Below are 41293 nucleotides of genomic sequence, written 5' to 3'. Positions count from 1 at the left end.
TGAGGGATTTAAAAATAGAATCTTATCAAAGATCACAGCAATGACCATTATTCAATATATCAATAGGTTTGAATTCAACAGAAATATAAACAACCTAAAAATTAATATTAACTAAATGCACAACGGGTATGTATTTATATTCTTATATGTAGTTGGATTTATAAAAGAATCTTGTAGTTTATTTTTTATGCTTTTCAATGAATAGATTTTATTATAAAGTTAACCGATATATTTTAATATTTTAGATTTTAAATACCATTTGCTAAAAATGGAAGAGTTCTTAGAAATAATATTCAAATATTTTATTCCTTTTTGTTTTTCATTCTGCTGAAAATAAAATTCAGCAATTTTATAATTCATAAAATTAGACGCTAATTGATATTGTTTTTTATTTAATAGGTTGTTTTTTCTTAGCTTATCATATGATGTAATTGCATCCAAACAATGAATTACATCTGATTTTTTTGTGTAATTATTTTCATGCCTCCTCATTAATGTCAATGACTTGTTGAGGTAAAATATTTTATATTTAGTGGCTACTTTTAAATAATAATCGTGTTGCCCTTCTATAACATCTTCATCAAATAAGCCAATTTCATCCATAATAGAACTTCTCATAGAAAATATGGGGAATGCTAAAATTTCACAAATTAATATTTCCTTTAAAACATCTTTATAGAAGGAGTTTTTATAATTATAGAAAGGAGGTTTTAAATTATCAATTTGGGTAAAATGTTGGAGATTGTGAATTACAAATTTAACATCTTTCTGTTGTGCAAAAATGTTATACATTTGCTCAAGTTTTTCTTCTAACCATATATCATCAGAATCCAAAATAGTAATAATCTCTCCACTGGCTTGTCGTAATCCAATATTTCTCAGTTTGCTGGGAATACCTATTTTTTCACTTTTTATATATTGTATTTTATCTTTGTTTTTTTTTTGATAAGAAGTTATAACATCTTCTGTATGATCAGTAGAGCCGTCATCAATAATAAGTAATTCAAAATTTTGATAAGTTTGCTTTAGTATACTTTCTATGGTTTCAATAATAAGATTAGCTCTATTATAAGTAATTGTAATAATACTGAATTTCATGATTTTTCTAAATTAACTATGAAACTGTATAAATCTTTTGTGTGTCTAATATCATGGGATATCAAAATGGTAGTTATGGTGTGTGTTTTTGCAAATTGATGAATAAAACGCAGTATTTTACCTTCTGAAACTTTATCCAAATTATTGGTAGCCTCATCCAATATCAAGATATTGGGGATATTAAGTAATGCCCTTGCTATACAGATTCTTTGCAATTGCCCTCCGGATAAATTTCTTGCTTCAGAACCGATAAAAGTTTCCATTCCATTTGGAAGGTTTAGAATAATTTCCTCAATCTCCAATCCTATAAGTATTTCATTAAGTAATTTTTTATCGTAATCTTTTTTCGTTAAAACGATGTTATCCAAAACGGTTCCTTCATAAATAAACGGTTTTTGAACCAAATAAGTGATTAAACTGAAATAGTTATATTTATTAGTGTCATTTATTTCTATTGAATCAATGTATATATTTCCTTCAGTAGGATCAATCAATTTTGCAATAATATTTAGTAGTGTTGTTTTCCCTATTCCTGATTTTCCGATAATTGATATAAAAGCCCCTTTTGGAATGATAAGATTAAAATTATTTAAAATCGATTTATTTTCTTTGAAATAAAATCCAATATTTTTTAAAGTAATTTTTTCCTTAAATGTAATAGAGGTCTTTGTGGTATTGATTTCTGTAGCTGTGTTTACTTTTTTTTCTATAATATCTAATGCATATAAATGAGAATTAAGATTAGTTACCCCTATGTTTAGTCTGTTAATAGAGGGGATGGCTTTAAAGAATAAAGCTCCAAAAACAGATAAAAAAGAAATCGCATAAGCTTTAGTAAAGGAAAAAAAATGAATATATGTAAATACGCTGCAAAGCAAAAGAACCATAATTATTTCAGTTTGTTTGCTATTGTTGATTCTTTTGGCGTGCAAAATGGAATAATTATGATTTAATCTTTTATTTGAGTTATTAAATTTGGCTAGAAAGTGTTGTAATAAATCAGGAGATTTTATGGACATATAACCATTTAGTAAATTCATAAGGTTATTTATATTATTATCATAATCCTCAGAACGGGTATTGTTAATTTTTTGTATAGTTTTTTTATTATAATATTTAGAAATGATTACAATTGAAACAAGAAAAAGTATAACAACCAATGTAATGCTAAAATAAAAATAGAAACCTATACAGGTAATCATAAGTAATAAAATAAATTCAGAAAAAATAGTATTCACAGATACTATTAGATTTCCTACAAAATCATTTGCGACAAAAATGATTTCTTTAATTATAGAAGACTTTTTTTGCTCTTTAAAGACTTGGTAATTACCCAAAATATAATGTTTTGATAGACGCAATGAATATTCAGAACCTAAATCATAAATCACTCTGGCCTGATATTTATTTATTAAAATGGAAACATAGTTTTTAAGAACAAAAAATAAAACAATACAGATTGTCATTAGATACTTGTTTTCCTGAAATAATTGTATTGTTAAAAATTTAATTTCATTATGTTGATCTAATAAAGAAATAATTAACGGAATAAGAATAAAAATTGAAAAAACATCTAGTACTAATAAAAGTAATGATAGTGCCAAAAATGGTATGGATAGTTTTTTATAGCTATTAGGGATTACAGCATAAATTCTTTTTACAATATTAAAAAAAGTAACCATAGTTGTTTTAATCTGGTTTTATATTTATACTCCAAAACGGTTGAAGTTAAGGGTTTTTATAAGACTTTTCTCTAATACTAGAAGGAATTTCTGTAGTTTTCCAAGGTGCAATCTTATCTATTTCATTTCTGTTATACAGATCTCCCAGAAAATCAAATTCATGATGGCGGTGTGTTTTTAAATATTTTAATTTTTTTTGCAACTTTAGTTTGGAAATACCCCATTCATTAGATAAATGCTCTAGAGAAGGTTCCATAAAAGAAATGTATGAAATCTCCATGAGTGTATGTTGTTTTTTATCTTTCAAGGCCTTGTTCTTCCATAAACTATCTTGCACAAGCTTTAATTTCTTATCAAACTTTTCTAAAGAATCATTAAAAGTAATATATGGTAAATATCCAGTAATATTTTCTTGATCATTAAATAAAGGCTGTATGTTTACTTCATGGCACCACATACATTTAGCAGGTTTTCCAGCTTTGGTATGCTTTGGATCGGCTGATTTTTTTAATCGCCCATTAATATCATAAATCCCAAATTTTATTTGTCCATTAGACATGATTTCCATAGTTTCATATTCTAATATTTTCTTAGTTACAGAATCAATCTCAAACGAAATAAAAGCCTGATCTAATTCTTTTGAGGAATTAGAATATTGAATAATCCGATCTACATGAGAAACACTAGAATTATTGATATACCCTTTTATACTATCAAATTGATATAATTCATAATAATCAGAGAGTTTTTGAGGCACATCTACTATTCTATAATAGTGATAAGGACTCCCAATTGTATAAGCCATAAACCTTCCTAAGTCGATGGAATTATTATGTTTATACTCTTCTGATTGTTTTAGTTTATAGGAAAGAGAAGCTAGAAAGTTTGAAGCTTGATTATTAAAACCTAATTCTTTAATGTTCAATGATATGATTGAATCATTATAAGTTAACCCTGGACTTATAGAATCATTAGCAATTGTAGATCCAAGATAGGATAAACACCATTGCAGACCGATTAAGTTTTTGTTTAAAGTATCATCAGAATAAGATTTGTTCCATTTTAAGTTAATCTGATAATCTTTTTTAGGAGAACAATTAAGAATAAAAAGACTTATAATGACTATAAAAAAACGGTTGAATCTAATCATAATATTACTTGAATTTATAATATTTCATTAATACCAGAGATGCAACAGATTTAAACTTTAATTTATACCTTTCTATGATGTTTTGTTGATTTTTAAAATAATTAACCTCATTTACAATCCTTCGTACGGCAAAATCATAAAATTTACGATGATAAGTACGTTTAAAATCAATATCTCTATCTGTAGAAGTATTCCAATCAGGTTGTATAGTGATGTCGTTTTCTATTTCGGTATATAATGAAGTTCCTTTGATAGGGTAAGCGACGGTAATTGTGAAATGCGTTGGATTTGCAACTTTAAGATGATGTATAGTTTCTGCTATATCTTTTTCATCTTCACCTGGATACCCAACCATTATGAATGTTCCTGTTTCTATACCCAGTTGATTCGTTTTTTGGATTGCTTCTCGCACTGTCTCAACTTTTACACGCCGATCCATAGCGTCAACAATTTTTTGCGAACCACTTTCTGCTCCAATCCATATACGGTAACATCCAGCTTCTTTTAATTGTTGTAATACATCATCGTTTAATCTTTCTGCACGAGTAATACATTCAAAAGGTATAATTGCATCTTGTTTGATTACTTCATCATGAAACTCTTTTAACCACTTATGACTCACTGTAAATACATCATCAACAAACCATACTGTGTCTGGATTGTATTGTTTTTTTAGCATAACCAACTCTTGCGCAACCAAGCTTGCCGGTCTTCTTCGATAACTTTGACCATACACCGCTGTACTGCACCATTTACAGGTATACGGACACCCTCTTTGTGTGCTTACCGTCATAGAACTCTTACCATGGTTATTTTTCCAGGTATCAAGGTATTGTTGCATGTTTATAGCACTACGGTTGGGTAAGGGGAGAGCAGAGAGGTCTTTCATTTTGATACGAGCAGATGTCTTTATAACATCACCTTTATCCAAATAGGCTATTCCAGAAATTTGATGTATATCTGTTTTATTTATAATGGCATGATATAGTTCAAGTAAGGTTTCTTCACCTTCACCCAGAACCAAGTATTGTGCACCTGCTTTTAGATAATTCTCACAATTATAGGTGACATCTGGCCCACCTAATACAATTTTTGGAAAACCATATTTAGCTTCATTTTTCAAAATGTAGATGAGTTTAATAACATCAACTTTAGTCATTAAATTTGCATAAATGGCAATGACATCAGGTTTCTTAGAAGCAATAAAATGTAATTGGTCCTCTAACGAGCTAAAAGTAGTGTCAAAAACATAATTTTCTATATTGTGTTCTTGTAAATATCCAGAGAGATAGAGTTGACCTAAAGGAGGATAAGGTTTCATAATCCGATGTTCTTTCGGATCTGAGCTAAGGTAATATGCATGGGTCAGAATAATGCTCATTTGGATTGTAATGAGATTAGATAGTGATCACTATATTTTGATAAAAAAGAAAAATGTTTAACAATACGATCTGAACGATTTAATAATCTCAACAACCCCAATTTTTTTTTGAAAAAAGGCTCTAAATAAGATGGGGGAATAAAAAAACCAATAGGCCTTACTTTGTTAACTCGAAAGTTATTTTTAGAAAACTTTCTTATGTTTTTCGGGTTATAGTACCAAGTCTTCACTAAGTTTCCATCAACATTTACAGCAATAGAATTTTTGGTATTTCGTCTAAAAACATTTTTGAAATTCCTTTTTAATATAAAGTATATATTTTCAAAAAGACAATTTTTGGGCATTATTACTCCAATAATTTTACCTTCAGGCTTTAATATTTTAGAAGCTGAATTAAAAAAAGTATGGAGTTGTATAGGGGAAAGACAGTTTAATCCTCCAAAATTAGAAAATATGAGGTCAAACGAATCATCAAAATGGGTTTCATTCAAAGCATTAATATCAAGTTGTCTAAATTCTAATTGGTTTTGGTTAGAACTAAGTTTGGTTTTGGCAATGGTTATCATTTGCGAAGAAATATCTGTCGCTAATATACGATGTCCTTTGTTGGCTAACCATATCGCATCATGACCGGTACCACAATTGATTTCTAATATATTAAGATTTTTATGCGTAGAAAGAGTCTTAGCTAATGAATAATAGACTAATTCTCTTTGGTATTTACCTATATGGCTATGTGTAAAGACATCATCATAGGCTATGGCCGCTATATCAAAAGCTTCATTCATTTAAATGTTCCATTCTTTTTAAAATTTGAAAATCTAAAAATGCACTTGGGAAATAATACACCAAATAGGTGATCCTTTTTAGAGCTTTTGAGGATAATTTATTAGGGCTTTTTACAATTTTTTTGATGAATTGAATTCCCTGACTTTTTCGATATTCTTTATGGACATAACGATGTAATTTTTTATAATATTTAGAATTATATGTACCACTAAACATCATGGCTAAATCATCAGAATCTGTCCAATTAGCTTTTAATTGAAGATCATCTTTTACTTTATCATAAAATTTGGTTCCAGGTAATGGATATGATACCGATACTCCAAGATCATCAGGAAGAAGCTCTTTAATCATTTTTATTGTCTTAGAAATATCATCTTTTGTTTCTCCGAGATAACCAAATTGAATAAAGAATGCTACTCTAACATTTTTATCTTTTAGTAATTTGGTTGCCGTGTAAATCTGTTCTACAGTAGTTCCTTTATCCATAGCGTCTAATATAGATTGAGAACCACTCTCAGCACCTACCCAAACCTCTTGTAAACCAGATTCGGCAAGAGCATCAATAGTGTCTTCTTTTAATAAAAGATCAACTCTACTTTGAATATAATAACGCAAGCTTGTATTTGTTTTTTTTAATTCGCGATTAAAATCCTGTACCCAACCAGGTTTAAGTCCAAAAATGTCATCACACATCCAAAAACGATATACGTTATAGTGTTTTTGTAAAAATTGAATATGCTTTACGATATATTCGGGTGAATGAGAATTGTACCGATTCCCATAAATAGGTTTTGCACACCAGTTACATTTAAAAGGGCAACCTCTGGTTGTTGCAAGATTAAGAGTAAATTCTTTACCGCCAGAGTTCCAGATGTTTTTGTATGCATTAATGTCAACTAAATCCCAGGCAGGTAATGGTAATTCGTCTAAATCCTTTAGTACTTGTCGCTTTGGGTTTGTGATAGTTTCTTCTCCTTCATCCTTGGCATATACAATACCTTTAATATTGTTGGTAGATTGATCAAGTTGTATGGATTTTACTAGTTCCAAAAGGGTAGCTTCTCCTTCTCCCTGAATGATATAATCTGCTCCATTAAATAGGTATTTGGTATAATGATCTGTAGCATCAGAGCTGTTAATGATTACAATGCATCCATGACTTTTCCCAATCCGTATCATTTCGAATGCAGCTTGACGCATTGTTGTCAAACACATTTTGGTTAAATAATTAAAACCATCATCATATAAGACAAGATACTTGGGTTTTTTTTCAGAAATCTCCTTTTCTATATCATAAGGATTATCTCTTAAATTAGTATCGAATAAATCAACGTTAAAACCGTTCTGCCTCATTAATGCAGCAGCATATATAGTGCCCAATGGAGGATAAGGAGTCTTATTTTTCCATTGTTTTTGATCCAAAGGATAATAGTACGAATGTGAAAACAAAATATCAAGCATGTTCTTCTTCTAATTCAATATTATATCTAGTATAAAATTCCTTATATTTTTGATTGAGTCTGGCGATAACTCTTTTTTGAAAGTTTTGAGGATGATGTTTAGATACTCCACTTGTTGATTTCATTGCAATCTCAAAATCTTCTTTATTTAAAGTGTTAAATTTTAAGTTCCATTTTTTTACAGTTAATTTTAAAAAAATGTTGTCTAATAGATCACCAATTCTTGTATTTAAAATAGACTCGATCATTTTAGCCAACCAGTTTTTTTTACTGTTTTCATAAAAAGGAGATTTCCCTATTTCCATATTCGGTAAAAATGTTGATACCCATTGATTCTTACTATAAAACAATTCAAAATCACCAGATACTGGTATCAAGGTTAACAATTCGGTCGCAGTAAATATGTTTTTTTCTGTTATTTCTAAAGAGTCTTCTGCAATAAAATAGTTTACACAAAAGAATTTTCTTGAATTTAGTAAAAATATTTTTTTATATAGCATCAAAAGTGTTCGCGCAATCCATAGTTTTTTTGAGGTCGTAATTACAAAAAAGTCAACATCACTGTTTTTATCGTGGTAATTCTTGGATAAGGAACCAGAAATCCCCACTGCTTTAATAAAAGGAAATTTTGAAATAAACACCCCTTTTTTTATAGCCTTATCCATAACAGCTTTTGCCATATTATTTCCTGCTATTCTTCGGGAAATAGTTTTTGTATGATTATCAATACAATAAAAATTTTTATCACTAAAAATTACGCCTTTTTGTTCGAGGTATTTTAATTCATTATTTACTTCGTCTTGACTATGAGCTGCAGAAAACAAATAAACTTCCTCAGCAGAAAGGGGATACTTAAACAAGGAAAAGTATAACAGCGCTTTAACTGAGTTCATTGAGTTTGTGAATTTTGTCTAATTAAATTTATGATTTTTATAAATAAGAAATAGTGAAATGATTATAATATAAATCAATTAAATCATAGGTGTTACCTATTTATTTGACAATAGTTATTTTTTCTGTAAATCAAAATTTAGCGAGACTAAAATATCTTTAGCAATCTTTTTACTTACAATACCAGGGATTTTGATGTTAAAATCTTCTGGTTTGGTTTTAAAAGAAGAAGATATCAAAATTGTATTGTCTTTTTTACTTAATTTGCCTGTTACAGATAAATCTTTTGATTTTCCATGTAGCGTTAATATCCCTTTAATTGAGTATTCCTCTTTTAGGTTGTTTTTATCAAAATCGATCAGTTTACCTTTAAATGTAGCTTTTGGATAATCATCAGACTCAACATAATTTTCATTAAAATGCTCTTCCATTAGTGCATTTTTAAATCTGAAACCTTTCATCAATGCTAAGGCAGCAAACTCACCATTGTCTGCATTTAAAATAGCAGTAACAGTACTATTTTTTGCTTTAACTTCTTCAAATGAGGGTACTGATGCTTCAAACTTAATAATTCCTTTCTTGGTAATGTACTTTTCTTGACTAACAACAAATGAAGTGGTCAATAATAGGATAAAAATGATTAAATTTTTCATTATCAGTTATATGTTTTATTAATTATTGTTCGAGTAAACCATCATCTCTCCATTGAATGATGATATCTATAGTAGATTGGGGTAATCTTGGTCCTCCAGAAGGCATTAAAAAGTTAATATCTTCTGAGGATACCCTACCAATTAGATTTCTATTTTCTGCAGCTTCTTTTACCTGTTCAAAGGTTAGTAATGGCATTGGAGCAAAGTTTATTGGAGGATCATTATGGCAAAGAATACAATTACTATCTATTATATTTTTTACATTGTCATCATATGTGACTAAATTTACAGGAGTAACATCGATTAAATCACTTTCACTATCGTTTTCACAACTAATAGTAATTAATATAAAACCAATAATTATAAACTTCAGGATTGATATTCTCATGCTTAGATTAAGTGACGTTAGAGAGTTAGAAATTATATCAAAATTTGCAGATATCCAAAATTAAATCTAAATAAACAGATAATTTTTATATTTTTAATACAGGTTAATTATAAAAAGATTACCATGAAAAAACTATTGATAGCCATATTAGTTATTGCTTTAGCAGGTTTTATAGGATATAAATATATATACCAATCTCATAGAGATATACAAAGCGAAGAGGCCAATTTTACTGTAAATGCTACAGATATAGCAATAGAATTTTCAAAAAATCAAGACATTTCCTCCGAAAAATATTTAAATAAGACTATTATTGTAGAAGGAGAACTTACAGAAATCGAAGAGAATTCTATAATGCTCAATGAAGCAGTATATAGTTCATTTGATACCAATGTAGATCAATCAAAGTATACTCTTGGGATGCCTCTAAAGATTAAGGGTAGATGTATAGGGTATGATGAGCTCTTAGAAGTCATAAAATTGGATCAAACTTCAATACTAGAATAGTTTTTGTTATACTAATTTATAAAACCTCTCTTATGAAAAAAGTTTTAATACTTTTATTAGCAATGCCTTGTATGTTATTTGCTCAAGATGATTTACTTGATGAATTAGAATCTGATGTGCAAGAAGATAATTATGTTGAGGCTGCTTTTAAAGGATTAAAAATTGTAAATTTTGAAACGACCAAGTTAGTCAATAAAAGAAATCTGTTTTTTATTGTAGCGCATAGATTTGGAAGTGTAGAGAATGGTATAGATGACTTTTTTGGGTTGGATCAAGCGGTAACGCAACTAAAGTTTATTTATGGAGTTACTGACGCAATTAATGTAGGTATTGCCAGAAGTTCTTTCCAAAAAACTTATGGAGGACATATTAAATACAGGTTGATAAGACAGAAGAAAAATGGATTTCCGTTTACGATAGTTGGATACAACCTTGTTACGATAAATACAGCTTTAGAAGAGGATCTATTACCAAATTTGGAGTTTAATAATAGAGTGTCTTATACTTCCCAGATTTTAGTTTCTAAGAAAATAACTAAAAATCTATCATTAGAACTAGCGCCATCGTATTTACATGAAAATTATGTTAGATTTGATGATCAAGATAATTCTCAGTTTCTTGTAGGTATGGGTGGGAGATATAAATTAACCAAACGCTTCAGTCTAAATATAGATTATGGAGTACACCTAAACAGAAGTACAACATCTACATTCAAGAATCCACTATCCATAGGGTTTGATATCGAAACAGGAGGACATGTATTTCAACTTCATTTTACCAATGCACAGCCTATGTTTGAAAATGGATTCTTAGGCCAGGCTTCTGGAGACTGGGGTGATGGAGACTTTTTCTTTGGCTTTAATTTAAGTAGAGTTTTTGATTTATAAGCAATCTTAATTTTCTAAAAAACCATCGGCTTCCCAATCTAAAATAATATCAATAGTTGCTTGAGGTAGTCTTCCACTTGGTGGCATTACATTAGCGCCAGAAGATTGAACAAAAAGGACAAGATCTCTATTTACACCATCTATAGTTTCCTGAAAATTACGCATAGGAAAAGTAGCTCCTTCTGCCAATGGAATAGTATGACAACGTAGACATTGTCCATCTATGATGGCTTTTACATCGGCATCATATGTTGTTATTTTGTTTGGATTAGGATTTGTGTCTGGACCTCCATCAGGCATAGGCTCAGTATCATCACTACTACTGCAGTTAAAACAAAAGATAACAGTTAACAGTAGAAGAAACTTCTTAGAGATATTTTTCATAGCATGGGGTTTTTTGATAGGAAATATACAAAGTTTTTGATAATTAGTACATATAACGTAATGATCACCGTTTAATTATAAATTAATTTTTACATTATATTCTTTAAGTACTTCTATATGAGATTCTAGTTCAAACTCTGAAGCTTTAAAACGATTACGTCTAATAGTAGCATCTTCTTTGCGTATAATACTTCTTACAAAACGGCGTATAGCGGTCTTGTTTTCTAAAATTAGACCGGGAATTGGAACACTTTTTCCTGTATCATTTTTGGCTACCATCGTAAAATAACTAGAATTACAATGTTTCATTTTTCCAGTTTGTATGTTTTCTGATTCTACCCGAACACCAACAACCATTGATGTGTTTCCTACATGATTTACAGATGCTTTTAAAGTAACGAGTTCACCAACTTCAATTGGTTTTAAGAAATCTACTTTGTCTACACTCGCCGTAACACAATAGGTTTCTGAATGTTTAGAGGCACAAGCAAAAGCGATTTGATCCATTAGGGATAAAATATACCCTCCATGTATTTTTCCGCTAAAATTAGAATGGGAGGGAAGCATCAATTCAGAAATGACTACTCTGGATTCTATATTGGTTTTATATTTTTTCATGTTGTGTATAGCTATATGTTTTATAAATATTGTCGCTAATAATCTATAAACTTTTCAGACCTTATGTCATTGCTTTTTACTTATTTCTAAAATGGGGTGATTCTTCTTCTTCGACCTCTATGACAAAATACTTTGTGTCTCCAAGCCAAGATACTTTAGCAAAGCGCTCTTTATACTTTAGTTTTACATATCTACCTTGAAATTCTTCAAGTTTTTCTATTACTTTTTTATCTTCAACCGAAAAACTAAATATTTGAGCACCAGAGATACCTTGACTAATTTCTCCTTCCCAGGTTTTAAAAACTATTCCTTTATTACTAAACTTAATAAGTTCTCCACTTCGAGTTCCTTCACTGTATGAAGCATAATATATAAAGGCATACCATCCTGCAAAGAGAGTTATAATTATGATGATAATTACTGCAAGTGCCTTTTTCATTTTTTCATTTTTTCATTAATTAAACTAATTAACCCTATTCCAAATATTATAAATCCAATACACAAAAATATATCTATAGCATAATATAACATATCGGCAGAAGAACCATAATCTCCCAAATATGCATACAAGTCAATAGCAAAAAGAGTTGAGCATATTAAATTTATAATACTTCCAATACTCATTAAAATTGCATCTATAGAACCAGATTTTATGAGGTAGTAAATAGAAATTATTAAGATAAACAGTTGAGGGAAAATAATAATACCTCCTCTAATTAATGTTAATATTCCAGAAAATTCTTGATCCATTTTCACAATGCATTATAAATTTTAGTTACAAATTCATCAATTTGACTTGGCTCTAACCATCTTGTGACTATAACCAGGTTTTGTTTTTTATCAATAACGATAAAATTACCTCCAAAACCAGCGGCATAATACAAATGTTCTGGTAATCCTTCCCAATGCCTGGGACCTTTTTGATTTAGCCACCACATAAATCCATAATTCGGATTTGCTTTTGAGGGCTGAATCGCCTCATCTATCCATTGTTTTGATATTAATTCTTTGCCGTTCCATTGACCATTATTCAAAAATAAAAGCCCAAATCTAGCATGGTCCAAAGTATTTATAAATAATCCTCCACCAGAGTGACCTCCACCGCTTACAGATTGCATTTTTAGTCCGTCAATGGTTACCCATGAATTGTCATACCCATACCATCTCCAGGTAGTAGAGGCACCAATAGGATACATAATATTTTCTTTAAGTACTTGTGGTAAAGGTGTTCGCCAAACATTAAGTAAAGAGTAAGCCAGCAAATTAACTCGAACATCATTATATTCAAAAACTGTTCCTGGGTCATTAAGTTTTCTATATTTCCACTCATCTATACCACCGTCTCTTGGAGGACGATCAGCCCAATCATATCCTCCCCATAATTGCCCAGACCAATCTGAAGACTGTGTGAGTAGATGTCTCCAGGTAATTTTCTTGTTATGGTTACCATCAAAAGTGTGATCCCAAATATGTTTATATGTAAAATCATCTAAAGAAGGAATTAGCTTATGATCTAACGCTAAACCAGCCATAGTAGATAAATAACTTTTGGTGACACTAAATGTCATATCTACTCTCTCAACATCACCCCATTTGGATATAATATATCCATCTTTAATAACTAATCCTGCGGGACCTCCTCTTTTTTTTGTTGGACCAAGGATTTTGTGATAAGGCTCACGCCGAAAACCTTTTACAATTGCTTCACGAAGGTCTTTTGAACCAGAATACTCATTATCCTTAGCATACTGCACGGCTTCCTGAAGTTTTTGATTATTAATTTTGAAATCAGAAGGACTTTTTTCTTGCCAATTTCCGCGCTCCGGGAAATACATTTGTTGCGCAGTGATACTCTGAAAATTACTCCCAAAAAGAAATAATAAGAAAAAGCTTTTTATAAGTATTGACCTCATAAAATTACTATTTGAGTTATTGTTTTGCTTTGATAAGTTTTTGGATCATCATGTATAAACCTATCAGAAATAATATAGATCCAATAAAAGAAATACCATTTACTCCTGCATTGATAATGGCATATATATCAAAGCCCCACAAATCCACGAATGTGTATAAAAATTGATGGAGAATCGCTACAATTAGTATAAGGATATTGCCTACAAGTATCAGAACTCCTTCTTTTGTAGATCCCACTTTACTATTATAATATATAGCAAGAATAATAAAAAGTATAATAGGGAAAATATAAAATATAGCTCCAGTGAACCTAAGTAAAATTTCAGAAAAATTTGATTCTATCATAATTTTAGTTTTTTGATAATAGTGATTTATTTTTAATAGTTTTTCTAATTAACAGAAAAAAGCCAATTGTAAAAAGGATGGATCCGAAAAAGGAAAGCCCATGTGATATATATACTAATGTTTCATAAGAATCTATTTGTTCAAAATGGCTTATATAAGAGCTTGCCATAAAAATTGAAACACTGCATAATAATGATATTATACTTCCTGCAGCCAATAGAATACCTTCTGTTTTTGATGTTACTTTATATAGATAATATAAACATAGTATCACTATGATTATTTGAGGTAAAGAGGTCAAAAAACTTATGAAAATGTTTGTTACAACCTTTATAATATCCGACTCCATGTATTCATTTTTTAGTTATCGTTTTCTTCAGTTGCTCTTTTAATAATTGCTTCTGGCAAAGATTTTTTGGCTTTAGCCCCCATTTTTTTAAGCTTCTCTACGCTTGTGATTAGATTTCCTCGACCGTCTACGAGTTTATTCATTGCAGCAGAGTAATCCTTCTTAGCATCGTCTATCTTCTTTCCAACTCCGGTAAGGTCTTTTACCAACCCTTCGAACTTATCATATAATGCTCCTGCTTGTCGGGCGATCTCAATGGCATTACGTTGTTGTTTTTCATTGTTCCACATGGTATCGATAGTACGCAATGTAGCTAGCAATGTAGAAGGAGTAACAATCACAATATTTTTTTCAAAAGCTTGATTATATAATTTATTGTCTTCGTTAATGGCAATAGCAAAAGCAGGCTCTATAGGTACAAAAAGTAAAACAAAATCAGGAGACTCTATGTCATATAAATCTTGGTAGTTTTTTTCTGAAAGCTGATCTACGTGACGCTTAAGGGCATTGATATGTTCTTTTAGATAATTCGCTTTTAGGTCATCATTATCTTCATTTACAAACCGTTCGTAAGCCGTAAGAGTTACTTTAGAATCGATAACCATTTTTTTATTATCGGGTAAATAAATAACTACATCGGGTAAAACTCGCTCTCCATTTTCTTTGGTAAAGCTTTGTTGAACAAAATATTCTCGATCTTTCTCAAGTCCGGATTTTTCTAAAACTCGTTCTAGTACCAATTCACCCCAATTTCCTTGCATTTTATTATCTCCTTTGAGTGCTTTGGTTAAGTTGGTAGCCTCTTTACTCATTTGTTCATTAAGATCTTTAAGTCCAAGAATCTGTTGTCGTAAAGCTGCGTGGTAATCTATACTCTCCTTGTGAGTTTGTTCTACTTTCTTCTCAAATGTATTGATCTTCTCCTGTAAAGGAGTAAGGATATTTTTAATATTCTCTTTATTCTGTTCTGTAAATTTATTTGACTTTTCGTCAAGAATCTTATTAGCAAGGTTTTCAAATTCTTTAGTGAATTTCTCCTGTAATTTTTCTACTTCGTCTTTTTGTTCTTGATTTTTAAGTTGAAGATTTTCAAATTCAGCATTACGACGAGTAAGCTCTGTATTCAGGAAATCTTTTTCTCTACGAATTTCTTCTCTTTCCTTACCGATTTCTGAAAGTTGATTTTCTGACGTTTTTTTATATTCCTCTAGCTGAAATTGCAATTGGTTTGCTCTTTCGCTAACTGTACTTTTTTCACTTCTGTTTTTTAACGAAGCAACATATTTACCAATAAAAAAACCTGTGATAATTGATATGATAATTACCCCAATGGCAATAATGATCGGTGTGTATTCTGACATGTAATTTTTTGTTTACCCAAAGATAAAGATAAGGAATCAAAATAATGATGGAAGTAAAGGTAAGTTTTTCTTCTTTTTGTTATGATTCATTCAGCTTATGGCGTTCTAGAATAGATAGATTTTTGACTACCAAATCATAAGAGTCATCTATCCATTTTTTGATTAATGAGTCTGGTACGGTATGATCCATCATAATTTTATTCCAGTGTTTTTTGTTCATATATGCAGGTGGTTGTACAGCCATATACGTTTCTCTAAGGTGTTCAACATCTTCTGGGTTACATTTTACACTGATAGCTTCAAAATTAGATATGTCAGTAGCAGTAAACATTTTCCCGAGTACTTTAAAGACTAATACATCAGGTAATTTCCCAAATGGAAATGATTCGGTTACTCCTTTTTTAGAAATACAATGCCCCCTATATTCTTCGATATTCATGCTATAAAAATTGAAGTTATTAATTCCTGACCTTATATCTTCCTGATTTGGTGTCAAAAATGATTAAGTCTTCTGGAAATAGACCAGAAAATGCTCTTGCTTGAACTAGTTCTTTGGGTCTTCCAAATTCAAAACCATCTTGATTCATTACAATCATTTTATCACACAACTGTATAGCAAAGTCAATCTCATGTGTCGAGAAAAGAATTGTCTTTTTGGTTTCGAAAGCAAGGCGTTTTAATAATTTCAGAATATATGCCTTATGATAAATATCTAGATGAGTAGTAGGTTCATCTAACATGATAAAAGGAGTGTCTTGTGCTATTGCCCGAGCAATAAGTACTTTTTGTAATTGACCATCGCTTAGCTCAAAACATCTCTTTTCTATCAAATCATTGATATGTGTAACCTCTATCGCTTTACGTATTTTTTCTATATCTTCATCGGCCATTTTACCAACCCAATTGGTATAAGGTTGCCTGCCCAATGCAACTAATTCTTGTACCGTAAGGTTTTTTGAAGCAATTTGTTCTGTAAGTACAATACTTAATTGAGAAGCCAGTTCTATAGATTTATATGATGACAGATCCTTGTCAGATAACAATACTTTACCATGTAGAGGAGGTTGTACATGAGATAAAGTACGAAGTAAAGTGGATTTTCCAATCCCATTAGCGCCTACCAATCCTATAAGCTCTCCTTCATGTAACTTCAAGTTGATATCAGCTGCAACTACATTAAGTTCTTTTTTGGTTCGATATCCAATGGATAGGTTTTCCGTTTTAAGTACAATATTTAAGATTTCAGGATCGATAGATTTAAGGTTTAATACTTTTCTTTATCAAATATAGACAATAGAATTTTAAACACTTTTTTGATACTTTTTCTTTCTAATAAATGCAAATAATACCCCAAATAAAGCAAGAATACCTAATGGGACTATCATATTAATCACTTGCCATTTGGTCTTGTTTTTAATTACTTTTTCGATATCCAAAAATGAAATTTTTATTTCTTTACTTCTAATTTCAACGAGACCAGAATCGTCTAATAGATAATTTACTGTATTTAAAAGAAATTCTTTATTACCATAGTTCAAATTCATAGCAGGATCAAATCCGAGAGGCAAGGGCTGTCCTTTACGCACTTGATTTTTAATAATGTCTCCATCAGCAACCACCACCATCTTTGTAGGTTTACTATCATCTACATGAGATGCTATTTTATAAGGTTTTATCCTGCTTTTATATACAGATTTAAAACTTCCTTCTAAAAGTACAGCGAGATTTTGAGGTCCTTCTGTATAACTTGTGATATCTGGTTTTTTTCTTATAATATTTTCTAATCTGATTTCTTTTGGGACACCTTCAGTTTTTGATTTATCAGAACTTGTAAGTAGTATAGTTTTCTTAATATTGTTTTTCAAGGTATCTAATTGATTAGAAAAGTCAAATTTTACAGATTCTATGTTTTTTACAATAGGATGATTACTAGTGCTTTTGGTTAATGATCCATAAAACCAGGGATAGGGTGTAAATTGGGTTTCGTTTCCTTGTCCTGATGCTAGTACCAATGGAGCAGAATATAAATCATTTACCAGAACAGGATTTATTCTTACACCATATGAGAATAAGGCATCTCCTAATCGTAAATCTTGCATAATTGCTACAGATGATCCCTCTGGATTCATCAGGCTATCAATTTCCATAGTGACAGATTCTGCAAGCCATAATGACTTACCACCATTCATAATAAATTGATCTAATACATATTTTTCTTTCTCAGAAAAAGCTATAGTAGGTTTGGCATTGATAATCATATCAAATTTTTGCAAGTCTTCTAATGTTTTTTCAGGACTTCCCGCAACCGAATCCAGAGTAAATGCACCGACAAAATAATAATTCTGTAAGGTTTTAATAAAATCTGCAATTTTGATATCTGGTAACTGACCATTACCTTTTAATACCGCTATTTTATACTTTTTTGGGTGAAGTAGTTTAGTTAGCCCATCTATAAATGCATATTCTAATTGTTGTATTGAACTGTTTACTCGTTCTTCGGTGGTTGCTCCAATCGTATTTTTGATCAAAGGAATTTTTACACTTTGATCCTTAAGGCTTATAAGTGCCCAGGGAACCACAGTTTCAATTTCAGTCTTTCCGCTCTCCTGTACGCTAACTTCCATCGGAGTTAACCCAAATCTTTGCAATTCTACAATAGTTTGAGAGCGTAATTCTTCTTCTTCAAGGGGGTTCGTGAAAATGTATTGTATATTGGAATTTAAAACATTAAACTCTTCTAATAATTGTTTTGTTTCTAATTGTAAACGCCTAAATTCTGAAGGGAAATCGCCCTCTAATAAGACTTCTATCAATATAGGAACATCTGCTTCTTCTATTATGTTTTTTGTAGCTTCAGAAAGAGTGAAACGCTGATCTTGAGTAAGATCAAAACGCTTATAGAATGTATTTCCTATTATACTTAATACAAAAGCAAATATCAATGTAATACTTGCAGGTTTAATTTTTTGTTTTAAAGAGCTTTTTTTTAGAACTACAATAGTAAGTGCAATAAATATCAATATACAACTTAAGAAATAGAAGACATCTCTTGTATCAAGAATACCTTCACTCATACGTTCATAATGTAATTGCATTCCAAATTGCCCTAAGGTTATATTGGGAGATCCAAATAATGTGTAATTTGCTAATCCACTAAATCCGAAATAGAAAACAAAACATAGAAATAAACCGACTAAAAAAGAAACGATTTGATTGTTGGTAATTGAAGAAGAAAATATCCCAATTGCAGTATATGACGAACCTAGCAGAAGCAAAGCGATGTATGATCCCAATGTACTACCTATGTCAAGATTACCAATGGGTTTTCCGAGTTGATATATAGTAAGAATATATAATAATGTAGGAATAATAGCAATAAGGATTAAAGAGAGGCTTCCCAAATATTTCCCAACTACCAAATGCCATTTTTGTATGGGTTTGGTAAATAATACTTCAAGAGTACCTTGTTTTTTCTCCTCGGCAAAACTTCTCATTGTCACAGCCGGAATTAAGAATAGTAGTACCCATGGAGCAATTTGAAAAAAAGGAGATAGATTTGCAAATCCACTGTCAAGAATATTGAACTGTCCTTTGAATACCCATAAGAAAAGGCCATTAAGCGTCAAAAATATAGCAATAACAAGATATCCTACTGCAGAGGAAAAAAAAGTATTAATTTCTTTACGTATTAATGCAAACATATTTTTTTAATTTCTAGTCTTTAAACAATTTAGGAGTACTATTTGCAATCTAAAAAATTATGCATCTACGACACTCCAAGCTTCAGGTCTTTGATTGAATTTGTTTTTGGTGTTTTTCCAAACTCCATTGAATAACGCAGAGTTTCTATAGTTATTGAGATGTTCTTCAGATTCCCAATGACTATACGTGAAAAATTGATTAGAATTCGTAATATCTTGTAGCAGTTTTAAGTGACTGCAACCTTCAAAATTTCGAATTTTATCCTTGTTTTGCTCAAAGACTTCTAAAAAAGCATCAATTTGATCGGGGATAAACCCCATTTTTACAATTCGTATTATCATTTTTTAAGTTTCAAAAGTAGTGACATAGAATACTAGTACTACGATTCATGTTTTTTTAGATTAGAGTCATTCAAAACTAATACTGACTGTATCTCTATAGTATAATCCAAATAGACTAGAAGCCCCACCAACGGTTTTAGGATTACTCTTATAAATTGCTAATTCTAAATATCCAGAAGAATTAAAGACAGCTAGTTTTTTACCATCTTCTTCGCGTTTACCTTTTTCGATATCAAAATTGATAGCATCACTGTATCGTTCATATACATTTTCAAATACAGCTGTACGAGCAGTAATTTTAAACTTCCTTCCTTTACCTATTTCTTCAAATAGTTTTCGGGTAATATTGGTTACCAGATTTCCATAATTGTCAATATAAATAATACTTCCAACAATTTGAGTACCTCCAACATTTACAATAGGGGTCATTCCTTTGATGGTTTTAATTTCAGTTATTGTTTTTCCAATAACTTCAAGTGTACCTCCTCGGGCAATGTGGCAAGCTACGTTTACAAAAACATCTAATACAGGGAAATTTGAAGCAATAGCATCATGAATATTTATCTCTACCACTTTTTCAGGATTAAACTCTGATGTAATCAAACAAATGAGTCCGTTATTAGCACATATAAAATAATGATCATCTAATTTTACTGCGATATGTTTATTTTCGGGATTAAGCTCGCTATCTATTCCAACAATATGTATACTACCTTTTGGAAAGCTTTTATAAGCGTTCTGTATTATATATGCAGCTTCTGTGATATGAAATGGAGAGATTTCATGAGATATATCAACAACTCTGGCTTCCGGTAATTCTGTATAAATAGCACCTTTTACAGCAGACACAAAATGATCTTTGATTCCGAAATCTGTAGTTAAGGTGATAATTGGCATGTACAAGAATTGTTAATATCTTTTGGCTGTAAGCGTTTAAAAATATGTAAATTTGTTATGAAGTTACTCAAAGTTTTTCTTTGGACTACAAAATGATGATAAAACCATCGTATTTACTGCTTTTTGATCACTTCATTGATTGTGATACTTTAAGCATTTTGCTTCGTTTTAATTTTTTATTTTGCTTTCCCGACAAAACTTAAACAACTTTAGCAAACTTAGTCAATCCTAAAAAAAAATCATACTAAAATCCACATAGCTTTTGAACGAACTTATAATTGAACTTACAGAAATTAATCCGAGAGAGTTTTTCGGACTTCAGAATAGCAATATTCAGTTATTAAAAAAATACTTCCCTAAGTTAAAAATTGTTGCGAGAGGTAGTAAAATGAAAGTATATGGAGATGAGGATTTACTCGAAGAGTTTGATTTACGTCTTAACATGCTACTTGAACATTTTGGAAAATATAATAAATTAGATGAAAATGTAATTGAACGTATATTGACCAGTGATAGTAAAGCTGATTATGAGACATCTGCAAATAGTGGAGAAACATTATTGCACGGAGTTGGAGGAAAGTTAATCAAAGCACAAACAGCTAATCAACGTAAACTTGTTGAGTCATCTAATAAAAATGATATGGTTTTTGCCATAGGACCTGCAGGTACTGGAAAAACATATACAGGTGTTGCGTTGGCAGTTAAAGCATTAAAAGAAAAGCAAGTAAAACGAATTATACTTACTCGCCCTGCTGTAGAAGCAGGAGAAAACCTGGGTTTTTTACCAGGAGATCTAAAAGAAAAACTAGATCCTTATATGCAACCACTATATGATGCGTTAAGGGATATGATTCCTAGTGAAAAGTTAGATAGCTTTATAGAAAAAGGAGTCATTCAGATTGCACCAATGGCATTTATGAGAGGAAGAACCTTAGATAATGCTTTTGTTATTCTTGATGAAGCACAAAATACAACACATGCTCAGATGAAAATGTTCTTAACCCGTATGGGTAAGAATGCTAAATTTATTATCACAGGAGATCCTGGGCAGATAGATCTGCCAAGAAGAGTAACTTCTGGGCTTAAAGAGGCATTATTAGTACTAAAAAATATTCAAGGGATTGGTATGATTTATCTTGATGACAAAGATGTGATTCGCCATAGACTTGTTAAAAAGGTAATTGCTGCATATAAGGATATAGAAAATAGAAATGGATAAATATTTTAGGCTTTAATTCGATTAGGATTAAAACTTAAAACATGAAATTAACTAATGAATACAATAGTAGATACAAACTATAATTTCCCAAATCAAAAGTCTGTTTATAAGGGAAAAGTGAGAGAAGTATATAGTATAAATGATGAGCTTTTGGTTATGATTGCAACTGATCGCTTATCAGCATTTGATGTGGTAATGCCCAGAGGTATTCCTTTTAAAGGTCAAATACTCAATCAGATTGCTACCAAAATGATGAAGGCTACTGAAGATTTGGTGCCGAACTGGCTAATTGCTACTCCAGACCCAAATGTTGCTGTTGGTCATCTTTGTTCACCTTTTAAGGTAGAAATGGTGATTCGAGGATATCTTTCTGGTCATGCTGCACGCGAATATAAGACCGGAAAAAGAATGTTATGTGGAGTTGATATGCCCGAAGGAATGAAAGAGAATGATAAATTTCCAGAACCAATTATTACTCCTTCGACCAAAGCAGATAATGGAGAACATGACGAAGATATCTCTAGAGAAGAGATATTATCAAAAGGAATAGTTTCTGAAGAAGATTATGTGATTCTTGAAGAATACACACGCAAACTTTTTCAACGAGGATCAGAAATAGCAACAGAGCGTGGATTAATTTTGGTGGATACCAAATATGAATTTGGAAAAACAAAAGAAGGAGAAATTGTTTTGATAGACGAAATACATACTCCGGATTCTTCTAGATATTTTTATGCCGAAGGATATGAAGAAAGACAGCAAAAAGGAGAGTCACAAAAGCAATTATCAAAAGAGTTTGTAAGACAATGGTTGATTAGTAATGGTTTTCAAGGTAAAGAAGGTCAGCAGATACCAGAAATGACTGATGAATATATTCATTCGGTTTCTGAACGTTATATTGAATTATATGAAAATATCACAGGCATTCCTTTTGAAAAAGGGGATGTTACCAATATAGAGCAGCGTATAGAAAAGAACGTATTGGCATATTTATAAGTGTATTCTTTTTCTGCTTTTAAAATTTAAAAGAAAGCTGATCTTTTTTTATAAGAGATTAGCTTTTTATTTCTATAAAAAATAAAGAATCAATCAAGGATAAAATACATATTAATTCTGCGCAATGAGGACCATAGTCAGAACATAATCCAGTCCTTGGATCAATATATTGTTTTCTACCCTCCATTAATAGATATTTGTTGTTTTCTGTTTAGTTTTTCAATACTATTAAGGTTTATTTTTTTTACCTTATACAGGTTTTAAAAGTTAGTATTCTTTTAAAGATATATGAAAAGTTTTGTTTTTTGATACGGTATTAACTCAATTAACAGTATAATATACAATATATAACTATTAGAATATTCGAAATGATATAATAAAACTTTCCATTTCTTAGTATGAAAAAGTTGTATTCAAAAATAAAAAAAGCTAATCAAATATTAATATTTTGATTTTCTGGGGTAAAAAATGATTAGTTGTACAATGATTCCAATAAAAATCAAAAAAGTGATTTCTACTTTTAAGAGTACTTTATCTATACTAAGTAATTTTTGATTCATTCTTGGAAGTTGTAATTGTGCATTATCTTTGAACTTAATATTTGCCAGAGCATCTATATTTTCTAGTATAAGATCAATGATAATGTTCATTTCTGAATGTACTTTTTTTACAGTTTCATGTGTCTTGCCCGCAATGGATTCTTCTAGATCCAGTAACCTGATATATTTTTTTTCTAAATTATTAAAATGTAGCGATTCCTTTGTTGTTAGTGTCGTGGCTCTAAAGTCGGTTAACAATTGTTTAATTGTTATACTTTCCCCGAAATTATTAGAAAATGTAGTATTAGTATTTAACTGTAATCGTTTTAGGTTGAAAAGATGATTCAGTTTATACACATAGTGTTGAGTAATTACATGATCTTTATATGATGAGTCTAAAGAGCTTAGTACCATTGATAAGTGTCTTTGATTTAGCCAATTAGTTGTAAGAACCAAGATTACTACCAAAAATATTGCTTTAATCAGACGAAAATTAAAAAATAAGACTGATTTTATCGCTATAATTTTTTTGTATATTTTTATTATACTATTCATCGAAACTGCAACATAAGGTAGGTTTTCAATACGCTTCGCAAGTATTTAATTTTATTTTTTATGTCCTGGTTCATAAATTAATCTTAAAAATGTACTGAATCTTTCATTCTTTCTACTTATCGGAATACCTGTCACTATTCCGATCAATAAGTCGTTCGTTATTCCAACTCGCATTTGTGGTCTTATCGTCATATCAAAGTCTAACTCATTCACATTTTTATTGAACTCAATACCAATGAAATTTCTGGTACCACTTATCATATAATGTATATTGGAGTTTATTTGCCAATTTGTATCAATAACACCATTAGAAAAATGGTGGATAAATTGAGGTCCGGTATATAGTAATGTATGAAAATTTTGCCCCCATCTCTTTGCAACGATATAAAATGGATTATAGACATTACCTGTAAATAGTGTTTTCTTTCCGTAGTTGTCGAACTCGGTCATCTCAAACTCATGGATATATCCAATGGCCATAGAAGTATTAAGCTTTTCTGATACAAAAAAAGAATATTGTGCTGCAAGTTTTAAACTGTTTAGGTTGCTGGAAGGTGCGTTTCCGTTTTGGGATGATGGATAAATGGAAAAAGGCAGTTCAACTTCCAAACCCAGTCTATCTATAGGGGCCCATTCATATTCTACTAAGGCTTCATATTCATCATATACGTTTCTATCGGTAATACCAAATCCAACGTTCCATTCTTTTTCACCTTTTCTTGCGCCCAAATCTCTTATTAAATCAATATATAGGGGTTCGGCATGAAAATTTTTAATGGGCTCCTTTTTTTCGATTTCTTGTATATAAATACTATCCTTGGTTTGTTTTCCTGATTCTTGCGCCTTGACTTTTGCCAATGCGAATAATGTAAAAATAATTGTAAGTCTCATTTTTAATTTATGATTGCTGAAATGAAGTTTATTAATAACTTTTTACGGTCATTTTATGTGAGTTATACAGGAAGATTAATCTGTAGCTATTTTACTGTGATTTTTTGCAACTCAATTTTTAAAATAGATTTTTACTATTTCGATAAAATACCTACTATATCTAAGTTAAGAAAACCCTTTTTTAGGAGAAAAAAATGACCTCATATTAATTTTCTTTAATACTGTTTAGCCCAATCTTCCTCTTCCTTTGTAAGATTTATTTGATATACTTTAGGCACATTTTTTAAAATAAAATACAAGGGGTCAAATGTAGAATTATGCGAAAAATCCAAATCTCCTTTTTGAGGTACTACTGCAATTTGTATTTGGTGTTCATCCCTAAAGTTTTTAAAAGCGTATGAATTGACCCCAATGAATAACTCTATTAGAATTGAATTAATGTTTATATAATATCTATTAACAAGTTTGTTTTTTGCTTTAGAAAATTCCTCACTATTAAGTTCAGCTATAATTTCTTTCGAAGAGAATCTGTAAAGATCACCCTCCCAAACAGGTAATCGATATGGATATACCAGTATAAGATTAACTATTTCTTTAGGGTATAGATTAAAAGCGTATTCTGCTAATTTTAATGATTTGATGCTAAAGTCTGTAGGAATCAATATTTTTTTCATAATGCTCGTATTTTATTTTGATTACAATAGTAATCCCGAGACATTAAAAAAAGATAAGAATGAGATTGGAATGAGATTAAAATTTTAACTAGCTATCGTTAACCCTTGATCAACATTAGGTAACTGTACTAAGACTTGTGTTCCTTGTCCTATTTCTGAATGAATTTTTAGCTCTCCACCGTGAAGATGTATTATTTTATGGGATAGGGGAAGTCCAAAACCAAACCCTTCATAAGCCCTTGCATTCGAGCCTCGGTAAAAAGGTTCAAAAATATTTTTAACATCATCTTTGGGTATGCCGATACCTTTATCCTTTATAGAGATGAGAATTGAATTCTCCTTTGCCTTAAGACTAAGGTCAACTTTTGCATTTTTTGAATATTTCAATGCATTGTCTAAAATATTTAGTAAAGCTACCTTTATAAGGTCGTGGTTTCCTTGAAAAATGAGCTTATCAGGATTTTTGGGCAAAAATTGAAAATCACAATTTATTTTGTTTGAAATGGAAGTGTCAAAACTTGTTTTTAATTCGGTTACAAGCTCATCAGCTCGTATATGTTCAATAATCAAACCTTTTGAATCAGATTCGGTATGGGCCAGTTCAAGAAGAGCATTGATAAGCTCATTAAGTCGTAAAGCTTCTTTTTCAATGGTTTGAAGTGTAACAATATATTCTTGTTTAGTTCTAGTACTGTTAAGCGCAATCTCTGATTGACCAATGATAGCTGTTAAAGGATTCTTGAGTTCATGTGAGGCATTATGTATAAAACTGCTTTTCATTTCAAAAGAAGTTTCGAGCCTATCCAACATATTGTTGAATGTTCTAGATAGTTCACCTAATTCATCTTTTTTATGTCCGTTGGCCAATCGCAGGTCAAGATTTTTTGCCCTTATTCTGTTTACCTGATTTGTGATATCAGAAATAGGCTTTAAAACTTCCTTTGCATAATAGCGCCCAATTACTAAAAGTATGATCAAACTCAATACATATCCAGTTAACAGTGTTCTTAAGAGATTTTGCATTTTTGCAGATCCGTAAAGATCTTCTGCAGAAAGTACTACAATAAAATCTCCCTGATTATCCTTATAAAGAATAGCTGTATAATGTTTTTTCTCTATTTTGGCCTCTGCATATCCGGAGGCAAAGACTTCATTAAAGAATTCCATTTTCAATAAGGATTCGGGAGATGAAACCAAAGTTTTTCGAACCATATCGACTTTCAAAATATCTTCTTTCTCGTTAGGTAAGATTTGTAAGTGTTTTTTACGTATATCTTCGTATATATTTGTACTTAATTCATCTTCTTCTAAATACGTCTGTGCTGCAATTGATGCCCTTTGCTTTAATCTAAGATAAAATTCATTTTCTGTATAATGTTTTACAGAAAAATAGATAAATAAAAATATTGACAGCAGTAACAAGGCAGTGAGCAATACAAACATTAATGTTATTTTATTTCTAATCTTCATTGTCAGCAGGCTCACGCAAAGTATATCCCATACCGATTACTGTATGGATTAGTTTTGGTTTACAATCCTTATCTATTTTGTTTCTAAGGTAATTGACATAAACGTCAACGACATTGGTTCCAGGATTAAAGCTAATATCCCATACATTTTCAAGGATATCGATACGGCTCAAAACCCTATTCTTGTTTTTTAATAAAAACTCGAGTAAACGGAATTCTGTGGAGGTTAATTTGATTTCATCGCCAGATCTTTTTACTATTTTGGCGTCTTTGTCAAGTTCTAGGTCGAGTATAGTTAATTTTTGGTTTATGACAATTGAAGATTCATGTCGTCTTGACAATGCTCGGATACGGGCCAATAGTTCTTTAAATTTAAAAGGTTTTACCAGATAGTCGTCGGCTCCTGAATCTAGACCTTTGACTATATTTTCGGTTGTTCCTAGTGCTGTGAGCATTATAATGGGTAGATTTTTATAACCAAGTTCCCTGATTTTTTCAGCTATTAAAATCCCGCTCATACCTGGTAAAATAACATCAAGAATAAGCAAATCTATTTCTTTCTGTTTTAACAGTTCCAAACCTTGTAGACTTTCATAAGCTAAAAAAACTTCATATCCCGATTCACACAATCCTTGCTTAATAAAAGCAGCTACATTCTGTTCATCTTCTATAACCAATATTCGTTTGATCATGTGTGTGTGCCCGATAGTATTTGGAATAGTATGGGTTTTAAAATCATAAAGCTAAAAATTAAGCCTCAGGGTTCATTGCGAATGAGATTAGAATAGTATTAGAATTTTAAAACAGTATCCGTATGATTTTTAATACAACATACTGAATTATCCTTTTAATTAGAATCTACCTTTAAGGTTTATAATATTTTTTAACATAACATAGGTTAATAGTTATTATTCCTTTAAAGATATATGTAAAGCTTTGTTTTTTGATATGGCATTACCACAATTAACAATTTTACAAGAAATGTATAATGTAATGTTTAAAAACAAAGTTACTTAGTAATCAGGCAACTTTATATTCTAATAGCTGTACACTATCATGTAAACGTTCTTTTACAATATTCATCATACGTTTATTTAAAGCCGAAGAATTTTTGATATAAATAAGATATTCTTCTACTGTAAATTGCCCAATAATCATCCCTTTAAGGCTATTCCTGAATTTCATATCCTTTTGAATAGCATTTTCGATGAAATCAAAACGCTTTTCTAAGGTTAATTCGTAGAACGTATTTTTTCTTTTTGTAATATAATTTTTAAATACTTCAATTAATAAGTCTCCTTGTAGTTTTATGATAGGCCGAATTGTTTTATTCTGAAACTGCTCATCATTAGACATGTTTTTAGAAACTTTAGCATTTAATAATTGAGGACGTATTGCCAATAAATTTGATTCCCTGTTTTCCATAATAAAGAAGGTTTACTAAAAATACTTAATTGTGGTACTCAAAATCAAGATCTGAATTAGAGTTTTAAACTAGTTATAAACAATAATGGCTTAAATTTAAATCTAATGTACCCTTTTTATAAGTGTGTTATATTATCTTAATGCTAACTTATATATACATTACACCCCTCCTGGGAGGGGTGTAATAGATCATAAAACTATAGATGTTATTTAGTCAAAAACTTCTCTTTATCTAAAATTTCGGCAGTAGTATTTCCTGATTTTTCCAGATATTTGTTAAGTTTTGCGATTTGTTTGTTATTAATTTTTTCGTAAGCAGTTTTCCCTTCATTTAGCCTTTTCTCCAAAACTTCTTTATTCTCTATTTGTGAGAAAGAAGGTTTCTCGAATTGATCTGCAACTTCTCCATACAATTTTGATAGCTTTTCTCTTAATTGAGGTTCTGCTTCGTTAACATAATTATCTCCTGTTGTAACTACCAGAGTTTCTTTTAGAGCATTTAATGTTGCAATTACGGCAGAAGTAACTTTTTGCGATGCAGGATCCTTTTTAGCAATTCCCTCTGCTTTTTTAATGTTTTGATCAATTTTATATACCAAATATGCTAAATCCTCCATGTCATCAAATAACTCTTTTGTTATTTTACGATGTACAATTCTATCATTTTCTGTAATTAAGGATTTAGGATCATTTTGTAGCGTTATAGTGCTTTCATATTGCTTTTTACCTTTGGTAAGTATAACCTTATAGGTTCCTGAAGGAGCTCGCGGAGCCGTAAATCCTCCAAAAGTAAATGTCTTTCCTGCTGCGACCTTTGGTGCTTTTTTCCTAAAATTCCAATCTACAATATTAATTCCTTTACTTTTACCGGGAACAAGACTAACGATTTCATTTCCATTTTGATCCTGAATAGAAAGAGTCATTTTTCCGAAGGTATGTCTCTTTTTGAGGTAGTAAATAATTTTTGCCGAAGCACTTGGATTATCACCAACAAATTGAAGCTCTGTGCTTCCTCCTCCAAAACCGCCTTCTTCTTTTATGGCAAACGACTTGGTATCAAAAAAATGAACATCTTTAATAAGTACCTCTTGGTTTATTTGCCTTAAGGGAGAAATATCATCTATAATGATAACACCTCTACCATGAGTTCCTAAAACAAGGTCATTACTTTTTTTCTGTAGATCAATAAAATGAACTGCTGTTGCAGGCATGTTATTAGTGAAACGAGACCAGTTTTTACCACCATTAATAGTAATAAATAATCCAAACTCGGTACCAAGGTATAATAAGTCTTCATTGACATAATCTTCTTGGATATTTCTTGCAAAACCAATGATTTCATCAGTAACAATGGATTTCCATGTTTTTCCAAAATCAGAAGTTTTGTACACATAAGTAGTCATATCTCCAGATGCGTGACCATCAAAAACAGCATATGCAGTAGCTTTATTATGTGTGCTGGCTTCGATGTGATATACCCATGTGTTTTTTGGCAATCCTTGAATATTTGCAACAGTATTGGTCCAGGTAACCCCGCCATCTTGCGTAACTTGTACGTTACCATCATCGGTTCCTACCCAAATAATTTTTTGATCTATAGGTGATTCTGCAATTGTAAAAATTGTAGTATGTGTTTCTGCACCGGATTTGTCTACCGAGATACCTCCGGACTCTTTATCCTGTTTTGCAGGATCATTGGTAGTAAGGTCTGGGGATATTTTTTTCCAATTATCTCCCATGTCTTCGCTTACATGAAGAAATTGACTTCCCATGTAAAAGCGATCGGGTTGATGATTACTTACTGCCATTGGAGCGTTCCAATTAAAGCGTAAATCAGCTTCTCCTTTAATAGGGAGAGGTTGTACATTTTTGGTGTAATTTTTATCCACATCATATCTCCATACATTTTGCGCTCCCTGCATCTCAGAATAAATAATGTTTTTTGATGGATGTTTTAAAACTCTAAACCCATCTCCGACACCTACGCGTTTCCAATCGCGAGCTTCTATTCCCCCGGGAGAGGAAGAGGGACCCCACCATGAACCATTGTCTTGTAGTCCTCCATAAATATTATAGGGTTCTTCATTGTCTACACTAATATGATAAAATTGGGATACAGGCAGATTATCTACCATATCCAAGGTAGCACCACCATCCCAACTTCTGTAAACACCGCCATCGGTTCCAACATACATAGCATCAGGATTATTAATATCAAAAACAATATCGTGTATATCTGCATGCATATCCCCAAGATTTTTGAAAGTCTTTCCTCCATCTCTGGATATGGATCCAAACAAACCTCCTTTTACCAGAATATCTGGATTTTTTGGATGAACCACTAATCTTGAGAAATAGAATGGCCTTACTACAAGTCCAAAATCTCCATTGAGTAGTTTCCAGTTTGCACCAGCATCATCAGATCTATATAATCCTTTATTTTCTTTACTTTCTACAACAGCAAATACTATTTTAGAGTTAGAAGGAGCAATAGCAATCGCAAATCTCCCTAAGTCACCTTTGGGAAAGCCATTATGAATTTTGTTCCATGTTTTTCCTGCATCTGTAGATTTATATAATGCGCTCTCTGGTCCTCCAGAATTAAAACCCCATGCGGTTCTCCTAAATTCCCACATTGCTGCGTACAATGTATTTGGATCATTAGGATCCATGATAAGATCATTAACTCCGGTTTTTTCATTAACATACAATATTTTATTCCATGTTTTTCCGCCGTCTGTAGTCTTATATACTCCTCTGTCTGGGCTATCACCCCATAGAGCACCCATGACACCAACATATACTTCGTTCGAATTTTTTGGATTGATCTCGATGCTGCTAATTCGTTCTGAATTTTCGAATCCCATCTTTTTCCAGTTAGCGCCTCCATCTGAAGATTTATATAAACCGTCACCGATAGAAACACTATTTCTTGTCCAGATTTCACCTGTTCCTACCCATACAGTTTTATCGGGATCATTAGGATCAATGGCAACCACACCAATAGATTGAGCATGGTCATCAAAGACTGAAGTAAATGAAGCACCTGCATTTTCAGATTTCCAAACACCACCACCTGCAGTTCCTGCATAAAGTACTTTAGAATTTGTAGGGTGATTTTCTAGATCAATTATTCTACCGCTCATAAGAGCAGGACCGATTTGTCGTGCCTCTAAATTGCCAAAAAGCTCTTTTCCTTTTAAGACAATATCCTGAGATTGTATACTTATTGAATATAGAATACAAATAGCCGCAACAATTGTTTTTTTATACATAATTGTTTTGATTGGTTTAGTGTGAATAAAAAATCCCCAAAAAAATAATTTTTTGGGGATTATAATAGATGTAGATTATTTTTTTTCTGGAAAAGCAAAAACTGCAGCATCAACTTCAGGATTTAACTTAATTTCTTTAAAGCCCAGAGTTTGAAATTGATTACTTATAGTAAATGGAAAATATACTCCGTTTACTTCCTGGTAGTCACTAACAGAAGACTTTACAGTTTGACCTTTCATTGGACCTTCATTGATCTCTGACTCTATTATTATAGGAACAAAGTTTTCTGTGTCAAAATAGTAATGAGAAATATTAGGTTTTGATTCTCCGTTGATAAGAATTGGATCTTTAGTAAGTTTTATTTTAAATGTTTCTGTACCATCTATAGTTTCTTTGCCAATTAACTCTACGGTATATCCTTTTTCTTTATAGTTTAATAATGGGTCTGGGAAATCTTTGACTTGTTTTTTAATATTTTCGGTTGCTTCATTATCCCTTTTTTCTGCCTCCATAGTTTGTTGATTTCTTTCCCATGATGTTTCTCCATCAAAAGCAGACCATACCATTCTATTACCTTGAAGTTCGATTGTAACTACTTGTTTACCATTTTTTGTTGCTACTTGTTCAAATGGAATTTCCATATTTTGCATTTTCATGACTCCAACCATTTCAATACCTTCTAACTTTTCCCAGTTTTCTTTTCCACCGGTATTTTCAAAATAATTGTTTATGATTTCGTCAGCTGTCTGAGCGTAAAAAGAAGATGATATAGCTAAAACAAAAGCTACCAAAATTGATTTTAAAGCATTCATTGTTGTAAGTTTTTATGATGTTGTTATAAAGTTAGTTAACCAAATCATATTTTTGTTACACTTTATATTAATCTTTTTTTAATAATTGATATGCAGTTTGGCAAAGTAGAATATCCAGAAACAATTGATTTCACCTTACCAGAGGATGATGAGAATACTGGAAGAATTTTAAAAGAAACCGCTTCAGGAAACCTATCTATACATGTTGGTTGCGCAAAATGGAACAGACAAGATTTGAAAGGTTTTTATCCCAGAGGAACAAAAGATGAGTTAGAATATTATTCTAGACAATTTAATTGTATAGAACTAAATGCTACTTTTTATAGGATATTTCCTGAAGAACAATTTAAAAAATGGTACGATAAAACGCCTGCGGGATTTAAATTTTTCCCCAAACTTGTACAAAACATATCACATTTGAAAAGATTAAACGAAGATGTACAACCTTATGTAGATCAATACTTGTCTAATGTGATTCATTTAAAAGAAAAATTAGGAACTATATTTTTACAGTTACACGGTAATTTTGGTCCCAAGAATTTTGATAGAGTTATTCGGTTTATAGAACAATGGCCTAAAGAAATACGACTTGCAGTAGAGTTTAGGCATACCGACTGGTTTAATGATACTGTAGTAGCAAATGATTTATATACCCTTCTGGAAAATAATAACGTTGCTAATATTATTACTGATACCGCTGGAAGAAGAGATTTGTTACACATGCGCTTAACCAATAATGAAGCATTTATACGATATGTAGGAGCAAACCATGAAACTGATTATACAAGACTTGATGATTGGATTAAAAGACTTGGTGAGTGGAAAGAGCAAGGAATTTCTAATATACATTTTTTTGTACATCAGAATATTGAAAAAGAGTCTCCATTATTGTCGAAGTATTTTATTTCTAAATTAAATGAACATTTGAATGTAGATTTAAGTTTACCAAGTCATCTATCTGATGATTTATCTCTTTTTTAGGAGTAAAAAAGGATACCTAATTTTGAATCTAGATGATATAGCGTACAGTTTTTGCATATCAGATTGTTAAAAAAACAAGATGTCTTGTATTTCATCGATTTTATTTGTACTTTGCCGATGTTATTAAAAGAGAAATAAAGTTTAAATCCGTTTTTATTTAAGAAATAGATTTACTTTGAAATGAAAGTTAATAGCGAATAATTATAAAATCATGCCCCATATGACTAAACAACTACGTACTATATCTTTATTTTTTGTTTTATTTAGTTTCTTTGCTATGACTGCACAAAGTCAGCAATTAGCAGAACATTCTACAGACTATTTGGTGTTATCTTCAAAAACAAAAAATGTTTTGAACTCGGCGAAACTTCAAAAGAAAGTTTTTTCTGACAATATTGATTCTCAAAAACACAGTCATGATCATGAAGACGAATTTCATGTGCATGATCATAAAGTGGTATTATTAGATATCATTTCTTCTGAAGAGAACTCAGATTTTAATTGCTCTGGAGGTTTTTGTATGAATAGATCTCATTTTCATAAAAAAGGTTTGACTTTAAAAAGACAATTTTTTGAATACTTCATGAGTATTTCTTGTTAGTTTAGATGACTTAAATACGTTATTTTTTGATTAAGTTGAATTATGAAAAGATATTAAATTACTTTTGCAGCTTAAATCAGATATGTATGACATTTTTAGAGTTAGGGGTCTCCAAAGACCTTAACAAAGGTCTTAAGGAAATGGGGATTAGTATTCCTACAAAGATTCAAGAACAAGCAATTCCGGTTCTGATGAATCGTCAGACTGATTTTATTGGAAAAGCTCAAACCGGAACAGGAAAAACAGCGGCCTTCGGAATTCCGTTATTATCACAAATAGATCCTTCAAAAAAACATGTCCAGGCTTTAATTCTGGCACCGACACGTGAACTAGGACAGCAAATAGCAAAACAACTTTTTAAGTTTACCAAGTATACAGATAAGATTTTTACAGAATCTGTTTATGGTGGTGAGAAAATCGAACGACAAATATCCAGACTTACCAGACCGACGCATATTGTTGTGGCAACTCCAGGACGACTTATCGATCTTATAAAGAGGAAGGCGGTAGATATTTCTAAAATAGATACTCTGGTTATGGATGAAGCAGATGAGATGTTAAGTATGGGGTTTAAAAAGGAGTTGACTACAATTCTAAGTCAAACTAAAGGTTATAGGAACGTTTGGCTTTTTTCGGCGACAATACCTTCTTCTTTAAATGAAATTATTGATTCTTATGTGAATAAAAACGCTATTAGAGTCAGCATAGATAAAGAAGATGCAGTCAATAAAGGTATACATCATCAATTTGTAGTAGGAGATGAGATTAATAAGTTAGACACGCTTACTTATTTCTTAAAAACAGAAAAAGAGGGGAGAGGTATTATTTTCACAAGAACAAAGGTTGCTGCAAGAACGCTTCACAAACAATTAAAAGCTAAGAATTATGAAGTTGGCTTGCTTGAGGGAGAAATGACCCAGAAAGATAGGGATAAAGTGATGAGAGCTTTTAGAAAGAAAACATTACAGTTGTTGGTGTCGACAGATGTTGCTGCAAGAGGAATAGATGTTGCAAATTTATCTTTTGTACTTCATTATCAATTACCAGATCAAACAGAGTATTATACACATAGAAGCGGGAGAACTGCACGAGCAGGAAAAACTGGAATTTCTTTAGCATTAGTGACCAAATCAGAAGTGCAGACTATTCGAGAATTAGAAAAACAATTAGGAATACGTTTTAGCCAGATTCGATAATTAAAAAAATCTTTGTTGTAAATTAAGAAGTCTGTCTTTTATCAAATGAGGAAGAGGTTATATTTGATATTACAGATATAAGTTTATCAAAATTTACAGGTTTAGAAAAGTAATTATCAAAACCGATATTTATAAAACGTTGCTCATCTCCTGGCATAGCATAAGCGGTTACAGCAAATACGGGTATGTTTTTAAGGATTTCCAATTTGCGAAACCTTTGTAATAATTCGCAACCATCCATTTGATTAAGTCCCAGATTAATATCAACTAAGATAAGATCCAGATTTTCTTCTTTTACTACTTTTAGTGCTTGCGAACCATTTTCTGCAATGATAACATTAGAGTCATTTTTGGATAACATCTTATCCATTACCATTGCATTTATTTTATTATCTTCTACGTAAAGAACATTCATAGGCATTTTGGAATTATAATTTTAAACTCGGTACCCTTACCTATTTTACTTTTGACTTTAATTTTTCCGTCCAGTATTTCAATATATCGTTTTGACAAACTTAATCCCATACCAGTCCCTTCATATTTTCGACTTAGACCAATACTTTCTTGCATAAAAGGGTCAAAAATCTTTTTTAGATTCTCTTTATCTATTCCAATACCAGTATCAGTTATCGAAATATAAACATTATTTTTTGATTTTTCTGATTTGATCTTTATAATTATACTTCCAGTATTGGTGTATTTTATTGCATTATGGATGATATTATTTAAGGCAGTTCTAAAGAGATCTTCATCAACATTTATTTGAGGGCAAGCTTGATCTAATTCTAATTGATATAGTAGTCTTTTTGCTTCTGCCATATGTTTATACTCTCTAAATGAGGTTTCTACGGTGTAGTTGGTGTCTATTTCTTGAAGATTGAGATTATTTCTGATAGCTTCAATCTCACTAAAATTTGATAAGTTGTTTATGGTATTTAGAAGCCTGTTTTTACTTTCTTCCAGGTATTCTAATAATTTTTCTCTTTCTTCAGCTTTATCTTCATCAAGTAAAAGTCTGCTTACGGTCATGATACCATTTAAAGGCGTTCTGATTTCATGACTAAAATTAGATAATATGTTTGATTTCAAGCTATTGAGTTCTTGTTCTTTTATATGAGATTCTTTAATAGCTATTTCTGCAAGCTTTTGCTCAGTAATATCATGAAAACTAACGAGAACAGAATTTACCGTTTTTTCCTGATCCAAAATAGGGGTGTATTTTGATTCTAACCATTGCGTATTGCCATTGTGTGTAATACGCTCAATTTCTTTTTTTACAATATTTCCTTTTAGTGCTTCATTAAATTCGTGAGCAAAGGAATTTTTAAAATTGAGAGGCATAACATCAATAAACCTAGACTGTACTTTATTAGGATTTACCTTAAAATCTCTCTCTATAATCTTTACAGACTTATCATCTGTCATTAAAATCTCACCTTTGGTATTAAGCAAAACAGTATATGCAAATCCATTATTTACCATTGCCTGTAATCTGTTTTTACTTTCTACAATAGTACGTTCATTAATTTTTTTTTGATGCACATCGATCAAATTACCAATCATTCTTGTAGTCTCCCCTTTTTTATTTTTTCTACGGAAACCATAAACTTCGTAATGTCGAAATCCCCCCTGAAGATGTTTTAAACGGTAATGATTATAGTAATGATTACCTTCCTGATTAAGATTTTTGATATGTCTTTGATTAGCATCTTTCAAATCATCAGGATGTATCATTTTGGTAAATTCTTTTTCGGCAACAAAGTCCTGATCCAGTGGTAACCCCAGCATTTTTTTGAAATCAATACTGTAAAAAACTTCATTTTTTGCAATATGATGATCGAATAATCCAGATTGTATTCCTTTTAAAGCTAAATGTTTGGTCTCTTCACTATATTTTAATCGTTCAATATAATTATGTCTATCTGTGACATCTGCAATGGTACCGTTTACAAAAATTACTTCATTTTTATAGATAACAGGTTGACCAACTACTTTTACCCATTTTTCATTTCCTTTTTCAGTAATAATTTTTTCGGTATACTCGTAAGGTCTCTTTTCTTTAATAAGTGTATCAAGATAATTTTCGACTCTGGCTCTAGAATCTTTTGGATAAAAACTAGCTCCTTTTTCTCTGGTCATGGAAATATTCGGGTCTGCTTCCTTAATAAGGTAACATCCTTTTGACCAATACATTTCATTATTTTTTGGATTAAAATACCATGCACCAGTTTTAGTAAGTTTAGAAATGGTTAATAAAGCTCGATGTTCTTTATATTCCTTTGTGGTATCAATTCCTGCAGCATATATCAGATTGTTGTGTAGAGTAAAATCAAATTTTAAAGATAAAACACCATCTTTTCCAGAGGGAAAACTAAAAGATTCATTAATCATTCGATTTTTGTCAGAAAGACAACAAACTGAATCTTTGAATATTGGAACATCTTCATCGATAATATAGTCGGTAATGTACTTTCCTTTAATTTCACTTTTATCCATTGGAAATAATACTTCGCATCTATTATTGAATGCGACTATCTTTCCATCTTTCTTTAAAATAAAAAGAAAAAGTAATGTTTTTTCCGATAAAATTTCAAATTGTTCTAGAGTAAAAGGCATAAATGTTGGTTAATTCCATTTTAAAGTTACAAAATGATTTGTAATTCTTTGCCAGACCTTGTTTCTAAATTTGAATTTTAGCAAATATTGGGTAATCTTTTAGTCTTCAATTATTTTATGTATACTTTTAACCTAAATCTATTTGGTTGCAAGATTTAAAAACTAGATGAATAGATAATAGAATACTAGTTTTTAAAAGCTGTAAGAATATTCGTCTACTTTTAGTTATTTTTAAAAAGTAGTTCTGTGTATACTGGAAAATGATCTGAAGGATAATGACAATCTTTAGAATCAGATAAGATTCCACTCTTTAGTATTGTAAAATCATCTTTACCAGAAAAAATATAATCAATTCTTCGTGTTACTGGTTTGTGAAAATGGAAACCATTAAATGTCCCGACAGGACCAAAAGCATTCTTACCTGCTGCCAGATTTGTGTCTTGTAATTCTTTTAGAATTATTCGAATACCTTCGGTATTCATTTCCAAATTAAAATCTCCCATTAAAATAATGGGTAATTTTTGAGTGTTAATTTTTTGAATCTTTTTAAGAATTAACTTAGAACTTTCTATTCGGGCTTTTTTACCAACATGATCAAAATGTGTATTGAAAACGATAAATCTGTCATTAGAATTTTTTTTCTGAAAAACCCCATAAGTACAAATTCTGTTTAGGGCTGCATCCCATCCTTTAGAAGGTCGGTTAGGAGTTTGCGAAAGCCAAAACGTATTTTGAGATATGAGTTGTACTTTGTTTTTGTTATAAAAAATGGCACAATGTTCACCTTCTTCATCTCCATGCTTTCTTCCTAAACCAAAAAACTGATATTGTTTTAGTGCTATTTGTATATCTTGTAATTGATGAAAAAGAGCTTCTTGTGTGCCAAAGATATCAGGTGAATAGAAACGAAGTTGTGATATCAAAAAGGTTTTTCGGTTTTCCCAATTATTTATACTATCCTTTGGATTATCATATTTAATGTTATACGTTAATAGAGATACATCCTGAGCCCGAAGAACTTGTGATAATAATACAATTAGAGTGATAAAGAGTAGCTTATTCATTATTATCGTATTGGTTTTCCTCTAAGTCTTTTAAAGCTCTGATATGCTTTTTTGATTTCTTCTGGAGTGGCTTTGTCAAACTCTTTATTAGTAACTCTATATACTTTTTGTACAGAGTCAAGTTTAATTTTCATGGTTTGAATGGTCTCCTTGTAAACTAAATTGTTGATTAAGTTGTTTGATTCTTTTGGATCTTTTTCCAAATCATAAAATTCCCAGGTATCTATATCATCATAGAAATGAATGAGCTTAAAACGTTTGGTTCGAATTCCATAGTGTTTTTTTACCATATGAAATGCCGGAAAGTCATAATAGTGATAGTAAATAATATTTCTAAAATCTTTTTCTTTAACATTACCTGCTATTAATCCTTTGAAGGATTGACCTTGCATTTCATTAGAAAAGTGGTTGGCATTAGCAAAATCCAGAAAAGTTTGTGCAAAGTCAAGATTCTGAACCATAGTTTCTTTTTTTGTTCCTGGTTTAATTGTTCCCGGGAATTGCATTAACAAAGGCATTCGTAAAGATTCTTCATACATAAATCGTTTATCAAACCATCCCCTTTCTCCAAGATAAAACCCCTGATCCGAAGTATAAACGACTAAAGTATTTTTATCTAAGTCATTTTGTTCCAAATAATCTAACAGTTCACCAACACCTTCATCTACTGAAGCCACTGTGCTCATATATTCTTGTAGATACCTCTGGCCTTTCCATTCTGCAAGAGCTTTGCCCGTAAGATGAGCTCGATGCATAGCATTATTTTTAGATATGTAAGCTTTATCCCATATTCTTCGTTGTTCTGTGGTCATTCTTTTAAAATCACTAACCCAGGGGTTGTGAGCCAATTTTGTAGACCCTTCGGTAACAGACATCTTAAGATCATGCCCTTCATACATATCATTATAAATGGTTTGTAGTTGTTCTTTGGCCGCTTGTTGATTTTTATGTGTTGTGTAATAAGTATTGGGTAAAGGAAATTGAATCGAATCGTATATATTCAAATGTCGTAATGCTGGCATCCAATTTCTATGAGGAGCTTTGTGATGTACCATAAGAAAGAACGGTTTGTTTTCTTTTCGTTTGGTCTTTAACCACAATAGTGATTCTTTTGTAATAATATCTGTTGCGTATCCTGGAATTTGTATAGAATCTCCGTTCTTTATAAAATCTGGGTTATAATAATTCCCTTGATCCTGAATAATGTTCCAGTAATCAAAACCTTGTGGATGTCCATGAAGGTGCCATTTACCAACTATAGCAGTTTGATAACCTGATTTTTGTAGCATTTTTGGTAAAGTTGGTTGGTTTCCATTAAAAAGCTCTCCATTTTGCCTAAAACCATTGATATGGCTATGTTTTCCGGTTAGAATGACTGCCCGGCTAGGTCCGCAAATAGAATTGGTACAGAAAGCATTCTCGAATAAAACACCATTTCTAGCAATTCTATCAATGTTTGGGGTAGGCGCTAGTTGACTAATAGGGTGGCCATAGGCACTAATAGCTTGACTGGCATGATCATCAGACATAATAAATATAATATTAGGTAAAGTTGTTTCAATAGTTTTTTCAAGTGGTTGAGGTTTTTTCTGTTGACAAGAAAAAAAACTAATACCTATAATAACTATGATATACTTTTTGATTAACATTATTTGTCTTCTTCAATTAATTCAAATTCATGTGTAAAAGGTAAATCAGAACTTCCTCCAACAAAAAACTCAAATCTTCCCGGCTCATAAGTGAAGTCTAATTGTTGATTGTAAAATTTTAAATTTTCAGTAGTGATTGTAAAAGTTAGGTTTGTACTTTCTCCTTTTTTCATAAAAACCTTTTTAAACCCTTTTAATTCTTTAACGGGAGGAGTTATACTTCTGGTTTTATCACGGATGTATAGTTGTGCTATCTCTGATCCATCATAATTTCCTGTATTTTTTATTTCTACTGATATGGTTATTTCTTCACCTGGTATAAGTTGTTTACCAGAGGAAGTAACTTTATATTCAAAATTGGTATAACTAAGTCCATAACCAAAGGGATATAAAGGAGTATTGGAAACATCAATATAATTAGATTTATAATCTTCTTTTGGATTTGAAGGATTAATAGGACGACCAGTATTTTTCATATTATAGTATATCGGAATCTGCCCAACATTTCGGGGAAATGTAACTGGTAATTTTCC

41 protein-coding genes and 1 pseudogene (1 of these 42 only partly in view) are annotated in these 41293 nt (G+C 31.1%); 8 read left to right on the top strand and 34 right to left on the bottom strand.

Going from position 1 to position 41293, the window contains the following annotated elements; all coding sequences use genetic code 11:
* Window positions 1-115: pseudogene (locus tag FOF46_RS32450) on the top strand (IS982 family transposase); the annotation flags it as partial.
* Between the two features lie 104 nt (window positions 116-219).
* Here FOF46_RS32450 and FOF46_RS03260 read toward each other — a convergent pair.
* From FOF46_RS03260 to FOF46_RS03220, 9 genes are all read right to left on the bottom strand, one after another.
* Window positions 220-1098: a glycosyltransferase family 2 protein gene (locus tag FOF46_RS03260; protein ID WP_109436873.1), complete on the bottom strand. Its 879-nt coding sequence runs from the start codon at window positions 1096-1098 to the stop codon at window positions 220-222.
* Window positions 1095-2780 (bottom strand): ATP-binding cassette domain-containing protein, encoded by a 1686-nt coding sequence (locus tag FOF46_RS03255; RefSeq protein WP_143915445.1) that lies wholly within the window; start codon window positions 2778-2780, stop codon window positions 1095-1097. The genes FOF46_RS03260 and FOF46_RS03255 overlap by 4 nt, the downstream gene beginning before the upstream one ends.
* Window positions 2781-2826: 46 nt before the next feature.
* Window positions 2827-3930, bottom strand: coding sequence for a hypothetical protein (locus tag FOF46_RS03250; protein ID WP_109436871.1), 1104 nt, complete (start codon window positions 3928-3930; stop codon window positions 2827-2829).
* 4 nt (window positions 3931-3934) lie between these two features.
* Window positions 3935-5251 carry a B12-binding domain-containing radical SAM protein gene (locus FOF46_RS03245; RefSeq protein ID WP_244299558.1) on the bottom strand — a complete coding sequence of 439 codons (1317 nt, stop codon included), beginning with the start codon at window positions 5249-5251 and terminating at the stop codon, window positions 3935-3937.
* Window positions 5252-5307: 56 nt separating this feature from the next.
* Complete coding sequence (locus FOF46_RS03240) at window positions 5308-6099, bottom strand: class I SAM-dependent methyltransferase (RefSeq protein WP_109436869.1); 792 nt, start codon at window positions 6097-6099, stop codon at window positions 5308-5310.
* Window positions 6092-7561, bottom strand: coding sequence for a B12-binding domain-containing radical SAM protein (locus FOF46_RS03235; protein WP_109436868.1), 1470 nt, complete (start codon window positions 7559-7561; stop codon window positions 6092-6094). The genes FOF46_RS03240 and FOF46_RS03235 overlap by 8 nt, the downstream gene beginning before the upstream one ends.
* The gene (locus tag FOF46_RS03230) at window positions 7554-8453 is read right to left on the bottom strand and encodes a nucleotidyltransferase domain-containing protein (protein ID WP_109436867.1); all 900 of its coding nucleotides are present in this window, start codon (window positions 8451-8453) and stop codon (window positions 7554-7556) included. Before FOF46_RS03230 ends, FOF46_RS03235 begins: the two co-directional genes overlap by 8 nt.
* 114 nt (window positions 8454-8567) lie before the next feature.
* A complete protein-coding gene (locus tag FOF46_RS03225) occupies window positions 8568-9104 on the bottom strand; it encodes a YceI family protein (RefSeq protein ID WP_109436866.1) in 537 nt (178 codons plus the stop codon).
* A gap of 22 nt (window positions 9105-9126) precedes the next feature.
* Window positions 9127-9492, bottom strand: a complete 366-nt coding sequence (locus FOF46_RS03220) for a hypothetical protein (protein WP_109436865.1) — start codon at window positions 9490-9492, stop codon at window positions 9127-9129.
* Window positions 9493-9615: 123 nt separating this feature from the next.
* Between FOF46_RS03220 and FOF46_RS03215 the strand changes: the two genes are divergently transcribed.
* Window positions 9616-9999 carry an OB-fold protein gene (locus tag FOF46_RS03215; protein ID WP_109436864.1) on the top strand — a complete coding sequence of 128 codons (384 nt, stop codon included), beginning with the start codon at window positions 9616-9618 and terminating at the stop codon, window positions 9997-9999.
* Window positions 10000-10031: 32 nt separating this feature from the next.
* On the top strand, window positions 10032-10886 hold the full coding sequence (locus FOF46_RS03210) for a DUF5777 family beta-barrel protein (RefSeq protein WP_109436863.1): 855 nt from the start codon (window positions 10032-10034) through the stop codon (window positions 10884-10886).
* 6 nt (window positions 10887-10892) lie between these two features.
* On the opposite strand, the gene FOF46_RS03205 is transcribed toward FOF46_RS03210, so the two are convergent.
* The 12 genes from FOF46_RS03205 to FOF46_RS03150 all read right to left on the bottom strand — a co-directional run bounded on the left by FOF46_RS03205 (window position 10893) and on the right by FOF46_RS03150 (window position 20797).
* A complete protein-coding gene (locus FOF46_RS03205; protein ID WP_109436862.1) occupies window positions 10893-11270 on the bottom strand; it encodes a hypothetical protein in 378 nt (125 codons plus the stop codon).
* A gap of 75 nt (window positions 11271-11345) precedes the next feature.
* Window positions 11346-11888, bottom strand: a complete 543-nt coding sequence (locus tag FOF46_RS03200; RefSeq protein WP_109436861.1) for an acyl-CoA thioesterase — start codon at window positions 11886-11888, stop codon at window positions 11346-11348.
* Between the two features lie 76 nt (window positions 11889-11964).
* Window positions 11965-12327, bottom strand: coding sequence for a 6-phosphogluconate dehydrogenase (locus FOF46_RS03195; protein WP_143915443.1), 363 nt, complete (start codon window positions 12325-12327; stop codon window positions 11965-11967).
* Complete coding sequence (locus FOF46_RS03190; RefSeq protein ID WP_143915442.1) at window positions 12324-12638, bottom strand: hypothetical protein; 315 nt, start codon at window positions 12636-12638, stop codon at window positions 12324-12326. Before FOF46_RS03190 ends, FOF46_RS03195 begins: the two co-directional genes overlap by 4 nt.
* 2 nt (window positions 12639-12640) lie before the next feature.
* A complete protein-coding gene (locus tag FOF46_RS03185) occupies window positions 12641-13801 on the bottom strand; it encodes a serine hydrolase domain-containing protein (protein ID WP_143915441.1) in 1161 nt (386 codons plus the stop codon).
* Between the two features lie 16 nt (window positions 13802-13817).
* Entirely contained in the window at window positions 13818-14147 is a 330-nt protein-coding gene (locus FOF46_RS03180; RefSeq protein WP_109436857.1) for a hypothetical protein, read from the bottom strand.
* Window positions 14148-14507: 360 nt separating this feature from the next.
* Window positions 14508-15857: a DNA recombination protein RmuC gene (locus tag FOF46_RS03175; RefSeq protein WP_109436856.1), complete on the bottom strand. Its 1350-nt coding sequence runs from the start codon at window positions 15855-15857 to the stop codon at window positions 14508-14510.
* A 79-nt stretch (window positions 15858-15936) separates the two neighbouring features.
* Window positions 15937-16296, bottom strand: a complete 360-nt coding sequence (locus FOF46_RS03170) for an MmcQ/YjbR family DNA-binding protein (RefSeq protein WP_109436855.1) — start codon at window positions 16294-16296, stop codon at window positions 15937-15939.
* A gap of 19 nt (window positions 16297-16315) precedes the next feature.
* Window positions 16316-17011, bottom strand: a complete 696-nt coding sequence (locus tag FOF46_RS03165) for an ABC transporter ATP-binding protein (RefSeq protein ID WP_333967990.1) — start codon at window positions 17009-17011, stop codon at window positions 16316-16318.
* Between the two features lie 147 nt (window positions 17012-17158).
* A complete protein-coding gene (gene gldG, locus FOF46_RS03160) occupies window positions 17159-19558 on the bottom strand; it encodes a gliding motility-associated ABC transporter substrate-binding protein GldG (RefSeq protein WP_143915440.1) in 2400 nt (799 codons plus the stop codon).
* Between the two features lie 57 nt (window positions 19559-19615).
* On the bottom strand, window positions 19616-19900 hold the full coding sequence (locus tag FOF46_RS03155; protein ID WP_109436852.1) for a putative quinol monooxygenase: 285 nt from the start codon (window positions 19898-19900) through the stop codon (window positions 19616-19618).
* Between the two features lie 66 nt (window positions 19901-19966).
* Complete coding sequence (locus FOF46_RS03150; protein ID WP_143915439.1) at window positions 19967-20797, bottom strand: SAM hydrolase/SAM-dependent halogenase family protein; 831 nt, start codon at window positions 20795-20797, stop codon at window positions 19967-19969.
* 262 nt (window positions 20798-21059) lie between these two features.
* Here FOF46_RS03150 and FOF46_RS03145 point away from each other — a divergent pair, with 262 nt between their 5' ends.
* Window positions 21060-22016, top strand: coding sequence for a PhoH family protein (locus FOF46_RS03145; RefSeq protein ID WP_109436850.1), 957 nt, complete (start codon window positions 21060-21062; stop codon window positions 22014-22016).
* A gap of 54 nt (window positions 22017-22070) precedes the next feature.
* The gene (locus FOF46_RS03140; protein WP_143915438.1) at window positions 22071-23012 is read left to right on the top strand and encodes a phosphoribosylaminoimidazolesuccinocarboxamide synthase; all 942 of its coding nucleotides are present in this window, start codon (window positions 22071-22073) and stop codon (window positions 23010-23012) included.
* A gap of 440 nt (window positions 23013-23452) precedes the next feature.
* On the opposite strand, the gene FOF46_RS03135 is transcribed toward FOF46_RS03140, so the two are convergent.
* From FOF46_RS03135 to FOF46_RS03100, 8 genes are all read right to left on the bottom strand, one after another.
* Entirely contained in the window at window positions 23453-23965 is a 513-nt protein-coding gene (locus tag FOF46_RS03135; RefSeq protein ID WP_143915437.1) for a hypothetical protein, read from the bottom strand.
* Between the two features lie 192 nt (window positions 23966-24157).
* Entirely contained in the window at window positions 24158-24997 is an 840-nt protein-coding gene (locus tag FOF46_RS03130) for an HAEPLYID family protein (RefSeq protein ID WP_143915436.1), read from the bottom strand.
* Window positions 24998-25212: 215 nt separating this feature from the next.
* Window positions 25213-25671 (bottom strand): hypothetical protein, encoded by a 459-nt coding sequence (locus FOF46_RS03125; protein WP_143915435.1) that lies wholly within the window; start codon window positions 25669-25671, stop codon window positions 25213-25215.
* An 84-nt stretch (window positions 25672-25755) separates the two neighbouring features.
* Window positions 25756-27141, bottom strand: a complete 1386-nt coding sequence (locus FOF46_RS03120; protein WP_143915434.1) for a sensor histidine kinase — start codon at window positions 27139-27141, stop codon at window positions 25756-25758.
* Complete coding sequence (locus FOF46_RS03115) at window positions 27131-27832, bottom strand: response regulator transcription factor (RefSeq protein WP_143915433.1); 702 nt, start codon at window positions 27830-27832, stop codon at window positions 27131-27133. The genes FOF46_RS03120 and FOF46_RS03115 overlap by 11 nt, the downstream gene beginning before the upstream one ends.
* 328 nt (window positions 27833-28160) lie before the next feature.
* A complete protein-coding gene (locus FOF46_RS03110; protein ID WP_109436844.1) occupies window positions 28161-28565 on the bottom strand; it encodes a glyoxalase in 405 nt (134 codons plus the stop codon).
* Window positions 28566-28771: 206 nt separating this feature from the next.
* A complete protein-coding gene (locus FOF46_RS03105; RefSeq protein ID WP_143915432.1) occupies window positions 28772-31840 on the bottom strand; it encodes a hypothetical protein in 3069 nt (1022 codons plus the stop codon).
* A 75-nt stretch (window positions 31841-31915) separates the two neighbouring features.
* The gene (locus tag FOF46_RS03100) at window positions 31916-32653 is read right to left on the bottom strand and encodes a LolA-like protein (RefSeq protein ID WP_109436842.1); all 738 of its coding nucleotides are present in this window, start codon (window positions 32651-32653) and stop codon (window positions 31916-31918) included.
* 90 nt (window positions 32654-32743) lie between these two features.
* Here FOF46_RS03100 and FOF46_RS03095 point away from each other — a divergent pair, with 90 nt between their 5' ends.
* The 3 genes from FOF46_RS03095 (at window position 32744) to FOF46_RS03085 (ending at window position 35431) form a co-directional block, all read left to right on the top strand.
* A complete protein-coding gene (locus tag FOF46_RS03095; RefSeq protein WP_109436841.1) occupies window positions 32744-33634 on the top strand; it encodes a DUF72 domain-containing protein in 891 nt (296 codons plus the stop codon).
* A gap of 220 nt (window positions 33635-33854) precedes the next feature.
* On the top strand, window positions 33855-34235 hold the full coding sequence (locus FOF46_RS03090) for a hypothetical protein (RefSeq protein ID WP_143915431.1): 381 nt from the start codon (window positions 33855-33857) through the stop codon (window positions 34233-34235).
* An 86-nt stretch (window positions 34236-34321) separates the two neighbouring features.
* Complete coding sequence (locus FOF46_RS03085; protein WP_143915430.1) at window positions 34322-35431, top strand: DEAD/DEAH box helicase; 1110 nt, start codon at window positions 34322-34324, stop codon at window positions 35429-35431.
* A gap of 22 nt (window positions 35432-35453) precedes the next feature.
* Here the strand turns inward: FOF46_RS03085 and FOF46_RS03080 are convergent, their stop codons facing one another.
* The 5 genes from FOF46_RS03080 to bglX form a co-directional block, all read right to left on the bottom strand.
* A complete protein-coding gene (locus FOF46_RS03080) occupies window positions 35454-35846 on the bottom strand; it encodes a response regulator (protein WP_200825117.1) in 393 nt (130 codons plus the stop codon).
* Window positions 35843-38047, bottom strand: a complete 2205-nt coding sequence (locus FOF46_RS03075; protein ID WP_143915429.1) for a PAS domain-containing sensor histidine kinase — start codon at window positions 38045-38047, stop codon at window positions 35843-35845. The genes FOF46_RS03080 and FOF46_RS03075 overlap by 4 nt, the downstream gene beginning before the upstream one ends.
* A gap of 221 nt (window positions 38048-38268) precedes the next feature.
* Window positions 38269-39111 carry an endonuclease/exonuclease/phosphatase family protein gene (locus FOF46_RS03070; RefSeq protein ID WP_143915428.1) on the bottom strand — a complete coding sequence of 281 codons (843 nt, stop codon included), beginning with the start codon at window positions 39109-39111 and terminating at the stop codon, window positions 38269-38271.
* Between the two features lie 2 nt (window positions 39112-39113).
* A complete protein-coding gene (locus FOF46_RS03065) occupies window positions 39114-40760 on the bottom strand; it encodes a sulfatase family protein (protein WP_143915427.1) in 1647 nt (548 codons plus the stop codon).
* Window positions 40760-41293, bottom strand: the final stretch of a protein-coding gene (gene bglX, locus FOF46_RS03060; RefSeq protein ID WP_143915426.1) for a beta-glucosidase BglX. It continues 1731 nt past the right edge of the window; only the last 534 of its 2265 coding nucleotides appear in the window; its start codon lies off the right edge, out of view; the stop codon is at window positions 40760-40762. Before bglX ends, FOF46_RS03065 begins: the two co-directional genes overlap by 1 nt.

The organism is Aquimarina algiphila, assembly GCF_007489275.1.
GTDB lineage: Bacteria > Bacteroidota > Bacteroidia > Flavobacteriales > Flavobacteriaceae > Aquimarina > Aquimarina algiphila.
This window is presented reverse-complemented; position numbering and strand designations above follow the sequence as displayed.

Bases quoted from the DNA above. Each gene is read 5' to 3' on its own strand.
- FOF46_RS03260 (WP_109436873.1), bottom strand. From the start codon at position 1,098: ATGAAATTCAGTATTATTACAATTACTTATAATAGAGCTAATCTTATT.
- FOF46_RS03255 (WP_143915445.1), bottom strand. From the start codon at position 2,780: ATGGTTACTTTTTTTAATATTGTAAAAAGAATTTATGCTGTAATCCCT.
- FOF46_RS03250 (WP_109436871.1), bottom strand. From the start codon at position 3,930: ATGATTAGATTCAACCGTTTTTTTATAGTCATTATAAGTCTTTTTATT.
- FOF46_RS03245 (WP_244299558.1), bottom strand. From the start codon at position 5,251: ATGAAACCTTATCCTCCTTTAGGTCAACTCTATCTCTCTGGATATTTA.
- FOF46_RS03240 (WP_109436869.1), bottom strand. From the start codon at position 6,099: ATGAATGAAGCTTTTGATATAGCGGCCATAGCCTATGATGATGTCTTT.
- FOF46_RS03235 (WP_109436868.1), bottom strand. From the start codon at position 7,561: ATGCTTGATATTTTGTTTTCACATTCGTACTATTATCCTTTGGATCAA.
- FOF46_RS03230 (WP_109436867.1), bottom strand. From the start codon at position 8,453: ATGAACTCAGTTAAAGCGCTGTTATACTTTTCCTTGTTTAAGTATCCC.
- FOF46_RS03225 (WP_109436866.1), bottom strand. From the start codon at position 9,104: ATGAAAAATTTAATCATTTTTATCCTATTATTGACCACTTCATTTGTT.
- FOF46_RS03220 (WP_109436865.1), bottom strand. From the start codon at position 9,492: ATGAGAATATCAATCCTGAAGTTTATAATTATTGGTTTTATATTAATT.
- FOF46_RS03215 (WP_109436864.1), top strand. From the start codon at position 9,616: ATGAAAAAACTATTGATAGCCATATTAGTTATTGCTTTAGCAGGTTTT.
- FOF46_RS03210 (WP_109436863.1), top strand. From the start codon at position 10,032: ATGAAAAAAGTTTTAATACTTTTATTAGCAATGCCTTGTATGTTATTT.
- FOF46_RS03205 (WP_109436862.1), bottom strand. From the start codon at position 11,270: ATGAAAAATATCTCTAAGAAGTTTCTTCTACTGTTAACTGTTATCTTT.
- FOF46_RS03200 (WP_109436861.1), bottom strand. From the start codon at position 11,888: ATGAAAAAATATAAAACCAATATAGAATCCAGAGTAGTCATTTCTGAA.
- FOF46_RS03195 (WP_143915443.1), bottom strand. From the start codon at position 12,327: ATGAAAAAGGCACTTGCAGTAATTATCATCATAATTATAACTCTCTTT.
- FOF46_RS03190 (WP_143915442.1), bottom strand. From the start codon at position 12,638: ATGGATCAAGAATTTTCTGGAATATTAACATTAATTAGAGGAGGTATT.
- FOF46_RS03185 (WP_143915441.1), bottom strand. From the start codon at position 13,801: ATGAGGTCAATACTTATAAAAAGCTTTTTCTTATTATTTCTTTTTGGG.
- FOF46_RS03180 (WP_109436857.1), bottom strand. From the start codon at position 14,147: ATGATAGAATCAAATTTTTCTGAAATTTTACTTAGGTTCACTGGAGCT.
- FOF46_RS03175 (WP_109436856.1), bottom strand. From the start codon at position 15,857: ATGTCAGAATACACACCGATCATTATTGCCATTGGGGTAATTATCATA.
- FOF46_RS03170 (WP_109436855.1), bottom strand. From the start codon at position 16,296: ATGAATATCGAAGAATATAGGGGGCATTGTATTTCTAAAAAAGGAGTA.
- gldG (WP_143915440.1), bottom strand. From the start codon at position 19,558: ATGTTTGCATTAATACGTAAAGAAATTAATACTTTTTTTTCCTCTGCA.
- FOF46_RS03155 (WP_109436852.1), bottom strand. From the start codon at position 19,900: ATGATAATACGAATTGTAAAAATGGGGTTTATCCCCGATCAAATTGAT.
- FOF46_RS03150 (WP_143915439.1), bottom strand. From the start codon at position 20,797: ATGCCAATTATCACCTTAACTACAGATTTCGGAATCAAAGATCATTTT.
- FOF46_RS03140 (WP_143915438.1), top strand. From the start codon at position 22,071: ATGAATACAATAGTAGATACAAACTATAATTTCCCAAATCAAAAGTCT.
- FOF46_RS03135 (WP_143915437.1), bottom strand. From the start codon at position 23,965: ATGGTACTAAGCTCTTTAGACTCATCATATAAAGATCATGTAATTACT.
- FOF46_RS03130 (WP_143915436.1), bottom strand. From the start codon at position 24,997: ATGAGACTTACAATTATTTTTACATTATTCGCATTGGCAAAAGTCAAG.
- FOF46_RS03125 (WP_143915435.1), bottom strand. From the start codon at position 25,671: ATGAAAAAAATATTGATTCCTACAGACTTTAGCATCAAATCATTAAAA.
- FOF46_RS03120 (WP_143915434.1), bottom strand. From the start codon at position 27,141: ATGAAGATTAGAAATAAAATAACATTAATGTTTGTATTGCTCACTGCC.
- FOF46_RS03115 (WP_143915433.1), bottom strand. From the start codon at position 27,832: ATGATCAAACGAATATTGGTTATAGAAGATGAACAGAATGTAGCTGCT.
- FOF46_RS03110 (WP_109436844.1), bottom strand. From the start codon at position 28,565: ATGGAAAACAGGGAATCAAATTTATTGGCAATACGTCCTCAATTATTA.
- FOF46_RS03105 (WP_143915432.1), bottom strand. From the start codon at position 31,840: ATGTATAAAAAAACAATTGTTGCGGCTATTTGTATTCTATATTCAATA.
- FOF46_RS03100 (WP_109436842.1), bottom strand. From the start codon at position 32,653: ATGAATGCTTTAAAATCAATTTTGGTAGCTTTTGTTTTAGCTATATCA.
- FOF46_RS03095 (WP_109436841.1), top strand. From the start codon at position 32,744: ATGCAGTTTGGCAAAGTAGAATATCCAGAAACAATTGATTTCACCTTA.
- FOF46_RS03090 (WP_143915431.1), top strand. From the start codon at position 33,855: ATGACTAAACAACTACGTACTATATCTTTATTTTTTGTTTTATTTAGT.
- FOF46_RS03085 (WP_143915430.1), top strand. From the start codon at position 34,322: ATGACATTTTTAGAGTTAGGGGTCTCCAAAGACCTTAACAAAGGTCTT.
- FOF46_RS03080 (WP_200825117.1), bottom strand. From the start codon at position 35,846: ATGAATGTTCTTTACGTAGAAGATAATAAAATAAATGCAATGGTAATG.
- FOF46_RS03075 (WP_143915429.1), bottom strand. From the start codon at position 38,047: ATGCCTTTTACTCTAGAACAATTTGAAATTTTATCGGAAAAAACATTA.
- FOF46_RS03070 (WP_143915428.1), bottom strand. From the start codon at position 39,111: ATGAATAAGCTACTCTTTATCACTCTAATTGTATTATTATCACAAGTT.
- FOF46_RS03065 (WP_143915427.1), bottom strand. From the start codon at position 40,760: ATGTTAATCAAAAAGTATATCATAGTTATTATAGGTATTAGTTTTTTT.